Source organism: Rothia sp. ND6WE1A, from assembly GCF_001683935.1.
Taxonomy (GTDB): Bacteria; Actinomycetota; Actinomycetes; order Actinomycetales; family Micrococcaceae; genus Rothia; species Rothia amarae.
This window is the reverse complement of sequence record NZ_LXTU01000037.1, coordinates 1-57,671: the sequence shown is the minus strand read 5'-3', so window position 1 is coordinate 57,671 and position 57,671 is coordinate 1. Positions and strand designations below refer to the sequence as shown.

At 50.5% G+C, this 57,671-nt stretch carries 49 protein-coding genes, 5 tRNA genes, 1 other RNA gene and 1 pseudogene (1 of these 56 running past the window's edge); 37 read left to right on the top strand and 19 right to left on the bottom strand.

Going from position 1 to position 57,671, the window contains the following annotated elements; translation table 11 throughout:
• Nucleotides 1–904: the 5' end (the start) of a pyruvate dehydrogenase (acetyl-transferring), homodimeric type gene (gene aceE, locus A7E48_RS04615; protein WP_068170119.1), read on the bottom strand. 1,832 nt of this gene lie to the left of the window's left edge; only the first 904 of its 2,736 coding nucleotides appear in the window; the start codon lies at nucleotides 902–904; its stop codon lies beyond the left edge, outside the window.
• 350 nt (nucleotides 905–1,254) lie between these two features.
• Here aceE and A7E48_RS04610 point away from each other — a divergent pair, with 350 nt between their 5' ends.
• The 3 genes from A7E48_RS04610 to gndA all read left to right on the top strand — a co-directional run bounded on the left by A7E48_RS04610 (nucleotide 1,255) and on the right by gndA (nucleotide 3,775).
• Nucleotides 1,255–1,671, top strand: a complete 417-nt coding sequence (locus tag A7E48_RS04610) for a DUF3052 domain-containing protein (RefSeq protein ID WP_068170115.1) — start codon at nucleotides 1,255–1,257, stop codon at nucleotides 1,669–1,671.
• A 208-nt stretch (nucleotides 1,672–1,879) separates the two neighbouring features.
• Nucleotides 1,880–1,955, top strand: a tRNA-Val gene (locus A7E48_RS04605).
• Between the two features lie 341 nt (nucleotides 1,956–2,296).
• Nucleotides 2,297–3,775: an NADP-dependent phosphogluconate dehydrogenase gene (gndA, locus tag A7E48_RS04595; RefSeq protein ID WP_068170109.1), complete on the top strand. Its 1,479-nt coding sequence runs from the start codon at nucleotides 2,297–2,299 to the stop codon at nucleotides 3,773–3,775.
• Between the two features lie 67 nt (nucleotides 3,776–3,842).
• Here gndA and epsC read toward each other — a convergent pair whose 3' ends face one another.
• The 3 genes from epsC to msrA form a co-directional block, all read right to left on the bottom strand.
• Entirely contained in the window at nucleotides 3,843–4,427 is a 585-nt protein-coding gene (gene epsC / locus A7E48_RS04590; protein WP_068170107.1) for a serine O-acetyltransferase EpsC, read from the bottom strand.
• 157 nt (nucleotides 4,428–4,584) lie between these two features.
• Nucleotides 4,585–5,520: a cysteine synthase A gene (gene cysK, locus A7E48_RS04585; protein WP_068170103.1), complete on the bottom strand. Its 936-nt coding sequence runs from the start codon at nucleotides 5,518–5,520 to the stop codon at nucleotides 4,585–4,587.
• Nucleotides 5,521–5,625: 105 nt separating this feature from the next.
• Nucleotides 5,626–6,147, bottom strand: a complete 522-nt coding sequence (msrA, locus tag A7E48_RS04580) for a peptide-methionine (S)-S-oxide reductase MsrA (RefSeq protein WP_068170100.1) — start codon at nucleotides 6,145–6,147, stop codon at nucleotides 5,626–5,628.
• Between the two features lie 117 nt (nucleotides 6,148–6,264).
• Between msrA and A7E48_RS04575 the strand changes: the two genes are divergently transcribed.
• The gene (locus A7E48_RS04575) at nucleotides 6,265–7,173 is read left to right on the top strand and encodes a Nif3-like dinuclear metal center hexameric protein (protein WP_068170099.1); all 909 of its coding nucleotides are present in this window, start codon (nucleotides 6,265–6,267) and stop codon (nucleotides 7,171–7,173) included.
• Nucleotides 7,174–7,193: 20 nt separating this feature from the next.
• Here A7E48_RS04575 and A7E48_RS04570 read toward each other — a convergent pair whose 3' ends face one another.
• On the bottom strand, nucleotides 7,194–7,973 hold the full coding sequence (locus tag A7E48_RS04570) for a YaaA family protein (protein ID WP_068170096.1): 780 nt from the start codon (nucleotides 7,971–7,973) through the stop codon (nucleotides 7,194–7,196).
• 31 nt (nucleotides 7,974–8,004) lie between these two features.
• Here A7E48_RS04570 and rnpB point away from each other — a divergent pair.
• An RNA gene (gene rnpB, locus A7E48_RS04565) (RNase P RNA component class A) lies at nucleotides 8,005–8,363 on the top strand.
• A gap of 24 nt (nucleotides 8,364–8,387) precedes the next feature.
• On the opposite strand, the gene def is transcribed toward rnpB, so the two are convergent.
• The 3 genes from def to orn all read right to left on the bottom strand — a co-directional run bounded on the left by def (nucleotide 8,388) and on the right by orn (nucleotide 9,887).
• Nucleotides 8,388–8,960, bottom strand: coding sequence for a peptide deformylase (def, locus tag A7E48_RS04560; protein ID WP_068170091.1), 573 nt, complete (start codon nucleotides 8,958–8,960; stop codon nucleotides 8,388–8,390).
• A gap of 96 nt (nucleotides 8,961–9,056) precedes the next feature.
• Nucleotides 9,057–9,132: transfer RNA gene (locus A7E48_RS04555), tRNA-His, on the bottom strand.
• A gap of 134 nt (nucleotides 9,133–9,266) precedes the next feature.
• Complete coding sequence (gene orn / locus A7E48_RS04550) at nucleotides 9,267–9,887, bottom strand: oligoribonuclease (protein ID WP_083147191.1); 621 nt, start codon at nucleotides 9,885–9,887, stop codon at nucleotides 9,267–9,269.
• A 162-nt stretch (nucleotides 9,888–10,049) separates the two neighbouring features.
• On the opposite strand from orn, the gene mptB reads away from it, so the two are divergent.
• Together mptB and A7E48_RS04540 are read left to right on the top strand one after the other, a co-directional pair.
• Nucleotides 10,050–11,606 (top strand): polyprenol phosphomannose-dependent alpha 1,6 mannosyltransferase MptB, encoded by a 1,557-nt coding sequence (gene mptB, locus A7E48_RS04545; protein WP_068170088.1) that lies wholly within the window; start codon nucleotides 10,050–10,052, stop codon nucleotides 11,604–11,606.
• Between the two features lie 65 nt (nucleotides 11,607–11,671).
• Nucleotides 11,672–11,744 (top strand) — tRNA-Arg (locus A7E48_RS04540).
• Between the two features lie 118 nt (nucleotides 11,745–11,862).
• Here the strand turns inward: A7E48_RS04540 and A7E48_RS04535 are convergent.
• Nucleotides 11,863–13,116: a glutaminase gene (locus A7E48_RS04535; protein WP_068170086.1), complete on the bottom strand. Its 1,254-nt coding sequence runs from the start codon at nucleotides 13,114–13,116 to the stop codon at nucleotides 11,863–11,865.
• Between the two features lie 90 nt (nucleotides 13,117–13,206).
• A complete protein-coding gene (locus A7E48_RS04530) occupies nucleotides 13,207–13,767 on the bottom strand; it encodes a DNA-3-methyladenine glycosylase I (protein WP_068170083.1) in 561 nt (186 codons plus the stop codon).
• Between the two features lie 214 nt (nucleotides 13,768–13,981).
• Between A7E48_RS04530 and A7E48_RS04525 the strand changes: the two genes are divergently transcribed.
• On the top strand, nucleotides 13,982–14,530 hold the full coding sequence (locus A7E48_RS04525) for a single-stranded DNA-binding protein (protein ID WP_068170081.1): 549 nt from the start codon (nucleotides 13,982–13,984) through the stop codon (nucleotides 14,528–14,530).
• Between the two features lie 153 nt (nucleotides 14,531–14,683).
• Nucleotides 14,684–16,363, top strand: a complete 1,680-nt coding sequence (gene ettA / locus A7E48_RS04520) for an energy-dependent translational throttle protein EttA (RefSeq protein ID WP_068170078.1) — start codon at nucleotides 14,684–14,686, stop codon at nucleotides 16,361–16,363.
• An 87-nt stretch (nucleotides 16,364–16,450) separates the two neighbouring features.
• Here ettA and A7E48_RS04515 read toward each other — a convergent pair whose 3' ends face one another.
• Nucleotides 16,451–17,389 carry an acyl-CoA thioesterase II gene (locus tag A7E48_RS04515; protein ID WP_068170075.1) on the bottom strand — a complete coding sequence of 313 codons (939 nt, stop codon included), beginning with the start codon at nucleotides 17,387–17,389 and terminating at the stop codon, nucleotides 16,451–16,453.
• A 71-nt stretch (nucleotides 17,390–17,460) separates the two neighbouring features.
• Here A7E48_RS04515 and A7E48_RS04510 point away from each other — a divergent pair, with 71 nt between their 5' ends.
• Nucleotides 17,461–18,171: a hypothetical protein gene (locus A7E48_RS04510; protein WP_068170072.1), complete on the top strand. Its 711-nt coding sequence runs from the start codon at nucleotides 17,461–17,463 to the stop codon at nucleotides 18,169–18,171.
• A gap of 2 nt (nucleotides 18,172–18,173) precedes the next feature.
• Here the strand turns inward: A7E48_RS04510 and A7E48_RS04505 are convergent, their stop codons facing one another.
• Nucleotides 18,174–18,593, bottom strand: a complete 420-nt coding sequence (locus A7E48_RS04505) for a globin (protein WP_068170068.1) — start codon at nucleotides 18,591–18,593, stop codon at nucleotides 18,174–18,176.
• Between the two features lie 104 nt (nucleotides 18,594–18,697).
• A complete protein-coding gene (gene pepN / locus A7E48_RS04500) occupies nucleotides 18,698–21,235 on the bottom strand; it encodes an aminopeptidase N (protein WP_068170065.1) in 2,538 nt (845 codons plus the stop codon).
• A 207-nt stretch (nucleotides 21,236–21,442) separates the two neighbouring features.
• On the opposite strand from pepN, the gene A7E48_RS04495 reads away from it, so the two are divergent.
• The 13 genes from A7E48_RS04495 (at nucleotide 21,443) to A7E48_RS04435 (ending at nucleotide 32,489) form a co-directional block, all read left to right on the top strand.
• Complete coding sequence (locus A7E48_RS04495) at nucleotides 21,443–21,943, top strand: ribose-5-phosphate isomerase (RefSeq protein ID WP_068170062.1); 501 nt, start codon at nucleotides 21,443–21,445, stop codon at nucleotides 21,941–21,943.
• The gene (locus A7E48_RS04490; RefSeq protein ID WP_068170059.1) at nucleotides 21,943–22,830 is read left to right on the top strand and encodes an Fpg/Nei family DNA glycosylase; all 888 of its coding nucleotides are present in this window, start codon (nucleotides 21,943–21,945) and stop codon (nucleotides 22,828–22,830) included. Before A7E48_RS04495 ends, A7E48_RS04490 begins: the two co-directional genes overlap by 1 nt.
• Before the next feature lie 115 nt (nucleotides 22,831–22,945).
• Nucleotides 22,946–23,016: transfer RNA gene (locus A7E48_RS04485), tRNA-Gly, on the top strand.
• Nucleotides 23,017–23,190: 174 nt separating this feature from the next.
• Nucleotides 23,191–23,265: transfer RNA gene (locus A7E48_RS04480), tRNA-Pro, on the top strand.
• A 123-nt stretch (nucleotides 23,266–23,388) separates the two neighbouring features.
• Complete coding sequence (gene tig / locus A7E48_RS04475; protein ID WP_068170056.1) at nucleotides 23,389–24,702, top strand: trigger factor; 1,314 nt, start codon at nucleotides 23,389–23,391, stop codon at nucleotides 24,700–24,702.
• 186 nt (nucleotides 24,703–24,888) lie between these two features.
• Nucleotides 24,889–25,902 carry a siderophore ABC transporter substrate-binding protein gene (locus A7E48_RS04470; RefSeq protein ID WP_068170052.1) on the top strand — a complete coding sequence of 338 codons (1,014 nt, stop codon included), beginning with the start codon at nucleotides 24,889–24,891 and terminating at the stop codon, nucleotides 25,900–25,902.
• Nucleotides 25,903–25,976: 74 nt separating this feature from the next.
• Nucleotides 25,977–26,972 (top strand): ABC transporter permease, encoded by a 996-nt coding sequence (locus A7E48_RS04465; RefSeq protein ID WP_068170050.1) that lies wholly within the window; start codon nucleotides 25,977–25,979, stop codon nucleotides 26,970–26,972.
• 70 nt (nucleotides 26,973–27,042) lie between these two features.
• Nucleotides 27,043–28,038, top strand: coding sequence for an iron chelate uptake ABC transporter family permease subunit (locus A7E48_RS04460; protein WP_233125982.1), 996 nt, complete (start codon nucleotides 27,043–27,045; stop codon nucleotides 28,036–28,038).
• On the top strand, nucleotides 28,035–28,790 hold the full coding sequence (locus tag A7E48_RS04455; protein ID WP_068170044.1) for an ABC transporter ATP-binding protein: 756 nt from the start codon (nucleotides 28,035–28,037) through the stop codon (nucleotides 28,788–28,790). Before A7E48_RS04460 ends, A7E48_RS04455 begins: the two co-directional genes overlap by 4 nt.
• Before the next feature lie 191 nt (nucleotides 28,791–28,981).
• Complete coding sequence (locus tag A7E48_RS04450) at nucleotides 28,982–29,596, top strand: ClpP family protease (RefSeq protein WP_369796757.1); 615 nt, start codon at nucleotides 28,982–28,984, stop codon at nucleotides 29,594–29,596.
• Between the two features lie 32 nt (nucleotides 29,597–29,628).
• Nucleotides 29,629–30,306 (top strand): ATP-dependent Clp protease proteolytic subunit, encoded by a 678-nt coding sequence (locus A7E48_RS04445; protein WP_068170039.1) that lies wholly within the window; start codon nucleotides 29,629–29,631, stop codon nucleotides 30,304–30,306.
• A gap of 215 nt (nucleotides 30,307–30,521) precedes the next feature.
• Entirely contained in the window at nucleotides 30,522–31,808 is a 1,287-nt protein-coding gene (clpX, locus tag A7E48_RS04440; RefSeq protein ID WP_068170036.1) for an ATP-dependent Clp protease ATP-binding subunit ClpX, read from the top strand.
• Between the two features lie 54 nt (nucleotides 31,809–31,862).
• Nucleotides 31,863–32,489, top strand: coding sequence for a DsbA family protein (locus tag A7E48_RS04435; protein WP_068170033.1), 627 nt, complete (start codon nucleotides 31,863–31,865; stop codon nucleotides 32,487–32,489).
• Nucleotides 32,490–32,543: 54 nt separating this feature from the next.
• Here A7E48_RS04435 and A7E48_RS04430 read toward each other — a convergent pair whose 3' ends face one another.
• Together A7E48_RS04430 and valS are read right to left on the bottom strand one after the other, a co-directional pair.
• Nucleotides 32,544–33,953: an LssY C-terminal domain-containing protein gene (locus A7E48_RS04430; protein ID WP_068170031.1), complete on the bottom strand. Its 1,410-nt coding sequence runs from the start codon at nucleotides 33,951–33,953 to the stop codon at nucleotides 32,544–32,546.
• A 76-nt stretch (nucleotides 33,954–34,029) separates the two neighbouring features.
• On the bottom strand, nucleotides 34,030–36,654 hold the full coding sequence (gene valS / locus A7E48_RS04425; protein ID WP_068170028.1) for a valine--tRNA ligase: 2,625 nt from the start codon (nucleotides 36,652–36,654) through the stop codon (nucleotides 34,030–34,032).
• A gap of 181 nt (nucleotides 36,655–36,835) precedes the next feature.
• Here valS and A7E48_RS04420 point away from each other — a divergent pair, with 181 nt between their 5' ends.
• The 7 genes from A7E48_RS04420 to A7E48_RS04390 all read left to right on the top strand — a co-directional run bounded on the left by A7E48_RS04420 (nucleotide 36,836) and on the right by A7E48_RS04390 (nucleotide 44,375).
• Complete coding sequence (locus tag A7E48_RS04420; RefSeq protein ID WP_068170025.1) at nucleotides 36,836–37,630, top strand: SDR family oxidoreductase; 795 nt, start codon at nucleotides 36,836–36,838, stop codon at nucleotides 37,628–37,630.
• A 5-nt stretch (nucleotides 37,631–37,635) separates the two neighbouring features.
• On the top strand, nucleotides 37,636–38,352 hold the full coding sequence (locus A7E48_RS04415) for a sirohydrochlorin chelatase (RefSeq protein WP_068170022.1): 717 nt from the start codon (nucleotides 37,636–37,638) through the stop codon (nucleotides 38,350–38,352).
• 256 nt (nucleotides 38,353–38,608) lie between these two features.
• Nucleotides 38,609–39,409 (top strand): phosphoadenylyl-sulfate reductase, encoded by an 801-nt coding sequence (locus tag A7E48_RS04410; protein ID WP_083147190.1) that lies wholly within the window; start codon nucleotides 38,609–38,611, stop codon nucleotides 39,407–39,409.
• The gene (cysD, locus tag A7E48_RS04405; protein WP_083147189.1) at nucleotides 39,391–40,317 is read left to right on the top strand and encodes a sulfate adenylyltransferase subunit CysD; all 927 of its coding nucleotides are present in this window, start codon (nucleotides 39,391–39,393) and stop codon (nucleotides 40,315–40,317) included. The genes A7E48_RS04410 and cysD overlap by 19 nt, the downstream gene beginning before the upstream one ends.
• Before the next feature lies 1 nt (nucleotide 40,318).
• A complete protein-coding gene (locus A7E48_RS04400) occupies nucleotides 40,319–41,614 on the top strand; it encodes a sulfate adenylyltransferase subunit 1 (RefSeq protein ID WP_068170016.1) in 1,296 nt (431 codons plus the stop codon).
• A 66-nt stretch (nucleotides 41,615–41,680) separates the two neighbouring features.
• Nucleotides 41,681–42,625: a sulfite exporter TauE/SafE family protein gene (locus tag A7E48_RS04395; protein WP_068170013.1), complete on the top strand. Its 945-nt coding sequence runs from the start codon at nucleotides 41,681–41,683 to the stop codon at nucleotides 42,623–42,625.
• 19 nt (nucleotides 42,626–42,644) lie between these two features.
• The gene (locus A7E48_RS04390) at nucleotides 42,645–44,375 is read left to right on the top strand and encodes a nitrite/sulfite reductase (protein WP_083147188.1); all 1,731 of its coding nucleotides are present in this window, start codon (nucleotides 42,645–42,647) and stop codon (nucleotides 44,373–44,375) included.
• Between the two features lie 96 nt (nucleotides 44,376–44,471).
• Here the strand turns inward: A7E48_RS04390 and cobA are convergent, their stop codons facing one another.
• Entirely contained in the window at nucleotides 44,472–45,494 is a 1,023-nt protein-coding gene (cobA, locus tag A7E48_RS04385; RefSeq protein WP_068170008.1) for a uroporphyrinogen-III C-methyltransferase, read from the bottom strand.
• A gap of 101 nt (nucleotides 45,495–45,595) precedes the next feature.
• Nucleotides 45,596–48,229 carry a nitrite reductase large subunit NirB gene (nirB, locus tag A7E48_RS04380; RefSeq protein ID WP_068170378.1) on the bottom strand — a complete coding sequence of 878 codons (2,634 nt, stop codon included), beginning with the start codon at nucleotides 48,227–48,229 and terminating at the stop codon, nucleotides 45,596–45,598.
• A 145-nt stretch (nucleotides 48,230–48,374) separates the two neighbouring features.
• Between nirB and nirD the strand changes: the two genes are divergently transcribed.
• The 5 genes from nirD (at nucleotide 48,375) to A7E48_RS04355 (ending at nucleotide 55,032) form a co-directional block, all read left to right on the top strand.
• The gene (gene nirD / locus A7E48_RS04375) at nucleotides 48,375–48,704 is read left to right on the top strand and encodes a nitrite reductase small subunit NirD (protein ID WP_068170006.1); all 330 of its coding nucleotides are present in this window, start codon (nucleotides 48,375–48,377) and stop codon (nucleotides 48,702–48,704) included.
• 169 nt (nucleotides 48,705–48,873) lie between these two features.
• A complete protein-coding gene (locus A7E48_RS04370) occupies nucleotides 48,874–49,326 on the top strand; it encodes a bifunctional precorrin-2 dehydrogenase/sirohydrochlorin ferrochelatase (RefSeq protein ID WP_068170003.1) in 453 nt (150 codons plus the stop codon).
• Between the two features lie 544 nt (nucleotides 49,327–49,870).
• The gene (ileS, locus tag A7E48_RS04365) at nucleotides 49,871–53,161 is read left to right on the top strand and encodes an isoleucine--tRNA ligase (protein WP_068170000.1); all 3,291 of its coding nucleotides are present in this window, start codon (nucleotides 49,871–49,873) and stop codon (nucleotides 53,159–53,161) included.
• A 13-nt stretch (nucleotides 53,162–53,174) separates the two neighbouring features.
• Nucleotides 53,175–54,584 carry a folylpolyglutamate synthase/dihydrofolate synthase family protein gene (locus A7E48_RS04360; RefSeq protein WP_083147207.1) on the top strand — a complete coding sequence of 470 codons (1,410 nt, stop codon included), beginning with the start codon at nucleotides 53,175–53,177 and terminating at the stop codon, nucleotides 54,582–54,584.
• A 16-nt stretch (nucleotides 54,585–54,600) separates the two neighbouring features.
• Nucleotides 54,601–55,032, top strand: coding sequence for a DUF4233 domain-containing protein (locus A7E48_RS04355; protein WP_318275174.1), 432 nt, complete (start codon nucleotides 54,601–54,603; stop codon nucleotides 55,030–55,032).
• Between the two features lie 108 nt (nucleotides 55,033–55,140).
• Here A7E48_RS04355 and A7E48_RS11115 read toward each other — a convergent pair whose 3' ends face one another.
• Nucleotides 55,141–55,278, bottom strand: coding sequence for a hypothetical protein (locus A7E48_RS11115; protein WP_158004399.1), 138 nt, complete (start codon nucleotides 55,276–55,278; stop codon nucleotides 55,141–55,143).
• Between the two features lie 187 nt (nucleotides 55,279–55,465).
• Here A7E48_RS11115 and ndk point away from each other — a divergent pair, with 187 nt between their 5' ends.
• A complete protein-coding gene (ndk, locus tag A7E48_RS04350; protein ID WP_068169993.1) occupies nucleotides 55,466–55,879 on the top strand; it encodes a nucleoside-diphosphate kinase in 414 nt (137 codons plus the stop codon).
• Nucleotides 55,880–55,927: 48 nt separating this feature from the next.
• Here the strand turns inward: ndk and A7E48_RS04345 are convergent, their stop codons facing one another.
• Entirely contained in the window at nucleotides 55,928–56,560 is a 633-nt protein-coding gene (locus A7E48_RS04345; protein WP_233125981.1) for a vitamin K epoxide reductase family protein, read from the bottom strand.
• Between the two features lie 424 nt (nucleotides 56,561–56,984).
• Here A7E48_RS04345 and A7E48_RS04340 point away from each other — a divergent pair.
• Nucleotides 56,985–57,671: pseudogene (locus tag A7E48_RS04340) on the top strand (ribonuclease G); the annotation flags it as partial.

Sequence of the window (57,671 nt, the reverse complement as noted above, 5' to 3'; positions counted from 1 at the left end):
TCCAACCAGCGCCGCGGAAGAATGCTTCAAGTTCCTGAATAATCTTGCCGTTGCCGCGAACAGGACCATCGAGGCGCTGCAAGTTGCAGTTGACGACGAAAGTCAGGTTATCGAGCTTGTTGTTGGCTGCAACCTGCAGTGCACCGCGTGACTCTACCTCGTCGAGCTCGCCGTCACCCAAGAATGCCCAGACATGCTGCTGGGAAGTATCTTTGATACCGCGATCTTGGATATAGCGGTTGAATTGAGCCTGCCAAATTGCGTTGATAGGTCCGATACCGAGTGAAACGGTGGGGAACTGCCAGAATTCAGGCATGCAACGGGGGTGGGGGTAGGACGGCATGCCGTCTTCACCCTTGGTCTTTTCCTGGCGGAAACCATCGAGCTGATCTTCGGTCAGGCGACCTTCGAGGTAAGCACGTGCATAGTTACCGGGGGAGGAGTGTCCCTGCCAGAAAATCTGGTCGCCGCCACCAGGGTGCTCGGGGCCGCGGAAGAAGTTGTTCAAGCCTACTTCGTACAGAGTTGCAATACCTGCGTAGGAGGAAATGTGTCCGCCCACGCCAATAGTTGCTTTCTGGGCACGCTGCACCATCACAGCGGCGTTCCAACGGAGGTAAGCACGGTAGCGACGTTCCATTTTTTCGTCGCCAGGATACTCAGGTTCTTGGTCAACGGGAATAGTGTTGACGTAGTCGGTAGTGGTGACCATGGGCACCTGTACGCTACGGCTTCGCGCACGCTGAAGGAGGGAACGAACGATGAACTGTGCGCGTTCGGTTCCGTGAGCGTCTACGAGCTCATCGAAGGACTGAATCCATTCATTCGTCTCTTCAATATCGGCGTCTGTGAACTCATTGGTCAATGCACTGAGGACGTGATCATTTGTTTCGGAGGGTCCCACTAGCCAACCTCTCTTGTAGATAAATCTGGTTCAAGCGGGGTGTCTGAAATAGACACCAAAATGCCATCCATGCGTCATCCCGTAAATTGGATTAAACGCTTTCTCTATATGTTGTCACAATCTGAACCCAAAAAAAATGAAGTAAGCCTCAAGAGTAAGCAAAGTTGGGTTCTTTAAGTCACACTCCGATGCAATGGTTGCTATTTCTGGTATCAGAAACGCAGATTGGCGCTTGTGGGCGTGTGAAACGCCGATATCTTCCAGACTGTGAACGCTTGTCTGTACACTGAAACCTAAGATGCAAAGCAAATTTGCACAGAACGCAGTAAATCTACTCCAGGAGGAATTCAGTGAGCGAGACCAAGACCGTTGCTGAAAAAGCAGCAGTCCAATTTGGTTTCAAGGATGGGGATCTCATCCAAGAATTTGGATATGACGAAGATGTTGATTTTGATCTTCGCGATGCTTTGATGGACCACGTTGATTCCGATCTTTTGGACGAAGAAGACCAAGAGGTCGTAGATGGTGTGTTGCTTTGGTGGCGCGCTGAGGATGGCGATCTGGTCGATGAGCTGGTGGATGTCCTTGCAACCCTGGGTGAAGGTGGAGCTATTTGGTTGATGACGCCTAAAGCTGGTCGCGATGGGCATGTGTCGCCGTTGGATATTGAAGAAGCTGCTCCTGAAGCTGGTTTGCATGTGACGTCATCGGAGGAAGCAAGTCCTGAATGGGCTGCTACTCGATTGGTGATGAAGCAGGTTCGATGAATTGTGCCCCGCAGAAGATTTTCTGCGGGGGTTTTCATTTTTCTAAACTTAATTTTTTCGCGGATTCCCAGGGTTTTTGCGCAAAATTTGGCAGAAATATACCTACTTGTGATGCAGGTCATGGGATTTTGGTTTGCACGGTTCAAAAAGTGTGTGTAAAGTATTTTCTTGTCGCCGCGAGATACGGAAACGGAAATCGCAAGGCAATGGGTCTTTAGCTCAGCTGGTAGAGCGCCACGTTTACACCGTGGATGTCATCGGTTCGATCCCGGTAGGACCCACCACGATAAGAAAGGCTTCACGAAAGTGAAGCCTTTCTTTGTATATCACCACTTTCTTCTGGGACGCGCATGAATAAGTTTAAGCCTCGCAATCTGACAGCTGTTGGGCTGAGCCTGACTTGGTTTCTCATCTCCCTCTTTTTTATCCTTCAGGGTAATTTCCTAGGCATCTGGATTCCTTTTGCGTCCGTGTCGTTGGTAATTGGAATTGCTGCAGTATGGGTTTTGGTGAACGATCAGGCTGAATGAGTCCAGCTATTCGATCAACGTGAAAAGCTGTTCAACGTCAGTGAAAAAAGGTCAGAGGGCATCACACCCGCGGTTCTAACACGTAAAGTTGAAGTATGACTGAAAAAAATACTTCGAAAAAGGCTCAAATTGGTGTAACCGGTCTTGCGGTGATGGGCGCAAACCTCGCGCGCAATCTAGCTCGTCATGGATACACTGTGGCGCTTCACAACCGTTCCGTTGAGAAAACTGACGCCCTGTTGGAGGCTCATGGCTCTGAGGGCGAGTTTATTCGTACTGAGACTCTTCAAGAACTCGTTGATTCACTGGAATCTCCCCGTCGTATTCTGATCATGGTCAAAGCAGGTGCTCCTGTGGACGCTGTCATCGATCAACTTGCCCCTCTCCTTGATAAAGACGACATTATTATTGACGGTGGTAACTCCCATTTCCCCGACACCATCCGCAGGGAACACGACCTGTCACAGATGGGCTTGCACTTTGTGGGAATCGGCGTCTCCGGTGGCGAAGAAGGAGCCCTGAACGGACCTTCGATTATGCCCGGTGGCTCAGAAAAGTCCTACGAATCCCTAGGCCCTCTTCTGGAAGATATTGCCGCTAAAGCTCCCGATGGTGAGCCCTGCTGCGCATGGATTTCGACCGATGGCGCCGGTCACTTTGTGAAGATGGTGCACAACGGCATTGAGTATGCTGATATGCAGGTTATTGGCGAAGCCTATGATTTGCTTCGTTCTGTTGCTGGTATCGAACCGGATGATCAGGCTGAAATCTTTAAGAAGTGGAATACCACTGAACTCAATTCTTACCTGATTGAAATTACCTCTGAAGTTCTGTCTCAGGTAGATGCTAAAACCGGTAAGCCGTTGGTCGACGTCATCGTTGATGAAGCGGGTCAGAAGGGAACTGGCCGGTGGACCGTCCAGGCAGCCCTCGATTTGGGTTCTCCCGTAACGGGCATCGCCGAGTCGGTATTTGCTCGTGCTCTCTCGTCTTCCAACCCCGCAGCGCGTCAGCAGGCACAGAAAGAGCTACCAGCCGGCGTCTTAGAGTCTTCTCAGCTTGCAGAGGAGGAAGAGTTCATTGAGGACGTCCGCAAGGCTCTATTTGCCTCTAAGCTGGTTTCATATGCGCAGGGTCTTGACCAGTTGGTTGCCGCAGGCAAAGAATACGGATGGGAGCTGAAGCTGGACGAAATAGCGGGTCTGTGGCGTGCCGGTTGCATCATCCGTGCTGAACTACTGGGCGAAATCATGGATGCCTATCAGGGGGACACTCAGCCGGTAAATATGTTACTGGCTCCTGGCTTCAAGAAGCTTATGGAAGATCTGCTTCCTTCTTGGCGCCGCGTCATTGTGAAAGCAACCGAAATGGGAATTCCCGTCCCGGTCTTCGCTTCTTCTCTCTCCTACTACGATGGTCTGCGCCGTGATCGTCTGCCCGCTGCATTGATTCAGGGACAGCGAGACTTCTTTGGCGCTCATACCTATGCTCGCGTTGATAGCGAAGGCATGTGGCACACCGAATGGAGCGGTGATCGATCAGAGATTGATGCTGCAAGTTCACATACCCACTAAATTCTGGTGTATGTGAAAAGGGATTCTTCCTCGCAAGAGGAAGAATCCCTTTTTTGTAGCCATGTTTTTAGATCCACATGGCAGGATCCACGTATTCAACAGGGTCAACCAGAGGTTTCTTCTTTTCAGGAGTACGTGGCCGTGATTTTGCAGGGATGCCGGTAATGATGGAGTCGGCAGGATGATCATGCACGACGACGGCGTTGCCACCAATAGCTGATCCAGCACCGATTACTACGGGACCGAGAACTTTTGCTCCGGCGCCTATGGTCACCTGATCTTCAATGGTGGGGTGGCGCTTGGTTTTTTCTAACGAACGCCCGCCTAAAGTGACCTGGTGGTAGAGCATAACGTCATCACCAATCTCTGCCGTCTCACCAATCACAATGCCCATACCGTGGTCTATGAAAAAGCGCCGACCTATGGTGGCGCCCGGATGAATTTCAACACCGGTCAGAAAACGGGAAAACTGTGAGAGTGTACGAGCAGCTAACTTGGTGGAGTCATTCTGCCAGAGCCTATGGGAAATCCGATGGATCCAGATGGCGTGCATTCCCGAATAATTGAGAAGAATTTCCACTGTGCTACGGGCAGCAGGATCGTGGGCGCGAACTGTTGCAAGGTCTTCAGAAAAACGATCAAAAAAGCTCATGTACTAACTTTCCTCAAAATGTGCAGGCATATCAGCGTACAACTTCAGCCTGTCGTAACTTCTTCGCTGAAAGCACCTTGGCTCTTAGTATCTGATACTACAAGGTGGCGAACAACTTGAGCTGTTCGCCACCTTGGGAAAATAGAGATTCTGGTGCTTAGCCGCGAATATCCTCGTACAGAAGAGTAGAGATGTAACGTTCGCCGAAATCGGGAACTATTGCCACAATGAGCTTATCTTTATTTTCTGATTTCTTGGCTTCTTCGAGCGCAGCCCATACCGCGGCACCGGAGGAAATACCGCCCAAAATGCCCTCTTCAGTTCCGAGCGCACGTGCAGTTTTGACTGAATCTTCAGCCGATACAGGAGTTACCGCATCGTAAATCTCGCGATCAAGTGTATCGGGCACAAAGTTAGCACCCAGACCCTGAATCTTGTGAGGACCAGCTGAACCACCGGAAAGCAAGGGGGAGTCAGAAGGTTCTACAGCAACAATCTTGATGTCGCTCTTCTTCTCCTTGAGGTACTTACCAGCACCTGAGACGGTACCACCCGTACCCACGCCCGCTACAAAAATATCGATTTCGCCATCGGTAGCTTCCCAAATTTCTGGGCCGGTGGTGGTGTAGTGAATTTCTGGGTTAGCCTCATTTGAGAACTGCGAAGCCAGGATTGCATTTTCTGAGTTCTCTACAATCTCGCGAGCCTTTTCCACGGCCCCGCGCATTCCATCGGCACCTGGAGTCAGAACAATCTCTGCGCCAAACGCGCGGAGCATCACCCGGCGCTCGTTGGACATGGTTTCAGGCATAGTCAGAATAACTTTGTATCCACGCGCTGCGCCAACCATCGCTAGGGCAATACCGGTATTACCAGAGGTGCCTTCGACGATAGTGCCGCCGGGCTTGAGGTCACCGGACTTTTCTGCGGCATCGATGATGGCGCGACCGATACGATCCTTTACCGAATTAGCAGGATTATAAAACTCTAGTTTGACGGCTACATTGCCGGGCAAATCAGCGTCAAGACGGTTCAGACGCACCATGGGGGTACCGCCAATAATTTCCGTGACGTTGTTGTACATCTTAGACATAGCTTTTCCTTTCGGAAGAAAATATTTTGCTTCCCTCACTACTTTACGGAGATTAAGAAGGAAGCAGTAATATTTGAGAAATGTTTTGTAATGTTTAGGGTTGTATCACAAGAGGTATTCAGCGTATTGCTGGCGTACTTTAGAAACCTTAGGGTTGACGATGGCCATGCAATACCCAGCGTAAGGATTCTTCTGGTAGAAATTCTGGTGGAGTTCTTCAGCTTCCCAGAAGGTCCCCAGCGGCTCAATCACGGTAACTACCGGTCGTTCCCACACCTGCTCGGCACGTTTCTTTGCCGCTTCGAAAAGTTGTTTTTGTTCTTCATTTTCATAGAAAAGTGCTGAACGGTATTGGGAGCCGACGTCGGCGCCTTGGCGATCCCAGCTGGTGGGATCGTGCGAAGTGAAGAAGATATCCAACATGACGTCTGCGGGTATCACCGTTTCATCGAAGGTCACTTTGTCTACTTCTACATGGCCTGTTTGACCAGAACAGACGCTATAGTAGTCCGGGTTATCGGTGGCGCCGCCTGTATATCCCACCACATTTGATTGAACGCCTCGGATATTTCGATAGACCGCATCAATGCACCAAAAACATCCTGCGCCCACTACAAAACTTTGCATTGGATTGATATTTCCCTTCAATCATTCACTGAAATTTGTTGATTTATACATTTCAACGAATACCCTGAGGTGGAAATTCCTCGTGATCTCAATTAATTTTCTGGGACAATACCTTGTATGAATACTCAGAATGTACCTTCATTAGAAAAAGTTTTAGAAGTCTTCCACGAGATGTTTCCCCTTTCGATTGCAGAGAGCTGGGATGCCAGCGGCCAGGTGACAGGGCGCCCATCCGACCCGGTCCGTACCGTGGGCTTTGCGGTTGATGCCACGGTAGCCACAGCCCATGAGGCCGTATCGCGCAATGCCCAATTGCTGATTACTCACCATCCACTTTTGCTTAAGGGAACATCATTCTTGCCGGCGAGTGACTATAAGGGCGAGGTGGTGCATACTCTGATTGAGAACCACTGCGGGTTACTTGGTGCTCATACAAACGTGGATTCTGCTCCTCTGGGAACCAACGATGCGTTCATGAAGAATCTGGGGATTGCTGCAACAGAAATTCTAGATTCCCCTGAGACTGTGGAAATTGAGGGAAAACAGGTTGAAGTTGGAATCGGGCGAGTAGGTTCACTTCCTGCCCCCCTTACTCTGAAGGAACTCGCAGAGAAAATTGCGGATTTTCTGCCGGCAACAGCCGCTGGTCTGCGGGTAGCCGGAACCCCTCAGACCAAAATCCAAAAAATTGCCCTGTGTACCGGCGCGGGAGACTCCCTCTTTGACGCCGTACGAGCCCATCAAGCAGATGTATATATTACAGCTGACCTGCGCCATCATCCTGCCTCTGAAGCTCGTGAAACTGCCTTGATTTCTGGCTTAGGCACACCCTGTTTGATTGATTGTTCGCATTTTGCCAGCGAGTGGTTATGGATGACGGACGCGGCAGAAGCCCTGAAACAGCGATTAGTAAAACAGGGATTCGAAATTGAAACCTACGTATCTGAACTCAATACTGACCCGTGGGATTTCGTTGTTTCCACCAGCGTCGTAGATGGATCGGCAAGCACTGCTCTCTTGAAGTAAGAGAGTATTGGTCTAATATTTCAGGCTACCGGGGGAGCGGGCACCACCAGCGTGAGGATCCCCGCTTGCTTCGGTGTTGCGGGGGTAATCTCGACGGTCCAGTGAGAGTTAAGCTTTTCTGAAAGTTTTTCTATGGAATCGCAGGATAGAAGTTTTTCCATTATGAGATAGCGAGCCAGTAGCCCTCGATAGTGTTTAGCGAAGTGGGATACTACTTTTCTGCTGCCGTCTTTTTGCACTTGCTCGACACGGACTAAATAGGTCTGCGCCTGAGGTGGTTTCCAGGCATTGGAATACGCCGCTGATCGGCAGTCGATGATGAGGTGGCCCTGGGCGTAGTCTGCTAGGAGGGATGAAAGTTCCCCTCGCCAAAATGTTGCGAGATTACCGCATTCTCCTAATCGAATGCCCATCGATAGCCGGTAAGCGGGAATTCTGTCGGTGAGTTTCAGAGCACCCCACAAGGCAGAAATAACTAAGATGGACGAATCTGCTCTTTGTTTTTGAGCTGCGGTGAACGATGAATAGTCTAAAGCTTCATACAAGACGCCCGTATAAACTTCAGCAGCGGCAGCGGCTGGCTCCGCAAGAATCCTCTGATTACGAATAATCTCTGAGCTAAGTGTCTTGCCTACCTTGAGGAGCTGGGGAGCATCGTGGTGACTGCTAACCGTCATGAGCTCTTTCGCTACCAACTCTCTCGCTTCGGTCAACTCAGAAAAGCTGAGATTTGCGAAGTCCACCGGCTCGCCCTTTGACGCTGGAGCTTTACCTTCTGATGGGGGTAACAAAATAAGCATGACTTCAAGTGTAGTAAAGTTTAGAGACGGACGGGACGCTCGGGCAATCGCGCGGTGAGATGTAATGTCCACCTCGAGGAAAGTCCGGGCTCCACAGCACAGGATGGTCGATAACGTCGACTCAGGGTAACCTGCAGGCTAGTGCCACAGAAAAAAGACCGCCTTTTACGAGGTAAGGGTGAAAAGGTGAGGTAAGAGCTCACCAGTATCTCAGGTGACTGAGATAGCTTGGTAAACCCCATTCGGAGCAAGGTCAAACAGAGCATGAAGTAGGCTGTGCGTCGAAATGCTCGGGTAGGCTGCTTGAGCTCTACGGCAACGTAGGGCCTAGATGGATGATTGCCACTTGTTGTACAAGTACAAAACCCGGCTCATAGAGCGTCCCGTCCCTTTTTCTGCCTGATATCTTCTCCCTTAGTGGCCAAAGGGGTCTGGGTCTACTCCTGGCGTCCATTGGTGTCCCTCATGGGTCCAATCTTCTCGCTTTGCCACTTTCTTAGCTTTTGCCCCCCACTTTTTGTTGAGGCGATTTATATAGAGTTTGCCATCAAGGTGATCAGCTTCGTGTTGCATGACACGCGCAAACCAGCCGGTTGCCTCAAACTGTAGAGGCTTACCTTCGACGTCCCATCCCGAAACTTTGACCCACTCAGCTCGTTTGAGAGGAAAGCTATAGCCGGGGAATGAGAGGCAGCCCTCATCTTCGGTTTCAGGCTCTGGGTCCTGCGTAGAGATTTTGCCCAGGGTGAGGAGGGGGTTGATGACTACGCCAACGGGCGGTACGCCGTCCTCATTCTCAAAGGAGTAGGTAAACAGACGCAGCCCCACTCCGATCTGGGGAGCGGCAAGTCCTACACCGTGGGAGGCTTCCTGGGTCTCATACATATCTTCAATGAGAGTCTTTAACTCAGCATCAAACTGTGTGACGGGCTGAGCAGGTCGATGAAGTACGGGGTTTCCGTGGATAACGATTGGCCGGATAGTCATTTCAACTCCTGAAAACTTCTGGTTCAGAGCGTGTATAGAGGGTATAGATAAAGCAAAAAAAGGGTCGTTATGGAAACCATAACGACCCTTTATTCTTGGGGTGATCGACGGGGGTTGAACCCGCGACCTCCTGGACCACAACCAGGCGCTCTGCCGACTGAGCTACGACCACCATGTGCTTCTACATTCAATGAATTTCTTCATCCGTGCTTGGCAACAGAGAATACTCTACTGGAATTCGCTCAAAAACCAAAATTGAACAGAGCACTTTCGCGGTGATGGTTATCACTCTGCGGTGAAAGGTTCTTAGCTTAGCTCCTGCCTGCTGTTCTGCACCTTTTGTGCGATTGCAGAGGCTGCCTTGGAATCAGGCCCTGGTGCCGGCACAAAAACGGCTTCGCGATAGTAACGAAGTTCATCAATCGAATCCCGAATATCTCCAAGGGCGCGATGGTTTCCAGTCTTGGCCGGGGCATTGTAGTGAGCTTTGGGGAACCAACGGCGGGAAAGTTCCTTAATGGTTGAAACATCAATGACGCGGTAGTGAAGGTAATCAATCAGTTTAGGCATATCCCGGCTGAGGAAAGTCTTGTCTGTGCCGATTGAATTTCCCGCAAGTTGTGCCTTGCGCGGCTCGGGTACAAACTCCTGAATATAGTCGAGCACCTGACGCTCGGCGTCTCCCATTGAGATTCCCTGTTCTAGTTCATCGAGTAGACCAGATGTCTTATGCATGTTTGTTACAAAATCATCCATGTTCTCCAGCGCAGCAGGGTCAGGCTTGATAATGACATCTGCACCTTGACCCAATATGTTGAGTTCTGCATCGGTCACAAGTGCTGCGACTTCAATCAGAGCATCGTTCTCCAAAGAGAGCCCTGTCATCTCGCAGTCAATCCATACAATTCGTTCATTAGAAATAGACACCCTTCTAACTTACTCCCCAGGCGAGCTCTACTCAGCATTTTCGCTCTGCAGCAGAATACTTGGTGATATTTCACAGAAGTAGTGTCTACCAGGTGGTCAGTAGGGGTGTTCGGGTTCGGTAATATCAGGAGAGTTCAGTAAATCCCGCGATGCAGGAGCCCAATGTCTGCAAATAAGGTTCAGCGACCCGCTAGTAAGCGAGTAGGCAAGCGATCTAAATATATTTATGGCAACCCATTACGTACCATAGTGCTCGGTACCTTGGGATCGCTATTGATGATGGTGGGCTCATTTGGCGTGGGATGGCTTGCGGATGCTTCCCCTCTGCAACGAATCCCCTTTGTAATCTCCTTGCGGTACAACATTTCGGGGATTATTCTCTGCATTATTTTGCTTGCAGTAGGTGGCATGATTATGTGCCGTGAATGGCTCCGGCTGTCCCAAAAACTCATCGTATGGAGGGGAAATGCCAAACGGTATACCTGGTTGGCTATCGTGTGCTGGACTACCCCTCAACTTATCGCATTCCCGCTCTTTTCCCGAGATATATTTTCTTATTTTGCTCAGGGGCGAGTGATGCTCAGTGGGCAGAACCCCTATGAAGTGGGCGTCTCCTCTATCAACAATTTCTTCCAGTATGGAGCAGATCCTTTATGGGCGCAGTCGCCTCCGCCTTACGGCCCCATCTTTCTCTGGATTGAACAAGGGGTTGCATGGCTGGCGGGAACAAACGTCGATTTAGGTATCTATCTCTTCCGCGGAGTTGCAGTTTTTGGTGTAGCTCTCATTGCCTACTTTGTGCCTAAGATTGCTGCTTTGCACAATATTAACGGCGTCCGAGCGCTCTGGTTGGTCGTCGCTAACCCTCTCTTCATCGCTCAGTTTGTAACCGCAGGGCACAATGACGCTTTGATGACCGGATTTGCCGTAGCGGGAACGTATTTTGCTGCCGCTCATCGTAACTGGAAGGGTGGAATTCTCGGAATCACACTGGTTACCCTAGCGATTGCTGTCAAGCCTATTGCTCTGGTGATCTTGCCCTTCATTGGTTTATTGTGGGCAGGGCGAGGAGCATCATGGCCCCGAAAGTTTATGTTCTGGGCTTTGACATTGGCCGTATCTCTGGCGGAATTGGGCATAATGGGACTCATCAACGGTTTTGGGTTCGGCTGGGTCGGTGCGCTTTCCACGACTAGCGGTCAGCTGATTTGGTATGCACCGGTTGGTTTTATTGCCTGGATGGCGGGCATGATTTTTACCCCGCTCTTGGGCGGAGAAACCGCCGAAACTATTCGCGATGCCATTGGTTCCATGGGGAAGCTCATCGGTATGTTGGGCGCCGTCCTGGTGATGTTTGTGGGGCAAGACTCCAAACTGGTTCGACGAATTGGTATATCGCTGGGTTGCATCGTCATCTTTGCACCCATGATCCAGTCCTGGTACCTGCTCTGGATTATTCCATTCCTTGCCGCATCCGGCATTAGAACTGATTGGCAATTAGACTTCTACTTCATTACCACATTGTTCTTCATGATTTACGCAGTCAGCGACCAGCTCGATGTTTCTCCCTACATTCAGGACTTCGACATGAATATGGGGCGTCTCATAGCCGTCGTCATTTCACTGGCCTATGCGAGTTATCTGGTGTTCATTGACCCTGCAACGCGGAGAGTCCTTCGCCGAGGAAAACGTTCCTCCATCTACCAGGTCATCATCTAACGAGCGTTCTTTGCTCTGCCCCATAGAAATGAGTAATATGGGGAAGGTTCACTCTGTGAACTGTCGCCTCAGTAGCTCAGTGGATAGAGCAGGAGCCTTCTAATCTCTTGGTCGGGGGTTCGACTCCCTCCTGGGGCACACAAATAACCCGTCTGACGAGAAGTAACGCTAGTCAGACGGGTTATTTTTTTATTGCTGTACCAAAGGGCGATTCATGGAACGTATCGAATCTGATATGTCCTATCCACTGAGCAAGCTATTTCTGCCGCGAACGCAGGTAGTGGATGCCGTCGTCCTGCGCAGAATTCTTGAATTTAAGGATATTATCTGGATCCAGCAACGATACCTGTAAACCCTCTTCCTGTAGCCGATGCAAACCATCGAGTAGCATATGCCGGCCCACCCGGTTAGCTTCACTGACCCGCGTCAAATCTATGACGACGTCGGTACAGTTGTATTCCAACTCTTCAAGCTGGGAAAGTATTTCTTCGGCGTTGGAGAACTCCAAGCGTCCCTGAAGCTCAATAATTAGTTCATCGCCCACCTGCCGGACGGCACGAACAGCATGGTAACTGTATGCCTCAGTGTCCATGATGTGCAGACCCATGCGATCAGAAAGCTCTTTGAATACGCGAATTCCTCGAACGCTATTACCCTTAGCATCCAGGCTGGGAGAGAAGACTCCGAGACCCAACTGACCGGGCAGGACACCTAGAATACCACCTGAAACTCCAGATTTCGCAGGAATGCCGACATCCGCAAACCAGGTCCCCGAGGCATCGTACATTCCTGCAGAGACCATCACTGAAAGTACTTGGCGGGCTACCAAAGGTTCAATAACCTGTTCACCGGTATGCGGCTGGATACCCCCATTGGATAGCGTGGCGCCCATGACAGAAAGATCGCGAATATTGACTTTGACGGCGCACTGGGCGATATAGCCTTCCACCACCCCGTGAGCTGGCCCATCAAAGACGCTCAAGCCCTTCAGCATGTGCCCCATGGCAAAATTGCGCTCTGCGGTCTCGAGCTCTGAAGTGAAGACATCCTGATCAATCGTCAACTCTCGGCCAGCCAAGCGGGAGAAAAATTCGCGAAGATACTCAATGCGTTCCTGGCTCGGGGTATCCTTCTCTAACAACAATCCGTGAACGGCAATCGCCCCCACATTAATCATGGGGTTATCGGGTCGATTGCTATCTTCTTCAATTGAGAGCTCGTTGAAAGCTTCGCCCGAGGGCTCCACTCCAACTCGTTCGCTCATATACTCTTTGCCGTGCATATCTAAAGCTGCTGCATATGCAAAAGGTTTGGACATAGATTGGAGGGTGAACTCAATGTTGTCATCCCCCACGGAGTAGGTACGTCCCTCAACAGTCGTCATGGCAATCCCAAAACGATGAGGATTAGCGCGAGCCAATTCGGGGATGTAGGAGGCGCGCTCGCCACCGTCATGATTGCGGTTACGCTCGAGAAGTTCGTTGAGGTAGTCAGTTACGGGGCTCTTCATTCCTCCACAGTAGCGAAGCAGGGGAGAAGGCGCCAAATACTTTCATCTACGTCCCTAGTCGCTTAAGAGGAGAAACGTTGAGGTCGCAAGCTAGTTTTCTTCAATGACTCGAATGAGACCGAGTGCTTGGGCAGCTGAACAAAGCACTGTTGGACCCCAAAATTTTATTCCGAACCCTGCCAATTCTTTAGCTAATTCTATGGATTCTTCACAATATTGTGGCAAGGATTCGTAATCTGAGACGGTGGGATAGTTCTCAAACGCATCTATGAAAATTTGTGCAAGATTAATTTCATACTTAACAATTATCTGCGCATTATTTCTGCACGCCCTGAATTTTTGTAGGTTTCTAATGACGGCGGGATCCGTGCAGATTTTTATCAAATCTTCATCGGTGAGATTCGCAAGAGCGTCTAAGTCAAAGTTGCAAAGCGCAGTAGCGATTGCTGACCGATGCTTGAGGACGGTTTCAAAACCTAACCCCACTTGAAAAGTGAGAAGGCACAGTTGTTCAAAAACTTCTTCTTGAACGAGGGACACCTGCGACCATTCTTTACGGTAGTAGGTTTCGGTTAGTTCGCCGCGAACCCACCGGGGACGAGCCAGCGAGGGTGCATATTTATGAGTTTGTTGCGGGTGGATTTCAATCATGGCACCACGATAAGCCTGGAAAGGCGCCGGGAGCGAGGAAAAATTCTAGCTGTGGATAACCCGCTTGTGGAAAGACACAGACTTTTCCACAAAACCAAAAATTCAGATAAATAAGGGAAGATATCCACAGGTTTACGACTCCTCACCCGGCACGAAAACCCGCGATGAGCTCCAATGAGAGAACAAATTTTATTTTCACACTCAGGAGTAAACCATGACAGATATGATCACCATCCGCGGATTCGTAGCCACTACCCCTACGCTTAACAAACTGCCCTCAGGACTTCCTGTTGCAAACTTTCGAGTTGCGTCAACTCCTCGATGGTACGACGCGCAGCAGCAGGTGTGGCGCGAAGGAACCACGAATTGGTACACCATCAACTCCTACCGGGCGCTCGCCCAGCACGCCAATCGAAGTATTTTCGTCGGGCAGCCAGTGATTGTCACCGGCAGACTTAACGTCAAGCAGTGGAGCAACGACGACGGACGTAAGGGCACCACAGTTGAAATCGATGCATCAGCGATTGGCCATGACTTGAATCTAGGAACATCTTCTTTCAATCGTGCCATTCATCCTGATACACAGGGCGAAACTCAAAAGAGCTCTATCCCGGATACTTCAGAAAATGGGCAGCACAATGGTATCTCTTCAGAATCTGAAACTTTCCACCCATCAGAAAATGCTGGAGACAACGCACCAGATACACATGGTTTGGTAGAAGGAAATACCACAAATAACGAAGCAGTAACTGCCATGGTGTAACAACCCTTCACCCCGGTGGACCCACCTCGCTCGATGAGGCGGGTCCGCACTGCACAGCCAATCTCTCTTCTCACTGCATCTATTTTTGTTCTCAAGAGGAGAGCAAACTACACGGGCGTGGAATATTTGACGGAACACGGTAGCCTTATAAATATGGCTGAATTTATTTATACGATGAGCAAAGCCCGCAAAACTGTGGGCGATAAAGTCATCCTCAATGACGTATCCATGTCATTCTTCCCCGGTGCCAAGATCGGTATGGTTGGCCCTAACGGTGCTGGTAAGTCAACCATCCTTAAAATCATGGCTGGACTTGACACTCCATCAAACGGTGAAGCGCGGCTATCACCCGGTTACAGCGTGGGAATCCTCCTTCAGGAGCCCCCGCTGAACGAAGAAAAAACTGTATTGGGCAATGTCGAAGAAGGCGTAGGCGAAATCAAGGGCAAACTTGATCGATACAACGAAATCTCTGAAGAGATGGCGAACCCCGAAGCTGACTTCGACGCGCTCATGGAAGAAATGGGAAAACTTCAAGAGGCTATCGACGCCGCCAATGCATGGGATCTCGATTCTCAGCTTGAGCAGGCAATGGAAGCACTTCGTTGCCCTCCTGCCGATAGCCCCGTTTCAAACCTCTCCGGTGGCGAGCGCCGTCGTGTGGCACTGTGCAAGCTCTTGCTGGAGAAACCCGACCTTCTTCTGCTCGATGAGCCCACCAACCACCTCGACGCTGAATCCGTTCTGTGGCTTGAGCAGCACCTGAAGTCCTACGAGGGCGCAGTTATTGCTGTAACCCACGACCGTTACTTCTTGGATCACGTCGCTGAATGGATTGCTGAAGTTGACCGCGGCAACCTCTACCCCTATGAAGGTAACTACTCCACCTACTTGGAGAAGAAGCGCGCCCGTCTTGAGGTTCAGGGTAAGAAGGACGCCAAGCTCGCTAAACGCCTTTCCGACGAACTCGATTGGGTTCGTTCGAATTCCAAGGGCCGTCAGACGAAGTCCAAGGCTCGTCTCGCACGCTACGAAGAGATGGCAGCAGAGGCTGAGAAGACTCGCAAGCTGGACTTCGAGGAAATCCAGATTCCTCCAGGACCTCGCTTGGGTAACGTCGTCATTGAAGCTGAGAACTTGCAGAAAGGCTTCGACGGTCGTTCCCTCATCAACGGTCTGTCCTTCTCGCTGCCTCGAAACGGCATCGTAGGTGTTATTGGTCCTAACGGCGTCGGTAAATCGACCCTTTTCAAGACCATCGTGGGCATGGAGGAGCTCGACGGCGGCGAACTCAAAATCGGCGATACCGTCAAGATTTCCTACGTGGATCAGAACCGAGCAAACATCGATTCTGAAAAGACCCTCTGGGAAGTAGTTTCTGACGGACTCGATTACATCCAGGTCGGGCAGGTAGAAATGCCCTCTCGAGCTTACGTCTCCGCCTTCGGCTTCAAAGGTCCAGATCAGCAGAAGAAGGCAGGAGTGCTCTCCGGTGGTGAGCGTAACCGCCTCAACCTAGCTCTCACTCTGAAACAGGGCGGCAACTTGTTGCTCTTGGACGAACCGACCAACGACCTCGACGTCGAAACCCTCGCATCGCTTGAAAACGCACTCCTGGAATTCCCCGGTTGCGCAGTCGTCGTATCACACGACCGCTGGTTCCTCGACCGAGTCGCCACCCATATCCTTGCGTGGGAAGGTACCGAAGAAAACCCCGATAACTGGTACTGGTACGAAGGTAACTTCGAATCCTACGAGGAAAACAAGGTAGAGCGATTGGGCCCTGAGGCAGCCAAGCCCAAGCGCGTGGTTCACCGCAAGCTCACCCGCTAATCGATTCTACAACCACACCAAAAGCCCCATTGTTCCCGCAGAACAATGGGGCTTTTGGGCATTCATTTAAGACCCGGGAAAACTCGACTAATCCTGGTAGGGAGCCGTAATATTCTCCCGGTATTCAGGCAAGCGAAGCATCGTTTCCTGCGCAACAGTAGCCACATGCACTCCTTCTGCCGTAAAAATCTTGCCTGTCGCTAACGAACGTGCATCCTGAGCACTGGGTGAATCCAGCACATACAGCAACCATTCATCAGCACGCGCCGGGCGGTGAAACCACACCGCGTGATCGAGGGAAGCAACCTTCATACCTTGCTCCAGCCAGTACTTGCCGTGCGCTCGTAGGCCAGGTTCAACAGGCACGTAATCTGAGGCGTAGGCGATTGCAGCTTGGTGGATGACGGGGTCATCACCTAGCGGAGCGAAAGCTTTGAACCAGATTGCTGTACTGGGTTTGCGCTCGGGATCTGCCGCGAGCCACAGCGGTGGCTCCACATGTCGGATGTCAAAGGGGCGTTCAAAGGCGATTGCCTGGGCAATGGGCAAAGGAACATGCCCGACGAGTTCAGCCACCGTGGGCAAAGATTCTGGATCGGGGATATTTTCAGGAGCGGGGGAGCTGTGCTCGGCACCTTGAGTATCAGTTTGATAGGAGGCAATGGCAGAAAAGATTTCTTCAGACGCCTGCGAGGCTTGAATGCGTCGGGTAGAAAATGATCTTCCGTCGTTAAGTTTCTTGACGTTAAAGGACAGTGGCTGGTCAACGTCTCCTGGCCGCACAAAGTATGCATGAATCGAGTGCATGGTGCGGTCTGCGGCAACTGACTGGGCCCCAGCAACAATTGCTTGGGCAAGGACCTGACCACCATAAATACGGCTGGATTCCCTGTTAAGCGTCATCGCTTCAAAGCTTTCGAAGCCGTCTTGAGATTCCTTTGGATTGAGTTGCAACATGCGGAGGAGGTCATCAACTGCCGGTACTCCAGCGGTCTTTTCTTCAATACGTTCTGTGCTATCGGACATGTTCTTACCTTCTCACAACGCGGTAATCTATTGAATGTACTTACCTTCTAATCTGCAGTAGAAAGGCAACCGTGGCAGAAAATTCATCTCAGAGCGGATTCCCTGACTCCCTACATCTAGGCGATGCCAGGACAGCAAAAGACCTAGCAACTTTTATTACCCGGATAAGATCCGTAGATTCTCAAGCTGCTGTACGGCTGACCGCTTCCGGCTCAGTTCTTGCCGCATTCGTAAGCACGCTATACCCCCAAACACTTTTAGATACCACCCCCACAGTGTTGGGAATGCGCGCCATGAGGCTTCAAACTCCTGCCCATGTGGACGTCGTCGTCGAAAGTTCTGCACTTCTGGATAGATTGGCTCGTATTGCCGAAGAAAATTATTTCCTCAAAATCCCTCCTGTAATTGTTTCTGCGCCGTGGAGCGGGACCACACCGCCTCTCCAAGGGTGGGAAGAAAAAGGTGTCATTGACGCAGGCGACCTTTTCACTGCCGCCAGTGAGGGCATGAAAGCCGTTGACGGAGCTCTTCCTCAAAATCCCGGACATGCAGTACTCGATACTGTTCGTTCGCGCATCTGGACTTCATCTCTAGAGCTAAAAGCAGAAAGCAACACGGTGTTGCTGCAAGAGGTTGAACTCCCCAGCGCGGTCGCTTTTACCGCCGTCGTGATGGGCTTTCTACCCCCAGTATTTGAAGGTACGTTACGCGTTTTTTGCAGTGGTGAGTGGGTAAGAATAACCGCGCCTGGGGGATATATTCTTTCAAAGCGGGGCAAATAGATTTACTCGGGATTGTGTGGGTGCTCTGCTGAGGACGCGCGGTTTTGCATTGCGTGCGCCGATCGTTCGAGGTAATCCCACAGCTCTGCCTCGTGCAACGGGGATAGATTCAAAGTATCAACCGCCTCACGCATATAACCCAGCCAGATATCCCGCTCTTTAGGACCAATTGCAAAAGGCATGTGTCGCATACGGAGCCTAGGGTGACCTCTTTCAATCTGGTATGTTTTCGGTCCACCCCAATATTGTTCGAGGAACATCCGCAAGCGGCGCTCTGCCGGTTCTAAATCTTCTTCGGGATACATTGCCTTGAATTCAGGGTCAGCGGCAACGCGCAGATAAAATTCCCGGCATAATTTCTCAAAGACGGGGGCGCCGCCTACTTGGGCGTAAAAACTGTGAGGGTTAATATTTTCACTCATGCAACCAGTGTAGGCGCTCTGGAAAAAATGCCCAATGACATTGATAAGTAACCGAACATCGCTTCTTCGCAAAGAAACGATGTCCGGTTATTTTTGAATACATTCTAGATATCAGCTGTCTGAACCTTCAAGGCACGCTCTGCGCCATCTCGGGCTTCTGAAATCTGACGGGCTAATGAACCCGCATCTTCAGGCAAGGATGCCAGGAAGTTTTCGGTTTTCTCCAGTAACTCAGCAGAGTAATTGCGGGGATAAAGCCCCACGATGACCTGCTGGGAAATTTCATGACTGCGGTCCCGCCAGACCTTTTCCACAGAATCGAAATACCGATCTATGTAAGCATCGGTAAGCTCATTCTTATTTCCACTAAAGAAACCTGCAATTGCCGAGCGCTGAATAATGTTAGAAAGCTTATTGCTCTCTACGACGTCGTTCCATACGTTTTCTTTTGCTTGGGCGGTAGGGATTGAAGCCTTGGCAGTTGCAGCAGCCTGCTGGCCGTTCGAAGTATTGTCTTTCTCCAGCTCGGCGTCGATATCCTGCTCAGTACGCCGTCCGCCAGCTGCAAGAGAGGTAACGAGAGTCCAGCGCAAATCGGTATCGATCTCAAGACCCTCTAAAACGGTTTCTCCTGTGAGTAACGATTCCACCACATCTAGCTGTTCTTCGGTTTCCGCTAGGCGAGCGAAGGTGCGCACAAATTGTAGCTGGTTATCGGAGTCAGCTTTGGCCGCCTGTGTGATTTCCCAGAGTCGGTTGGCTGCCTCAATACGGGTTTTCTCAGCGGAGGCACGGGCAACGTAAGAACGTAAAGTCAGTTCCAGGTTAGCGAGTTGAACTCGAACAGCAGTGGAGTTCGTTTCTTCACCGATGTTGTTCAGCACCAAGTCGACGAAAGAGCGGGCCGGCATCTCTGCATCGCGGGTGGTATCCCAGAGCGAACCCCATACCACTCCTCGTGCTACTGGAGAATCGATCGCACCTAGATGCGATATAGCTGTTTCTCGGGATTTCTCATCCAAACGAATCTTGGCGTAGGCGAGATCTTCATCGTTAACCAGAATGAGATCAGGACGGCTCTTACCAGCTGCTTCTGTAACTTCGGTGCTTTCGCCGTCGATATCCAGCTCGAAACGGTCGGTGCGAGTTAAAGTGCCATCTGTGAGATTGTAGAAACCCACTACCAAGCGATGCGGTCGAAGCGTTTCATATCCATCAGCAAAACTCTGGCGGATCCTTAGCGAGGAAATTTTGTCCTCAGCTTCTTCGACCTCAGTGCTGAGAGTGTTGACGCCGGCTGTTTCTAGCCATTTCTTGGACCAGGTTTTGATATCTCGGCCGGATGTTGCCTCAAGCTCCACTAAGAGGTCGTCCAGAACGGTGTTTTTAAAGGCGTGTTTGGTGAAATATTCACTGAGTGCTGCCATGAAATTTTCTTGTCCGACCCAGGCCACCATTTGACGAAGCACAGAAGCACCCTTGGCATATGTAATGCCATCAAAGTTGACCTGGACATCGTTCAAATCGCGGATTGGTGCGACGATGGGGTGGGTTGAAGAGAGCTGATCTTGGCGGTAAGCCCATGTCTTTTCAGATGCCGAGAACGTTGCCCATGCTTGAGAGGCAAAACGAGTGTTTTCTGCGGTGGCAAGCGTAGACATGAATTCTGCGAAAGATTCATTGAGCCACAAATCATTCCACCATTTCATGGTGACTAAATCGCCAAACCACATATGGGCTAGCTCGTGCAGAACGGTTACAGCGCGGCGCTCAATGAGAGCTTCTGTGGTTTTAGAGCGGAAAATATAATCTTCGAGGAAGGTCACAGCACCGGCATTTTCCATGGCGCCGGCATTAAATTCGGGAACGAAAAGTTGGTCGTATTTCTCAAAGGGATAAGGGGTTTTGAACTGTTCTTCATAGAACTCGAACCCCTGACGTGTAATGGTAAAGATTTCTTCAGAATCTAGATATTCCATGAGAGATTTGCGAGCGAAAATACCTAACGCGATGTCGCGTCCCTCTGAATTCGTCAGAGATGAGGTGACTTTTTCATATGGCCCCGCAATGAGAGCTGTGATGTAAGAAGAAATGCGGGGAGTTGGCTTGAACTTCCAGGTCTTTGAACCTTCAAGGGAATCTTGTGAAACTTCTGGTTGATTTGAGATTACTTCCCAATGGGCGGGTGCCTTGACGGTAAATTCAAATTCTGCCTTGAGGTCTGGTTGTTCGAAAACAGGGAATACGCGGCGAGAATCGGGAACCTCAAACTGTGAGTATAGGTAAACTTCGCTATCTACCGGATCAACGAATCGGTGCAAACCTTCGCCGGTATTGGTATAGAGAAAATCGGCATCGATTTTTAGCACGTTTTTCTTGGCAAGAGCAGGTAATTGGATCCGTACGCCATCAGCATGGGAAGTATCCACGGACTCGCCGTTGAGTTCAATTGATCGCACTGAATCGGTAATTGCATCGATGAATGTGCTCTGACCTTCCACCGCATCAAAAGTGATGACAGCTTGAACGGGAAAGACTTTTTCATCCGCAGTGAGATCAACGGTCACTGCGTAAGAATCAACGCGTGTAATGATGGATGCGCGTTCTTCAGCTTCAGCGCGCGTAAGGTTCATGCCGGGCATAAGGCACCTTTCTTCTTGAATCGTTGAAAGAGTGATTCACAACTTTAGAAGCACCCTAGGGCTCACATAGAATGTGAATAGCCCTTTCGAGCTTACTCTTGATAGTAGTGGGCTAACTCATATATTGAGAACTTTTGTCTGATTCATAACCCTTTTGTAGTAGCTAGTCATTCACTGAAGCCAAGAGTGGCAGAAAAGAGAACTAAGGTGCGAGTACACATTGCAACTGATCATGCCGGACTTGAAATGAGCCGGTACTTCATCGATGAACTCACCAAACTAGGCTATGAGATGGTAGATCATGGTCCTGCTGAATACGATGCTCTTGATGATTATCCCAGCTTTTGCATTAATGCAGCGCTGGCGGTTAAACACGATCGGGAGTCCGGTCTCGACTCGTTGGGCATTGTGCTCGGAGGATCAGGTAACGGTGAGCAGATGGCGGCGAACAAAGTTGAGGGAATCCGCGCGGCTCTGGCATGGAACCACGACACCGCAGCACTAGCGCGTGAACATAACAACGCTCAGGTTGTCGCTATTGGCGGACGCCAACATTCTCTTGAAGAGGCCCTGGAGATTATCAAGATTTTCCTTTCCACCCCATGGGCGGATGTCGAGCGTCATCAGCGACGCATCTCTCAGATAGAAGAATTTGAAAAAACGGGAGATATCTCGGGAAAAAATATTGAAAATTTTTCAGGACAGTAATGCCTGAAGGACATTCTATTCACCGACTTGCCCGACAATTCAATGATGTTTTTGCCGGGCAAGTTCTGCAACTTTCCAGCCCGCAAGGTCGGTTCGTAGATGGCGCTCAACTTCTCGACGGTCATCGTTTAGAAGAGGCTTTTGCCCACGGAAAGCACCTTTTTCTCCGATTTGATAATGATCTTTACCTCAACGTACATCTGGGTATTTACGGTGCCTGGAATTTTGGAGGGGATCAACAGTTCCGTGGAGCTTCATCCATCGGAGCGCCTCGAAAGGTAGGGGAATTTGAGCTTACAGAGGGCGCTGAGGTGGGGGAGTACAGCAGTCCACCACCACCCAAGCCGACTGTGCGCATCCGTATCGTTTCTGCCCATGGATGGGCGGATTTAATTGGACCGACCGTGTGCCGCACGCTAACTGCTGATGAGAAGGAGATGGTGCGCGCTCAATTAGGGGCAGATCCGCTCGATGGTGATGCGAATCCCCATCAGTTCTTCTCTGCACTTTCAAAAACTGCCCGACCCATCGGCGTCGTCCTCATGGATCAAAAAATAATTTCTGGAATCGGAAATATCTTTCGCGCTGAGGTCTTGTACCGACAGCAGATTGACCCTTTTCGCCCGGCAAAATCGTTGAGTGTGGAAGAACGGCACGCTGTATGGGAAGATGCTCAAAAACTATTGCAAGTCGGTGTAGAGCTGGGGCGGATTGTTACCACTGAAGAGGATTACCGTCCGGGTATACCCTTGGCAGAAGCGTGGCCAGAACATGCCAACTATGTCTATCAGAGGCAAGGACAAGTATGCTTTCGTTGCGGAGAAATAATCCGGGTTCAGCAAGTTGCGGCGCGGAACCTTTTTTGGTGTCCTGGCTGCCAGAACTAAGCCATATTGGACGCAATCTTCTCAAATAAAACAACAAAATTCAGCACCTGTGGTTTTTCGATTTGACAAGATACCGGAAAATTGTGTTTACTGTATAAGTCCCATCCGGACAGATGGGGATGTAGCTTAATGGTAAAGCCTCAGTCTTCCAAACTGATTACGCGGGTTCGATTCCCGTCATCCCCTCTCAATAAAAGCTTCACCCGCGGGGAGTCGTAGGTCAGGCATTTTTATTGCCCACTCCATGAGGAATAATGAAGCGTGTTTCCGCAAGAAGCCACGCCGAATATTTTCTGATGGATCTAAAAGTGGGAAAATCCAAGAAATACCGCTAAACTTTTTAGTGCTTGCGGCATTTTGCGGGGTGTGGCGTAGCTTGGCTAACGCGCCTGCTTTGGGAGCAGGAGATCGCAGGTTCGAATCCTGTCACCCCGACATGAGTTAACAGAACCCGCCGCATATCACGGCGGGTTTTTGTTATTTCATAAGCCTAAAGATATTGAAATGCACACTCAACCGAGTTTGCGTCACCGACTATGTATCAGGAGACCCACGGACGTGAAAACTGCCGTCGAGAAGCTTAATCCGACCCTCGCAAAGATTGAGGTCGAGATTCCTTTCGCAGAATTCAAGACCTACCTTGATCGCACCTACAAGTCCCTAGCTGAGCAGATCCAGGTTCCTGGCTTCCGTAAGGGTAAGACCCCTCGTGCACTCATTGAACAGCGTGCAGGCTTTGATTTCATCGTTGAGAACGCACTGAATGAAGGACTCAACGAGTTCTACCAGCAGGCTCTTGCTGAAAATGATTTGACTCCTCTTGCACAGCCCGAGCTGGATATTATCTCCAAGCCCGAAGAAGATGCTCGTGAGAACGATGTCAAGCTCACTATTGAAGTTACTGTACGCCCCGAGGTTGAGGTACCTAACTACGAAGGCATCAAGGTTGAGGTAGCAGCAACTGAAGTTTCGGCTGAAGACGAGCAGAAGCAACTGGATGCACTGCGTTCACGTTTTGCTACTTTGAAGACCGTAGATCGTCCTGCAGCTAATGATGACTTTGTCACCATTAACCTCAACGCTTCTATCGATGGCGAAGAAGTTGACGCAGCGAACGACCTTTCTTACCAGGTTGGCGCAGGCACCATGCTTGAGGGTCTTGACGAGGCGCTCACCGGTCTTTCTGCCGGTGAAGATGCTACTTTCGAAACCAAGCTTGCAGGCGGCGAGCACTCCGGTGAAGAAGCAACTGTAAAGGTTGCCCTCACCGCAGTTAAGGAACGCGAACTTCCTGAAGCTGACGACGATTTTGCTCAGCTTGCCTCAGAGTTCGACACCATTGATGAACTCAAGGAAGACCTGAAGAAGCAGGCTGCTGATTCCAAGGTTGCAGAGCAGGGCGCAGAAGCACGCGATAAGGTTCTTGCAAAGCTCGTTGAGATGGCTGACATCGAAGTACCTGAGAAGGTTATCGAAGAGCAGATTAACCAGCACTTCAACAATCCCAGCGCTGAAGAAGGTCACGATACCGAAGAGCACCGCGCAGAAGTTCGTGAAAATGCTGAAACCGCATTCAAGAACGAGATGATTCTTGATGCGATTGCTGAGAAGGAAGAAATTGGTGTTGAGCAGGCTGAGCTCATCGACTACATCATCACCATGTCTTCTCAGTACGGTATGGATCCCAACCAGTTCGCACAGATGCTGGATGGCTCCGGTCAGGCTGGTTTGATGGTGGGCGAAGTACGCCGTTCCAAGGCTCTTGCAGCTGTCATCGAAAAGGCAGAGGTCAAGGATTCCGAGGGAAACATCGTGGATCTTTCAAAGTACCTGGGTGGAAACGAAGAAGCTAAAGAAGAATCAGCTGAGTAGTATCTAGCTCGAATACATCAAGGGAGGCTCCGAATGGAGTCTCCCTTTTTTGTGCCCAATAAATGGTAAAATAAATAAGAAATATAAGTATGTTCTAATTGAAGTTAGGTAAGGCTTAGTTTAGCGTGGAGAGCGACAAGTTTTTGTCCACATAAAACATACACACCAAAACTCAAAGGAATTTTCATGCGCAAGCCCACCCTAGCGATTACTTCTTTGGCCGCGACTGCCCTCCTTGCACTCACGGCATGCGGTGGAAATACAGCTTCTGAAACACAATCTGCAAGCGACTCCTCAGCAACGTCGTCCTCCGCTCAGTCAGAGCGCACTATCTCAGTTGAAGATAACTTTGGCACGCATGAACTTTCCTTACCGGTTGAAAACGTTGCTGTAACTGATAACCGTTCATTTGAAATCCTCCAGAATTGGGGAATCGAACCTGTTGCCGCACCGAAGTCTCTTATCCCTGCGACTCTTTCAGAGATGAAAAATAATGAGAACATCATTGATATCGGCACTCACCGCGAACCTGACCTCGAGGCGCTTGCAGCAGCCGAACCCAAACTCATTATTAATGGGCAACGTTTCTCCCAATACTATGAAGACATCAAAGAACTGAACCCCGAAGCGACCCTCCTCGAATTTGAGCCGCGTGAGGGAGAACCTCTTGACCAAGAACTTAAGCGACAAACGAAGGCTTTGGGAGAAATTTTTAACAAAGAAAAAGATGCCGAAAAACTTATTGCTGATTTCGATCAGGCGCTAGAGCGTGCAAAGAAGGCCTACAACCCTGAGCAGAAAGTCATGGCAATCAACGTTTCTGGCAGCGAAATTGGTTATGTTGCACCGGGCAAAGGGCGTTTCTTTGGTCCCCTCTATGATTTAGTGGGCATGACGCCGGCTATGGAAGTTGAGAACACCTCGGATAACCACAAGGGCGATGACATCAGCGTTGAAGCTATTGCTCAATCCAACCCTGACGTGATGCTTGTTCTCGATCGTGACGCGGCAATTTCTTCCGGAGAATCAGCAAAACCTGCTCAAGAAGTTATTGAGGGAAGCGATGCGCTAGCAAATGTCAAGGCTGTAAAAGACAAGAAAGTTATTCTCGCGCCTTCTGATACCTACACCAACGAAAATATTATTACCTATACAGAGATGCTGAACCAGATGGCTGATACCTTTGAGCAATCAAAATAACGAAAATATTTAGTGTCCATTATTTCCTATTGCTCACAGGTCGCTCTACCGGGAGCGGCCTGTGGAGGTAAAGATTGAATTCAACTGTAGCACTCACACCCAAGCCACGCACCAGCCGAGCGCCACTCTATACAGCAAAATTAGGGCTCGGCTGCTTGCTGGTTCTAATTCTGCTGGCGCTCTCCCTCCTCACCGGTGCCTTCGATATTTTTTCAGGGGAAGAGGGCAGAGAAATGTTTGCAATCAGCCGAGTCCCTCGAACCATTGCGCTAGTGCTTGCAGGAGCCGCGATGTCCATGTCCGGATTGGTCATGCAGCTGATTACTCAAAATCGCTTTGTGGAGCCTTCTACTACTGGTACAACTGAGTGGGCAGGTCTGGGATTGCTGACTGTCCTGTTTTTTTATCCTTCGGCGTCCATCTTGTTCAAGATGTCCGCTGCCGTGGCATTTTCTTTTATCGGTGCGATGATTTTCTTTCTCTTCTTGCGCCGAATTTCGCTCAAATCGTCCCTTATCGTCCCCATCGTAGGAATTATGTTGGGTGCAGTAGTGAGCTCTGTATCCACTTTCTTTGCTTTGCAGACAGATATGCTTCAGTCGCTGTCTGTCTGGTTCGCAGGATCATTTACCTCTATCTATCAGGGGCAATATGAAATCCTCTGGATGGTTCTGGGCGTTGTGATTGCCGTATTTATTTTGGCCGATCGTCTAACACTAGCGGGTCTGGGTGAAGAATTTTCTACCAACGTGGGGGTGAATTACCGACGAATGGTACTGATTGCAACTGCCCTCATAGCGATTGCCACCGGTGTAGTGACCGTGGTTGTGGGGTCCCTTCCTTTTCTGGGATTGATTGTGCCAAATATCGTGAGTATGTTCCGCGGGGATGATTTGCGGAGTAATCTCCCATGGGTATGCCTGGGCGGAATCGCTGTGGTAACCCTGTGTGATATTCTCGCCCGCATTATCATTGCCCCCTTCGAAATGCCTGTTTCTGTGATTTTAGGTGTTTTGGGAGCTACCGTCTTTGTAGGGCTGGTTGTGAAAGGTGGAGCAAATGCGCGATGAGAGGACGGACGCTGGGCAAGTGCTGTTGATGCATGACTCCGTAGCATCAAAGTCACAAAGCAAGACTCGAATGAGCGGATCATTTCGCACGTCATCTGACCGTACGAAGTATTGGATTTTGATGGGGGTTCTCTTAGCAGGTAGTTTGCTGGCTACCTTCGGTTTACTTGCTTACGACAATCCCATGCCTTTTGGCACACGTCGTTTTTGGATTATTGCTCAGCGACGGGCCGATGCCGTTACCGCCATGGGAATTGTGGCATTATGCCAGGCTGTTTCAACTATTGCTTTTCAGACGGTGGCGAACAATAAAATCATTACCCCGGGAATCATGGGGTTTCAATCGCTCTATGCAGCCATTCATACGTCAACCATCTTTTTCTTTGGTGCCACAGGGCTCCTCAACGCACGCACCTTTGAAATGTTTCTCTTTCAGATACTGGTCATGGTGGGATTCAGCTTTTTGCTTTACGGTTGGTTACTGCGAGGAAAGAATGCCAATATGCATTCCATGCTCTTGGTTGGAATTATTCTAGGCGGAGGACTGGGGTCGCTCTCTACTTTTATGCAGCGCATGCTGACCCCCAGCGAGTTCGATATTTTGACAGCGCGTCTTTTCGGCTCGGTCAATAATGCGGAAGCAGAATACTATCCGGTTGCGGTACCGCTGGTCGTGGGCTCTGCGCTAATTCTTTTCTTCCTTTCGAAGAAGCTGAATGTCATTTCTCTGGGCAGGGAAACTGCAGAGAACTTGGGCGTAACTTTTTCTCGCATCGCCCTTACCGTGCTGGTGCTGGTTGCCGTGCTTTCTGCAGTATCGACGGCGCTGGTGGGTCCCATGATTTTTTTGGGTTTCTTGGTGGCTATGTTGACCTATCAGAGCGCGCCTACTTACGACCATAAGTACCTTTTTCCGCTGGCAAGTTTGCTAGCCTACTTGGTGCTTACCCTCTCGTATTTTCTGATGAATCATATTTTTTCTGCCCAGGGTGTAGTCAGTATAATCATTGAATTTGTGGGGGCAGTGGTCTTCTTAACAATTATTTTGCGAAAGGGAGCATTGTGATAACTCTGAAGGATGTCAACAAAAACTACTCCTCGGAGGTGTCCATTGGTCCTGTAGATTTAGAAATTCCGCGCGGTGGGATTACAGCTTTAGTAGGACCAAATGGCGCTGGTAAATCGACGCTGCTCACTATGATGGGGCGGCTACTGGGGATTGATCAGGGTGCCATCGAAATCGCAGGAATGGATATTACGACAACGAAGTCAAAAGACCTTGCCAAGATTGTTTCGATTCTTAAGCAAGAAAATCATTTTATGACCAAGCTGACGGTGCGGCAGCTGGTGGGGTTTGGTAGGTTCCCGCATTCGAAAGGTCGGTTAACCGCTGAAGATGAGGAAATCATTTCCCGGTATATAGATTTTTTGCACCTAGCAGAACTTGAATCTCGCTATCTTGATGAACTCTCTGGCGGGCAACGTCAAAGGGCTTACGTTGCTATGGTGCTTGCCCAGGAAACAGAGTATGTGTTGTTGGATGAACCTCTGAATAACCTTGATATTTCGCACTCTGTTCATATGATGCAACATCTCAAGGACGCCGCAGAACAATTCAACCGTACGATCATTGTGGTGTTGCACGATATCAATTACGCTGCCCGCTACGCCCGGTACATGTGTGCTATGAAGAATGGAAAAGTCATTCATATGGGCCGCACCGAAGAGCTGATGAACAATCAGATTTTGACTGATATTTTTGAAACACCTATCGAAGTCATTTCAACGCCTCAAGGTCTTCTTGCGTGCTATCACTAAAAGTGCGTGCTTCTGCAAGCCAGGGCATCGGAATAGTTAAGCTCTAGGCCGGTTGCGTGTGCCAACAGCGAACTGTTTTCCTATGGCAAGCAGGTTTCGATAATCTTCTATTAACCAAAATTTTCAATGCCTCGTTGTAATAACGAGGCGTTAGAGAAAAGGAAGAAGTATTAATGACTAACATTTTGCCTATGCCGCAGTTCTCCGCAGGCTCAGAACCCACCATGGAAACACCTATGGGCGGTCAGGACGACTACGTCTTCAACCGTTTGCTCAAAGAGCGCATCATTTGGTTGGGTTCGGAAGTACGTGATTCAAATGCTAACCGCATCTGCTCACAGATGCTTCTTCTTTCTGCTGAGGATCCAGAAGCTGATATCTACCTCTACATCAACTCACCCGGTGGTTCAGTCACTGCAGGTATGGCAATTTACGACACCATGCAGTTGATTCCTAACGACGTCGTAACCGTCGTTACCGGTATGGCAGCATCCATGGGGCAGTTCCTGCTGACCGCAGGCACCAAGGGCAAGCGCTTTGCAACTCCCAACGCACGAATTCTCATGCACCAGCCTTCCGGAGGTATCGGTGGTACCGCATCTGATATCCGCACCCAGGCTGAGCTGATTCTTGATATGAAGAAGCGTCTTTCGCAGATTACTGCTGATCGCACCGGTCAGAGCTTAGAAACCATCCTCAAAGATAACGATCGCGATAACTGGTTTACCGCTGAAGAAGGATTGGAATACGGATTCTTCGATCACATCGCAACCAGCGCCGGTTCAAAGCTTTCGGACAATAAGTAATCGCGGATCCACGTTTTTAGGAGATATAACTTATGAATTTCAATCCCTCAATGATGGCTCCTGCAGGTATGCCAGATAGCCGTTATGTTTTGCCCAGCTTTGAAGAGCGCACACCTTACGGCTACAAACGCCAAGATCCTTACGCCAAGTTGTTTGAGGATCGCATTATTTTCTTGGGTACTCAGGTAGATGACGCCTCTGCAGACGACATTATGGCGCAGTTGCTCGTTCTTGAATCCCAGGATCCTGATCGTGATATTACGCTGTACATCAATTCACCCGGTGGTTCATTCACCGCGATGACAGCAATCTACGACACGATGCAGTACATCCGCCCTGAAATTCAGACGGTCTGCTTGGGTCAGGCGGCGTCTGCTGCAGCTACCCTGTTGGCAGCAGGAACTCCCGGTAAACGATTGGCTCTTCCAAACGCCCGCGTCCTCATTCACCAGCCTGCGCTCGGTGGTCAGCAGGGTGGACAGGCATCCGACATCGAAATCCACGCTAATGAAGTGATGCGCATGCGTGATTGGACGGCGCAGACTCTTGCTCTGCATTCGGGTAAAACCGCTGAGGAAGTTGACCGCGACATCGAGCGTGACAAGATTATGACCGCTCAGCAGGCTTTAGAATACGGTCTGGTGGATCAGGTTCTTGAATCACGCAAGGCTGTGAAGCCAAAGTTTAACCAGGCAGAAGATTTTAGCTAATCACTGCTGGTTAGAAATAGGGGGTGCTACTGGTCAAACGAACAGTAGCGCCCCTATTTTATTTCGCCGATATTGAAGGCGCTTAACACGCAGCATCGGAAACGTCATCTTGTCATTTTGAGATAAAGTGCGAGATATGTAAAAGACGAGTTTGGCTTGGCTCAAATTACAGGTAGCCTTGGATTAGATTCGGTCGTATTGAAAGGACAAACAGCATGGCGAGAATGAGCGAAGCTGCTGAACTTCTCAAATGCTCTTTCTGTGGGAAGAATCAGAAACAGGTTCGCAAGCTCATTGCCGGTCCAAATATCTATATTTGTGATGAGTGTATTGAACTCTGCAACGAAATCCTGGATGAAGAACTAGCCGACGTTAAAGATCTTTCGAGCACGCTCGAACTACCTACCCCTCGCGAGGTTTTTGCGCATCTCGAAGAGTACGTCATTGGGCAAGAACAAGCTAAACGTGCGCTCTCTGTAGCTGTTTATAATCACTATAAGCGAATTCGTGCAGCAGAGTCGGCTGTCAGCGATGCTCAAACTCTTTTGGCAACCGAGGGTGAAGACGTTGAGATTGCCAAATCGAATATTCTTCTGGTAGGCCCCACCGGTTCTGGTAAAACTTACCTGGCCCAAACCCTAGCTAAAAAGTTGAATGTGCCTTTCGCCGTCGCTGATGCTACCTCTTTGACCGAAGCAGGTTATGTGGGGGAGGACGTGGAGAATATCCTCTTGAAGCTTATTCAAGCTGCAGATGGAGATATCGAAAAAGCGCAGCGTGGCATCATCTATATTGACGAAATTGATAAGATTTCCCGCAAAGCTGATAACCCCTCTATTACGCGAGATGTATCAGGGGAGGGCGTTCAACAGGCTCTCTTAAAAATTCTTGAAGGAACAGAAGCCTCAGTTCCACCGCAGGGCGGCCGCAAGCATCCGCAGCAGGACTTCATCAAAATTGATACAACGAACGTGCTTTTCATCGTTGCCGGAGCCTTCGCTGGTTTAGAAGAAATCGTGGGTAACCGGGTGGGGCAAAAAGGAATTGGTTTCGGTGCGCCCATTCAGATTGCTGAGGAGAGCGACGACTTCATGCTCAAAGTCATGCCTGAAGATCTTTTGAAATTTGGTTTGATTCCCGAATTTATTGGGCGTTTACCTGTTTTGGCTGCTTTAGGAAAGCTGCGCCAGGAAGAACTTACCCGTATTTTGACCGAGCCGAAAAATGCTTTGGTGAAGCAGTACCGCCGTATGTTTGCTCTCGATAATGTTGATTTAATTTTTGAAGATCAGGCGATTGAGGCAATTGCACGGCTGGCTATTGAGCGTGAAACGGGGGCGCGAGGTTTGCGTTCAATCATGGAGGATTTGCTTCAACCGGTCATGTTCGATGTACCCTCACGGTCAGATATTTCTGCCGTTATCATTGACGCCGATGTAGTGGCGGGGAATAAAACACCCGAACTGGTGTTCTTCCCTGAAGAGACAAAAAAATCTGCCTAAAGCTTGAGCTTCTGCTCATCTAAGGTGCTATGAATTCTATCGATGGAGGAAAGAATGTCTGAAACTTCAAAAATTGATTTTTGGTTTGATCCTATCTGCCCCTGGTGCTGGATGACCTCACGCTGGATTAAAGACGTTGAAAAAGTTCGCGACGTTGAGGTTCAGTGGCATCCATTTTCTCTCGCGGTACTCAACGAAGGTCGTGATTTGCCCGAAAGCTACCAGAAGCATATGGATGAGGCTTGGGGCCCTGTTCGCGTAGCTACTGCTGTTTCTGAACGCTATGGTCAGACTGAGGTAGATGCGCTTTACACTGCCTTGGGCGAAGAGATTCACCACCGCAAGAATAACGACAACAAGTATTCTGACGCTATTGAAAAAGCACTAGCGGCAACTGGACTTCCTGCAGAGCTTGCTGAATTCGCTACTTCTGGTGAATCAGATGAGCGGATGAGAACTTCAACTAAGGAAGGTCTAGAAGCAGCCGGTGGTGACGATATCGGCGTCCCACTCATGTCCATCAACGGCGTCACCTTCTTCGGTCCGGTCATGAGCCCTGCTCCTACCGGTGAAGAAGCAGGTAAGGTGTTTGACGGCGCTCTCGCTTTGGCATCCTACCCTGGCTTCTTTGAGTTGAAGCGCCCTCGCAATGTAGGCCCAATCTTTAACACTGAACAGTAACAACTGTAGAGACAATTCTGGGCGGTCAGTTTAGCTGACCGCCCAGAATTATCTTTATTTGAGATCCGATTTGGAGAGCCATGGCGTTTTGAGCGTCTTGGCTTTTTCTGTATAACGGCGTGCTTGGTCTGAGGTGTAGGCGAGCATCGCAAAGACCAAGATAGTCATTTGACCCAGAATAGTGATGAGCTCAAGATGCTCACCCCATACATATGTTCGAAAGAGCAAAACGAGAAAAGCAAAGGCCAACAGGTCGAGGGTGAAGAGACGAGCTCGGGAGGACCCTTTGAGCAAACGCCAAGCAAGAAACCATAGCATAGCAACGAAGAGAACGACGCCGTAGGGGAGAAAGCTCTCAAAGGTTTCGATAAACTTCTCGCCGCCTAGATAATCAACAATCTGCTGCAGTGTAGGTTCTGAAGAGACCATCTCTTGAATATCTAAGGGATTGCGTAGCCGGTAGAGGAGTTGCACACCTTGGACAAGCCCCCACAGCGCGACCATCACTGAACCTACCAAGAGGTTCATGGGAAGTTTACGGGCGATGTCACTGGCAGAGTGAAGATTGATGCGGTCATCACGCACCGACCTATGTTTAGGTTGGTTGTGGAGCTGCACAATGGGTAAGTTACCGTCGGTGACGATATTGTCGCCCCCGCCATTCCGCGAGTGATAACCGGTTGAAAAATCTTCAATCACCTGAACGTCAGTTCCAGGAGCTACATACTGGATGGTGTCCAGAATGTAGTCGCGCTCGTAGTCCGTCTCGGCGTCGATACGGTGCGTGATTTGAAGAGTGAAGAAAGAAAATCCGACACCGGTGTCGTAGGTGGCGGCGGCAATCCAATCAACTTTTTGCCCACCGGGAAGAACCCACCCTTCCGGTGATTTCCAAAATCGTACGTGATGGCGTTTGAGCGGATTTCCATCTACTTCCAACTGATATGCAAAGGCTTGGATATTTCCAAAGAGTTGCAAAGGAGAAATAGGAGCTTCGGGATAGGACTTTCTGGTGAGGGTCGACTTAACGATGCCCCAGGATGACTTCAGCGTAATATCGTCGGCACGGGACCAACCTGCTTGGGTCATGACCTCATGAATTTGTTCAGCTGTTCCTCGGAAGCCAAGGTTGATGGGATCGCCCAACAGGCCGTCGTTGGTTCGGGTTCGCCCAATAAAGTATTCAGGCACATAAATGCGTGTAAAAATGGCGTGCAGACGGGGGAGTGTGAGATAGGCAGTAAAGGCCCAGAAGAGAAAGAGTAAAGCTAAATTCAGCCAGGAGTTTTGCAACCCTTGCTGAAAAATAAGGAGGGTCAGCACCGAGGCGGCGAGCCCTGCAAAGACAAAGAAGATACTGTCCGTGGCACCTGCAGTGAAACGGGTTTTGGGTATGAGGTGGTATTTGCGTCGCTTTTTGCGGGCAGTTTCACCACGGTAGACCGGCACCTCAGGCGTGTTCATCTATATCCTCACTTAATACACAAATGGGTCGCCCGTAGAGATGACGGGCGACCCACGCTGTGACTAGCGCAAATGTTTATTCTGCATCTTCAGCAACTAGTACAACATCTGAAACAGCAAGTTCGCCTTCTCCAACCTGGAGGTTGAGCTCGCGAACATTACCCGCTGCCTTCAAATCATTAATACCTGCTTTAATGCGCTGAATTGATTCAGCATCAGCGGTGATGGTAGCAACTTCAACTTCGGTGCGTTGCTTGACCTTTGCCTCTGATTTTGACTTGCGCAATCCACCGAGTGCAATGCCGATAGTGGGTAGCACGGCGGCGTCGGCATCGTCGGCAATTGCCTTGTATCCTTCGTGAGTGGGCCATGCAGCGCGGTGAACCGAACCTTCGCGCCACCAGCTCCAGACCTCGTCGGTGGCGAAGGGGAGGATTGGTGCAAAGAGGCGAAGTAACGCATCCAAAGTAGTAGCCAGGGCTGCCAGAACGGATGCCTGTTCATCATCTCCGCGAGCGCCGTAGGCACGATCCTTGATGAGCTCAACGAAATCATCGGTGAATGACCAGAAGAAACTTTCGCACATCTGAAGTGCACGAGCGTATTCGTACTTCTCAAAACTAGCGGTGGCTTCTTCCACCACTACTGCCAGCTTGGCGAGTAGTGAGCGGTCCAGATCATTGATGACGACGGCTGCCTGCTCCGTTGTGGTAAGTACCGATGCTTCAGTTGCTCCCAAATTGAGTACGAATTTGGATGCGTTGAGTAGCTTAATGGCGAGGCGTCGGCCAATTTTCATCTGCCCCTCGTCGTAGGCTGTATCGGCACCCAGGCGGGCTGAAGCTGCCCAGTAGCGAACCGCATCTGATCCGTACTTTTCTAGGACTTCGTTGGGGACGACGACGTTGCCCTTGGACTTTGACATCTTCTTACGGTCAGGATCGAGAATCCAGCCTGAAAGTGCAGTGTGCTTCCAGGGTACGGAATTCTCCAGGGAATTCGATCGGACCACAGTGGAGAAGAGCCAGGTGCGAATGATGTCGTGACCCTGGGGTCGCAAATCCATAGGGTAGGTGACCTTGTGCAGGTCTTCATCTACTGCCCAACCAGTTGCAATTTGAGGGGTCAGTGAAGAGGTAGCCCAGGTATCTAGAACATCCGGATCTGCTTGGAAACCGCCGGGTACTCCGCGCTGTTCTTCGGTGAAGCCCGGCGCGGGCTCTGCAGCGGGGTCTACGGGAAGTGAATCTTCGGCAGGGACAATGGGCTCATCGTAAAGGGGCTCGCCCGCTTCATCGAGTTTGTACCAGATGGGGAAGGGCACGCCGAAGAAGCGCTGACGCGAAATGAGCCAGTCACCGTTGAGGCCTTCTACCCAGTTCTCGTAGCGGCTTCGCATGAAGGACGGGTGCCACTCGATATCGCGACCGCGGCTGATCAAATCTTCGCGGCGGCTGGCGTCGCGTCCACCGTTGCGAATGTACCACTGGCGTGAAGCTACGATTTCCAGGGGCTTATCGCCCTTTTCATAGAACTTGACGGGGTGGGTAATCTTCTTGGGCTCACCCTCCATCTCGCCTTCTTCGACCAGCATCTCAACTACTGCTTTTTGGGCAGAAAAGACTGTGGCGCCAGCGATTTTTTCGAATCGTTCCTGGCCTTCTGCTGTGGTAATCCACTCGGGCATATCGCGTGCGAATCGTCCGTCGCGTCCGATGAGGGCACGGGTGGGGAGCTGGAGCTCGCGCCACCAGGTGACGTCGGTGGTGTCGCCAAAGGTACATACCATGGCGATACCGGCACCCTTATCTGGCTGGGCTAGGGGGTGAGCCTTAACTTCAACTTCAACGCCAAACAGAGGTGAGGTAACGGTGGTGCCGAACAGTGGCTGGTAACGCTCGTCATCAGGGTGAGCAACCAGCGCAACACAGGAGGGAAGAAGCTCGGGGCGTGTGGTCTCGATCCAGACTTTTTCTCCGTCAGGGCGGTGGAAAGAGATGCGGTGGTAGGCGCCTTCACGTTCTTTATCTTCTAACTCAGCCTGAGCGACCGCGGTGCGGAAGGTAACATCCCACATGGTGGGTGCTTCTGCCATGTATGCATCGCCAGATTTGAGGTCATTGAGGAAAGCAAGCTGAGAGACTTTGCGCGAATGAGCATCAATGGTGCGGTAGGAATGAGACCAGTCCACCGAAAGCCCCAACGTGGTGAAAAGCTGTTCGAAAACCTTTTCGTCTTCTGTTGCCAGTGTCTCGCACAGCTCGATGAAATTACCGCGCGAAATACGGGGCCAGTCACGCTGATTCTTCGCAGGCTTCTCGGGTGCCTGGAAGTCCGGATCATAGGGGATGGCAGGGTCACACAGTACACCGTAGTAGTTCTGAACACGGCGTTCGGTGGGCAAGCCATTGTCGTCCCAACCCAGTGGGTAGAACACGTTCTTGCCGGTCATGCGCTGGTAGCGGGCAATGACGTCGGTCTGCGTGTAGGAGAACATGTGACCCACGTGAAGGGAGCCAGATGCTGTGGGAGGAGGAGTGTCGATAGAGTACACGTTCTCACGAGTTGTTTCGCGGTCAAACGCGTACGTTTGTTCGGATTCCCAGCGAGCAGAAAGTTTTTCTTCGAGTCCTTCTAGCGCGGGACGATCGGGAACGGTAATTGTGATGGGCGAGTCTGAGCCCTGATTTATTTCAGCCATACGGCTTATTCTCTCATGTATCAGTGAGAGGTGCTCCTCCTGACTGTTTTGCTTTCCTCACCTTTGCTTCCAGGAGGAGGGAATATCTATGCGAGGTTCATATTGCTTAACATTTTTCGTATTCTTCAGCATGAGCAGCGATTTGAAGAAACCTGTACAGATATCCGGGTACGGTTGGGGGATGAATCACTCCCATAGATTGCATAATCCTTTTGAATCAGATGCACAACGGGGCAAAATTGCTGTGGTATCTGGTGCTTCATCAGGAATCGGACGTGCAACGGCTCAGCAGATGCGAGCTACCGGATGGACCGTTTATGCGGTAGCGCGTCGTGCAGCGCGTTTGCACCAGCTGGAGGAAGAGACAGGTGTTATTCCTGTCGTCCTAGATATCACCGATGAATCTGCGGTAACTCAGACTGCTTTGAGAATTATCGAAGAGAATAGCGGATCGATTGACGCGCTGGTCAACATTTCCGGGGGAGCAGTGGGCGCCGACTCTATTGCGGATGCAGATGGATCCAGATGGCGCTCTATGTTTGAGCTGAATGTACTGGGCACACTCAACATGATTCGGGCATTCCTTCCGGCTCTTCGAGCCTCTGGCGAAGGAACCATTCTCAATCTCACCTCTACCGCTGCAGAACACGGCTATGAAGGTGGCGGCGGATACAACGCCTCAAAATTTGGTGAACGGGGTATGACAGAAGCGCTTCGTCTCGAAGAAGCCGAGCACAATATCCGTGTGATTGAGGTAGCTCCTGGCATGGTTCACACCGAGGAATTTTCGCTCAATAGACTAGGGTCACCCAAGGCAGCTGAGAAAGTTTATGAAGGTGTCGAAAAGCCCCTCACCGCAGAAGACGTGGCACAAACCGTGACGTTTGCCGTCAATGTACCCCACCATATTAATCTCGATCGGATTGTGATGCGCCCGGTAGCTCAAGCTTCTCAATTCAAGGTGATTAGAAAGTAGATTCCATGCCGATTAATATTGTTGCAACTGCCCACGGAACCAATAGCCCGGACGGGCGCTCAACTATCGAATCGATTATCGAGAATTTGCGCTCGCTCCTTTCCCAACGGCTAGGGCCTGTTTATCACGTCTATGAAGCCTATGTTGATGTTCAATTTCCTACTCTCGATGAAGTTTTAGAGGGTTTACACTCTGAAGACCAGACCATTATTCTTCCTCTCTTACTTTCAACGGGGTATCATACCCAAGTTGATATGCGAGATGCAGCAAAAGAATCAGGGATTTCTGATATTGCGATAGCCGCGCCGCTGGGTCCTTCACCCCTCATGGCGCAATTGATGCATCACCGTTTGATTGAAAAAGGATGGCGACCGGGTGACACCGTCGTCATGGCCGGTGCTGGTTCATCTCGTACCGATGGTCAAGAAGCTGTCGCCCGCCAATGTGCCATGTTATCCAACGTGCTGGCACAGGAAGTTACCTTCGGTTTCATAGCTGATATTTCTCCCACCATCGAAGAGACAGTTACTGAAGCCCAGGGAAACGGGCCGATATTTGTTGCAAACTATTTGCTGGGGAGAGGTTTCTTCGATCAAAAACTGAAAAAACTCGGACACCAGCGAGGGGCTCACATTGCAGAACCATTGGTGGTACCAGGCGATCAACAATCGGTTGATGTTATCTGTCAGTGTGCTTTAGATTCTCTGGGTCAGCTGGAGTAGAGCCGACCCCCTTTCAATAAAATAATCGTTCAATAGCCTTCACTCGTGATGAGTGAAGGCTTTTTAGTGGGCAAAGAATTCGTTAAAAATAGCGGGAGAAATCAAGCTGTAGATCTGAAAATGACAAAAGAAGACTAAAAATGACCTCCCGTTAATCAGCGTTTCTCCTTATGAACGATGGGTTGTTATCTAAAAACCTACTCCCTAGGATTTCCCTATAAGTGGCACGCTTTCATACAGTAGAAAGGAAGAAGCGATGTCCAATAACTCCCACCTTTTCAAGAGCTACGGGGTCAAACCCGCAGCTCATTCTTTCACTGACCCACAAATAAGCCCTCCGGGAACCACCGAACCTGCACCACTTGATGCAAAAATTCAAGAACGCAACCAAGAACTGGTGAACGAATACGCTGATGCACTCTATGATGCAAGCGCTCAAGAAATCCTTGAATGGGCTCACGATAACGCACCTGGCAAACTCGCCGTCACCCTTTCCATGGAGAACACGGTACTTGCAGAACTAGCCTCCAAATACCTGCCCGATTCAGACTTTCTTTTCCTTGATACGGGCTACCACTTTCCCGAAACAATCGATGTAGCCGAACAAGTAGATCAGCGTTACCCTCAACCACTCATCAGAGCCAAACCCCTCCTGGGCGTTCCCCAACAAGATGACCGCTACGGAATGAGCCTCTATTCCAAAGATCCCGCAGCATGTTGCCGTATGCGCAAAGTGGAACCCCTCGCTACCTACATGCAACCCTATTCAGGATGGATTACAGGGCTTCGACGAGCAGACTCCCCAGTGAGAGCAAACACCCCTGCTTTAGATATCGATCAGAATGGTCGACTGAAAATTTCACCACTGGTTACCTGGTCACTCGAAGAAACCCAGGAATATATCACTGATCACGATTTGATTATTCACCCCCTAACACTCGCCGGATACCCCTCCATCGGATGCGCTCCCTGTACCGCACCCGTAGCTGAAGGAGAAGACCCCCGCAGCGGGCGCTGGGCACAATTTACAAAAACGGAATGCGGACTACACACATGAGAGAAACAGCCACAACGCTTTCACCCCACCTCAAAGACCTAGAAAACGAATCCCTACAGATTCTTCGCGAAACCGCAGGGCAATTCGACAAAATCGCGCTCCTTTTCTCCGGAGGAAAAGATTCTGTGGTCGTCTTTGAACTCGCCCGCCGAGCATTTGCGCCAGCGCAAGTGCCCTTCGAACTGCTCCATGTTGATACAGGACATAACTTCTCTGAAGTCATCAAGTTCCGCGATGATTTAGTGGAACGCACCGGCGCACGACTGCGCGTAGCAAAAGTGCAGGACTGGATTGATAAGGGAGAACTCAAAGAACGCCCCGATGGCACCAGAAACCCCCTTCAAACCGTTCCGCTGGTGGAGACTATCGAAGAGCAGGGATACGACGCAGTTCTAGGCGGCGCACGTCGAGATGAAGAGCGAGCCCGCGCAAAAGAACGCATCTTCTCCGTACGAGATAACTTTGGCGGGTGGGACCCTCGTCGCCAGCGCCCTGAAATTTGGAACCTTTACAACGGCGGTCACCTACCCGGAGAGAACATCCGCGTATTCCCCATTTCAAACTGGACAGAAACAGATATCTGGGAGTATATCGGCGCTCGCGGAATTGAGTTGCCTCCCATCTACTTTGCACATGAGCGTGAAGTCTTTGAGCGAGATGGCATGTATCTCACCGCAGGGGACTGGGGCGGGCCTAAAAAGGGAGAAACCCTTGAGACTAAGAAGGTCCGTTACCGCACGGTGGGAGATATGTCCTGCACCGGAGCTGTGCTTTCTGAAGCGTCCACTATTGACGATATCCTCACCGAGATCTCAACCTCTACCTTAACCGAACGAGGCGCTACTCGCGCCGATGACCGCCTGAGCGAATCTTCGATGGAGGATCGCAAGAAGGAAGGGTATTTCTAAAATGACCGTTACATCAACCGAACCCAGCTCAGAGATTCTTCAGCAGCGCCAAACCTTACATCTGTGCACCGCAGGTAGCGTTGACGACGGTAAATCGACTTTTGTGGGTCGACTCTTGCATGACACCAAGAGCATCTTGGCTGACCAGCTCTCGGCGGTGGAACGTACATCTCGAGAGCGGGGTCTAGAGCATCTTGATCTTTCGCTACTGGTAGATGGGCTTCGAGCAGAGCGGGAGCAGGGCATCACGATTGACGTTGCCTACCGTTACTTCTCTACCGCACGTCGAACATTTATTTTGGCGGATACTCCCGGCCATGTGCAGTACACCAGAAATACGGTGACTGGTGTGTCCACTTCGGAGGTTGTGGTTCTACTCAGTGATGCTCGCCATGGCATTGTTACTCAAACCAAGCGGCACCTGGCGGTAGCGGCTCTTTTGGGAATCAAACACGTGGTGTTAGCTGTCAACAAAATTGACCTGGTAGATTATTCTGCCTCTATTTTCGAGACTATTCGAGACGAATTCGTTGAACTGGCGCGTAGCAAGGGAATTACAGATGTTCAGGTTATCCCCATCAGTGCGTTATTAGGCGATAACGTCGTCAACCCATCGGAGCATACTCCCTGGTATGACGGTCCCACTGTACTGGGATACCTCGAAGAGGTGGAAGTCCATACCCAGAATGCGAACTCTGAAAACAGCACTGGTTTCCGCTTTCCCATCCAATATGTGATTCGAGAGGGCTCCCAAGATTATCGAGGATACGCCGGACGTATTACCTCCGGTGAAATTGCCGTTGGTGATTCGGTGGACTTGGGTCAAGAACGCTCGGCAACGGTCACCCATATTGATTCTAGCGACGGTGCTCTGAATATCGCTGGAGTCGATGAATCAGTGGTCCTACGCCTTTCTGCCGAGATTGATTTAGCTCGTGGAGACCTCATCGCTGCAAGCGACCGTCCGGAAGATACCACCATTTTTGAGGCAACCATCGTTGGGCTTTCCGAGCAGTCTCTTCGCGCCAAGTCAAAGCTCAAAATCCGTTACGGAACCTCCCTGCTCCAAGCGCGCTTGGTGGGGATTACCTCGGTTCTCGACATCGATACCTCAACGGAGCACGAAGCGCAAACTGTTGAGCTCAACGATATTGCGACCGTCAAAATTCAACTCGCGCAACCACTACCTATAGATCTTTACAACGCCCAGGGTAGAGTCGGTTCATTTTTGCTGGTAGATCCATCCGATGGAAACACATTAGCAGCCGGTATGGTCTCGGACCTCAATCCATCATAAAAATCTGCGAACCTGAAAAATTTCTGGTTCGCATAGCCCGCAGCCGCGGAAAAAGGATTAATAAAGATGCGTTCACTACTCCTTATAGCTTTAGGTGGTGCAATAGCCCAGCTCGTTGATGGAAGCCTGGGAATGGGGTTTGGAGTCACCTCCACAACCTTGCTGATGTCTTTGGCAGCAATGGCACCTGCCAGCGCCTCCGCAGTTGTACACGTAGCGGAATTGGGAACGACTGCCGCATCAGGATTGAGCCATTGGAAATTTGGCAATGTGGATTGGAAAGTAGCGCTACGTCTTGGAATCCCCGGTGCAATGGGAGCATTTTCCGGAGCGACGATACTGAGCAATATCAGTTTGCACGCTGCCAAACCCGTGACCTCCTGCTTGCTTCTTGCAATTGGCGCCTACCTAGTTTTTCGTTTTTCTCGCGGCAGACAAGCAGCTGCGGGGCACGAGGCACCTGCCTCCCACCGATCCCTTCTGGCATTAGGACTCTTTGGGGGTTTTGTGGATGCCACCGGTGGCGGGGGATGGGGACCTGTGACAAGTTCTACACTCATGAGCATCGGGCGGACGGCTCCCCGCCGCATTGTAGGAACCGTCAACACGGCGGAGTTCTTGGTCTCGCTCGCAGCTTCCGCTGGATTTGCTTTGAGCTTATGGTCTGAACTGACCACGCACTTGATTGCAGTTTTGGGGCTTCTCGCCGGTGGTGTAGTAGCAGCTCCTTTTGCGGCGTGGTTGGTGAGCAAGATTAACCCTTCGGCGCTGGGCGGATTCGTAGGAACAACCCTGGTGTTGTTGAACCTTCCTCAACTCCTTAGCTTGATTCCCGCCCTGGATGCGTGGAATCTAGCGATTTACCTTCTGGTGGGACTTATTGGTCTTGTGATGAGTATTCTCGGGGTCAAGCGTTCACGCCACACCCAGACTGAAGCTCTAAAACCGAGCGAAAGAATCCCCGCAGAGCCAGCTCTCAGCGCACCTGCCTTGAATAACTCTACGTTTTAAACTTCTAAAGGAAACCAAGATGGCAAAATCACTGACCCAGCAAGATAAAGCTGCCGCAACCAAAAAACCTACACCACGTTCGGCAAAACCGAATGGTCAATGGAAAATCGATGGCACGGAACCGCTCAATGATAATGAGCGATTTAAACTCGAAGACAACGGTCTCAACGTTCGCGAGCGCATTGAAAATGAATACTCCAAAGAGGGCTTTGACTCGATTCCCGCTGACGACTTGCGCGGACGTATGCGCTGGTGGGGAATGTACACCCAGCGTAAGCAAGGCATTGACGGCGGACGTACCGCTAAGCTCTCTCCTGAAGAGCTGGAAGATCACTATTTCATGTTGCGTGTACGCATTGATGGCGGGCAGCTTACCACCGAGCAAGCGCGTGTGATTGGGGAAATTTCCCAGGAATTTGCTCGCGATACAGCCGATATTACAGATCGCCAAAATATTCAGTTGCACTGGGTACAAATTGAAGATGCTCCAGAAATTTGGCGACGATTAGAAGCCGTGGGGCTTTCAACTACCGAGGCTTGTGGAGATGTACCGCGCGTTATTTTGGGATCTCCCGTAGCTGGAGTAGACGCCGATGAACTCATTGACCCCACGGTCTACATTGAGGAAATCAAGGACAAGTTCATAGGAGATCCTGACCTTTCTAACCTGCCTCGAAAATTCAAGACAGCCATCACTGGAAATCCAAGCCACGACGTCGTCCATGAAATTAACGACATCTCGTTGGTTGCTGTGAACCACCCCGAGTTAGGTGTGGGATTTAGCTTCTGGGTGGGAGGGGGTCTGTCGACCAATCCTAAATTGGCAGAAAATGTCGGGGTGTTCGTCAAACCTGAGCAAGTAACCGATGTGTGGCTGGGTACTATCAAAATTTTCCGCGATTACGGCTACCGTCGATTGAGAAACCGTGCTCGTATGAAATTCCTCATCAACGACTGGGATGTAGAGAAGTTTCGCGAGGTTCTTGAAAACGAATACCTGGGTTACTCCTTGGCAGATGGCATTGAGATGCCTGCTCCGACGAAGAGCGGGGACCATGTGGGTGTGTTTGCTCAAAAAGATGGAAAGAATTTTGTGGGCTTGAACCCCACAGTTGGTCGTATTTCTGGCACCACGTTGGTAAAACTTGCTGAGCTAGCTGAGGCCGCTGGTTCGAAGCGGGTGCGCACCACTCCCTACCAAAAGATTTTGGTGTTGGACGTTCCCGATCAAGAAATCGATGCTCTCCTGGAGGGAGTTGAAGAGCTCGGGCTTACCGCCAACCCTTCAATTTTCCGCCGCAATACCATTGCGTGCACGGGTATTGAATACTGCAAGTTAGCGATTGTTGATACAAAGAAAACGGCGATTGAGGCAATAGACCAGTTGGAAAAACGCCTGGAAGACGTCAAAGAAGAATTGCCTCAACAGTTCAACGTTTTCATTAACGGTTGCCCCAATGCTTGCGCGCGTACTCAGACTGCAGATATTGGGTTGAAGGGTCAAATCATTACCACTGATGAAGGAGAACAAGTTCCTGGGTTCCAGGTCCATTTAGGGGGAACGCTGGCTGATTATCTCAACGCTGGATCCGGCAACGTGGGTAAAACCGTCCGGGGACTAAAGGTTGCATCTGCTGACCTAGTGGATTATTTGGAGAGAGTATTGCGTAAGTACCTGGATACCCGCTCCACTGAGGAAGAGACTTTCGCGGTCTGGGCACAGAGTGCGGACGAAGAGCTTCTGGTCTAAGAACTCCTGCTCTCAGAGTAGCCGTGGTGTTCTGCGCGGCAAATATAAAAGGTGGAGCCTTCACTCTCAATGAGTGAAGGCTCCACCTTTTAGACTTTAGTGGGTTTCAAATGCCTTTCCCATCAGTTCTTCCCTGTTTTCACCCACCGCGGCACAGACATTGCCGATGGTTGTAACAGCTGGAGGTTTAAGCTGGTCATAATTCTCCAAGCAAGTACCTACAGTGGAGAAGTACTCCTGTTGATGGGCGCGGAAGCCATCTTGGACGGTCACCATCGGCATGTCTGGGCGGACGCCGCGTTCCAGCAAGCCTGCGATGGTGTGGGGGAGAGTTTTCACTCCCATGAGGATGGAAACCGTGCCGCCGTCCTTCAGTAACCCGGAGAGCTGATCGAGCTCAGAATCGGTGAGCTTTTGATGGGCTGAGACTACCGTAAACATATGGGAGACCCCGCGAAGGGTCAACGGAACGCCTGCCATGGCGGGAAGAGATATAGAGGAAGTTACGCCCGAGAAGACTTTCACCGGGATGCCTTCTTTTTCGCAGACATAAAGTTCCTCAGCCCCGCGTCCGAAAACATAGGGGTCTCCACCTTTGAGGCGAGCTACTTTCTTACCCTGCAGTGCGTAACGCACCATCAGCTGATCAATTTCTCGCTGGGGGACCCGATGCTTTCCGGGAATTTTACCCACATCAATGATTTCGGCATGAGGAGCCCATCGAGGTAAATCCTGGTAGGGTGCTAAATGATCGAGAAGAACTACATCTGCCTGGCTGAGTACTTCCAGAGCATGGCGAGTCATCAAACCAGGATCCCCAGGGCCGGCTCCAATGAGGAACACTTCGCCCTGCGATTCGGCAGGAACCTCGGTATCAACGATGGAGGGCGCACCAATACCTGAAGAAAGTACAGCAGCTCTCCACTTTTGTGCCTCTCTCTCATCAGAAACACAAAGCACTACTAAACCCACCGGAGTCCCCGGCGCACGCATATCCTCGACGCGGTTGAAGCGTAGTACCTCCGTTGCCTGGGCAAACTTCAAAGCCACCCTTTCAGTGCGTGTAGCCTCACCGCACAGCAGCACAGAACAATTCTCAATATCTAAATCAACAAACACAAATATCCCTTAGAAACGGCTAGGTAGGTTCATCTTCTCAAAAAGACTAAACCTACCTAGCTTTTCAATTCTCAGACGACGAAGTAAAAACTACTTCTGCCCTAGCTGGGCTGACCGACGGGAATCTTTGCACCCGAAACCAGAACCGGGCCATCGCCACGTTCATGTGCAGCTATTTCTTCCGGCGTAGCCGGGCGAATCTGCTCGCGTTCCAGCACATACATGCGTGAACCTTCGTCCTGAGCATCAGGTTCGTTCACAAAGGCACGGAATCGCTTGAGACGCTCGGGATCTTTCAACGTAGCAACCCATTCGTCTTCATAAGATTCAACATGGCGTTCCGCTTCTGCTTCTAGCTCAGCGCAAATACCCAAAGAATCCTCGATAATGACAGCTTTCAGATGCTCAATCGCATCACCAAACTGCTCATCCAAATCCTCAGCCCAGCGCGCTGTACGTTGTAGCCGGTCAGCGGTGCGGATGTAATACATCAGGTAACGGTCTACGTACTTGATAAGGGTCTCTTTATCAAGGTCTGTTGCAAAGAGTCGACCGTGCGCCGGGTTTGCACCACCGTTGCCGGCAAAGTACAGATTCCAACCCTTGGCGGTAGCAATCACACCGACGTCCTTATTCTGAGCCTCAGCGCACTCGCGGTTACAACCCACAACACCCATCTTGAACTTATGGGGGGAGCGCAAACCACGGTAACGGTTCTCCAGCTCAATAGCGAAAGTCGTAGAATCTTGCATACCAAAACGGCACCAGGAAGAGCCAATGCAAGATTTCACATTGCGCAAAGATTTACCGTATGCCTGACCAGACTCAAAGCCTGCGTCAACAAACTTCTGCCAAATCTCTGGCAGCTGCTCCAAACGAGCACCATAGAGACCAATACGCTGTGCACCATTGACCTTGGTGTACAAACCGTATTCCTTGGCGACATCAGCAATCACACCGAGCTTCTCGGGAGTGATTTCGCCACCGGGAATACGAGGAATGACGCCGTAGGTGCCATCTTTCTGCATATTCGCCAGATTACGGTCGTTGGTTTCCTGCAAAGTACCACGGCCACCGTCAAGCACGTAAGAGTTCTTCGTTGAAGCGAGAATAGAGGCAACAGTGGGCTTGCAGATAGCACAACCGTCTTCCCCGTGACCAAAACGCTTCAACACCGAGGGGAAATCATTGTAGTCAGTTGCCTTGACCGCTGCGAATAACTCAGCACGGGAGAAATCAAAGTGCTCACACAGCGCCTTGCTTACGGTCTTGCCCATAGCTTTCATCTGCTTGGCAAGGGTCTTCTGAATCACGGGAACGCACGAACCGCACTGAGTACCCGCAGTAGTTGCTTTCTTAATAGAGGGAACATCTTGATTACCATCCACAATGGACTGGCGAACTTCACCAAAAGTGATGTTGTTGCAGGAGCACAGTACCGCATCATCTGGCATATCAGTATCCGGAGCGCCCTCGCCACCCGCTGCAGATAGGAATGCAGCCGCTTCCGCAGGTAGCTCACGACCCACCAAAGGCTTCAGATTATCGAAAGGCGTAGCATCGCCCACGAACACACCACCGAGCAAAGTCTTCGCATCAGAAGATGTCACAATCTTCTGATAAATCTTCTGCGCCGGATCAATATACATAATCTCCAGCGCACCCTCGCTTGTAGCACGGCGATCACCAAAACCGCCGACCTCAAGACCGGAGAACTTCAACTTGGTGGCAATATCAAACTCTTCAACGTGAGCATCATGGCCCGTCAAATTCTTAGCCACCGCATCTGCCATTAAATTGGCAGGAGCTACAAGACCCCAGGTGCGTCCCAGAACACAGGCTACTTCACCAATAGCCCAGATATTCTCATCTTCTGACTGGCAGTGATCGTTGACAACTACACCGCCGCGCTCGCCGACGGTCAGCCCAGCTTCGCGAGCTAGCTGGTCGTTGGCGCGGATACCGGCAGCCATGCATACCAAATCTGCATCCAGGTTGTGAACATCGGCTTCATCGCCCATGCCGTCTGCTACTGATACAGAAGTAACTTCGCCCTGGGCGTTCTTATTGATGGTTGAGATGAAAGCACCGGTTTCGATGTTGATACCGGCCTCTCGAATCAGAGAATTTACAAGGTGTCCGCCGCCCTGATCTACTTCAATGGAGAGAAGCCAAGAGGCGACATCCAAAATGGTGGGTTCTGCACCCAAGTCACGCAAACCTTCGGCAGCTTCGAGTCCTAGCAAACCGCCGCCGACGACGATAGCGCGAGGAGCTCTGCCGAGCTTCTCTTTGAGACGGGCTACTTCGCTGACCATGGTTTGAACGTCTTCAATGGTGCGGAAGACATGGGCGGAGTCGGAACCGGGAATAGGGATTTTAACCGCACGGGAGCCGGTGGCGAGAACAAGTTCATCGTAAGGGTAGCTCTCGCCGTTATCTGCAGAGACCATGTGGTTCTTGCGGTCTATGGCAGTAGCTGAGACACCTAACTGAAGGTTAACTCTTGAATCTTCCCAGATTTCAGGATTAGCGAGGGTGAGATCTTTTTCTGGATCTTTGAAGAGTTGCTCCAGCGCTACGCGGTCGTAGGGTACGTGGGCTTCAGCGGAGAGGACGGTAACACGATCCTCATTTTGAGATTCTTTGAGGTAAGCGCGAACAAATCGCCAGGCAGCAGGACCACCGCCGATCACTAGAATGTTTCTCAATCCGTGTGCGTGCTTATCAGTCATCTTCATACCGTTCGTCGAATTTGCGGACAGGGTGGGATACCGCGAAATAATTTGAATCAATAATGCTAATATAGCATCTGAAATACATCAGTCGGATTAATTTTTAATGCCCAAACTAATAGATTCCTAAAAATAAGGTAAAGGTATGAGCGACCAAAAATGGCAAAAGGTGTGCAAGCTGAATGATTTGGAAGAGCATTGGGGTGAGGTTGCCCTGATCAAGAACCACCAGTACGCGATTTTTCGATTGAATAATGACCGAGTGTTTGCCTCTGATCATGCAGATCCCAATAGTGGCGCCCTGGTAATTGCTCGTGGAATCACTGGTCAAAAGGGGGATATCCCTACCATTGCTTCCCCTCTGTATAAAGAAGAATATGATTTGCGTACCGGAGAAAGCCTGAATTCTGACTTCACCTTGCCGGTTTACGAGACCCGCATAGAAGATGGAGAAGTATTTCTGCGTATTGCATAATTCTTCAACTACCATCAGAGAGACGTTATGGTACGACCATAGATGTGGGCTGTGTAGTTTTTTCCCTTTTTGGTTTTAACTAAATTAGCGCGTCCCGTATCATATTCTTTTTCTCTGTGTTAAAAGTAAAGGTAAATTTATAATTAACATTTACCGCATTGGAGATTGTATGCTACCCCTTATGCTGAACGTCTACGGCAAGCCGGTGCTCGTCGTAGGCGGGGGATCTGTAGCTCGACGTCGGGTGGAAAAAGTAGTGCAAAGCGGCGGTGCCGTCTGCCTCGTTGCCCCTACGATTACGAGTGGTCTCCACGAATTGGTGGAACATGCCTCGGTTAAATGGCATCAACGTATCTTTCACCCCTCGGACGTGGAAGGTATGTGGTTATGCTTCGCCCACACTGATTCTCAACAGGTGAACCAAAATATTGCGAAGCTTTGTTCTCAGAAACAGATTTTTTGCCTACAGGGTGGAGCGCCAGATCAATCAGACTTCTGGATGATGGCACACCAAACTTCAGAATCAGGCATCACTGTTGCGGTTTCCTCGCAAAAGAATCCTCGGCGCTCACTCAACGTGGTGAAACGCTTGGTGGAGTTGGTCAACAAACAGAAACTCTAAAAACCGCCACGAATATCGAAAATTGTAATTCCCGTGAGACTGTTCGCGCTCCCGAGAGGTCTACCTCGATATTTTGGGTAGAAGCCTGACACCCAACACAACATATAGGGGTACATCCGGTGATTTGCTCCCAGCAGGCACTCACCCCGCAGGGCTCCTCCATAAAATGCGTTAGACAGCGACGGCGAAACTGCCTAGACTTGAATCAGTTGCATTGACCCGGCCATCACCGGCGAGCAATCCGGAAGAACGAACCGTACCTGCAATACCTCATCAATTCGTTGCGACGAGAGGTGGAGCGGAATAGATACAGTTTTAGTAGAACCGGACGGGTAAGCCCGTAACAGCAGTCATGAAGCGACTGATAACGCTTGACTGTGTCATTTCCCCCGAGAAACCCCGTTTCCCGGGGGAGTGGCACGGGTAGCGCTCAGTAAGCAAGGTGGTACCGCGCCACCGCACCGTTCTGCACCGGCAGCAATGTGTGCTGTAGCGTCCTTGCAAGTCCTATTTTTCAATGGATTACTACAAAGGGCGCGTCGCAATGAATAATCCTCTTTATCCCAAGGCAACTGCCGGCACTGAAAACACAGTTGCAGCATCACCTTCCTTCCCCCAGCTCGAAGAAGCTGTTCTCGACTACTGGAAAAAAGACAACACCTTCCAAGCATCCATCGATCAGCGATCGGCTGAAGACAACGAATTCGTTTTCTACGATGGCCCTCCCTTCGCCAACGGACTGCCCCACTACGGGCACCTGCTCACTGGCTACGTCAAAGACCTCGTAGCCCGCTACCAAACGCAACGCGGACACCGCGTCGAACGTCGCTTCGGCTGGGATACCCACGGACTACCCGCAGAGCTCGAAGCTATGAAGCAGCTGGGCATGACCGACAAACAAGAAATTCTTGAGATGGGCATCGATAACTTCAATGATGCAGCCCGCTCCTCCGTACTCAAATACACCAAAGAGTGGCAAGAATACGTTACCCGCCAAGCTCGCTGGGTCGACTTCGAAAACGATTACAAGACGCTCAACGTCGAGTACATGGAATCGGTCATATGGGCCTTCAAACAGCTTCACGAAAAAGGTCTCACCTACCAGGGGTTCCGCGTCCTTCCCTACTGCTGGAAAGACGAAACACCCCTTTCCAACCACGAGTTACGCATGGACGACGATGTCTACAAAGACCGACAGGATCCATCAGTAACCGTCACCTTCACCATCACCTCGGACACCTCGCTGGTAAAGAACACCGGTGTCGTTGCAGAGCTCACCGGCGTTGAAGCCCTTGCATGGACCACCACCCCCTGGACACTGCCTACTAACCAGGCGCTCGCAGTCGGTCCAGATATCGATTACGTTGTGGTAGCCGGCGTAGGAGATTTCCAGGGGCGGAAGTTCCTGATCGCCTCTGAATTGTTGGGTGCTTATGCCAAGGATCTTGGATTTGAAGACGCCGCGGAGGCTACTGCTGCGGTCGTCAAGACTTACAAAGGTTCTGACTTGGCAGGGGTCCGTTACGAACCTCTGTGGGATTATTTCACCGACGCCGAGAAATTTGGTACGGAAAAGGCTTGGCAGATTCTTGTTGCCGATTATGTATCCACCACCGACGGCACCGGTTTGGTGCACCAGGCACCGGCCTATGGTGAGGAAGACCAGAAAGTCTGTGAAGAAAACGGTATTCCCGTTATTCTATCCATCGATGATGGCGCTAAATTCCTCGACCTCTTCAGCGACGAGTCACTAGCTGACGGTGCGCCCCTGCGAGAAATTGCAGGTGTGCAGATCTTCGAGGCTAACCGCACAATCATTAATCTGCTGAAATCTGAGGGACATCTGATTCGGGAGAAATCCTATGTTCACTCCTACCCGCATTGCTGGCGTTGCCGTACCCCGCTCGTCTACCGTGCGATTACGTCGTGGTACGTTAAGGTAACCAACTTCAAAGATCGCATGGGCGAACTCAACGAAGAAATTAATTGGATTCCTGAAAATGTAAAGCACGGTCAGTTCGGCAAATGGGTAGCTAATGCTCGCGACTGGTCTATTTCCCGTAACCGTTTCTGGGGCTCACCCATTCCTGTGTGGGTTTCCGATGATCCTAACTATCCACGTATGGACGTCTACGGTTCGCTAGAAGAACTCAAGGCTGACTTCGGCCGCTACCCCGTCAATAAAGACGGCGAGCCTGATCTGCACCGACCGTACATCGACGAGCTCACCCGGCCAAACCCTGACGATCCCACTGGCAAATCAACCATGCGCCGCGTGGAAGATATCTTGGATGTCTGGTTTGACTCAGGTTCTATGCCTTACGCGCAGGTTCACTATCCTTTTGAAAATAAGGAATGGTTTGAGAACCATAACCCCGCAGACTTCATCGTGGAGTACATCGGTCAGACGCGCGGCTGGTTCTACACCATGCACATTTTGGCTACTGCTCTCTTTGACCGCCCCGCTTTCACGAACGTGATTTCTCATGGCATCGTGCTGGGCTCAGACGGGCAGAAGATGTCTAAGTCCCTGCGCAACTACCCGGATGTGTCAGAGGTTCTAGATCGCGATGGATCAGATGCCATGCGCTGGTTCCTTATGTCTAGCCCGATTCTGCGCGGCGGTAATCTTATCGTGACAGAACAGGGTATCCGTGAGGGCGTGCGCCAAGTGATGCTTCCGCTGTGGAACGTTTACCATTTCTTCGCGCTCTATACTAACGCTGCTAACAACGGTGCAGGTTATGAAGCGCAGCTCCGCTATGAGTCCGAACATGTGATGGATCGATTCATTTTGGGTAAGACCCGCGAATTGGTGGAAAACGCTACCGCTCACATGGACGAATACGATGTTTGGGGCACTACAGAAGATCTCCGCAAATTCACCGACGCACTGACCAACTGGTATGTGCGTCGTTCGCGCGAGCGCTTCTTTGATGAAGACACCGAAGCATTTGATGTTCTCTTCACGGCGTTGTCCACTGCGGTGAAAGTTGTTGCTCCGCTGCTGCCTTTGATGAGCGAGGAAATCTACCGCGGCCTTACCGGTGAGTGTTCAGTACACCTGAGCGATTGGCCAAAGCCTGAGGAATTTGCTGACGAAAGCGATCTGTTGCAGTTGATGGAAGCTACGCGTTCTATCTGCTCTGCCGGTTCTGCTTTGCGTAAGGCAAATAATTTGCGCGTGCGCCAGCCCCTGCAGTCTATGACTGTTGCGGTTGCGGGAGGAAAGCAACTGGCAGGGATCTTTGAGCAGATTATTTCAGATGAGCTCAACTTGAAGTCTGTAGAGTTGCTGGATGCTTCTGAAGTTGAACCTGCCGATTTCGGTATTTCTCAGCAGCTGAAGGTTAATGCGCGTGCTGCTGGTCCTCGTTTAGGTAAGCAAGTTCAGGTTGCTATCAAGGCATCGAAGTCAGGGGATTGGACCATTCAGGACGACGGCACCGTCGTCGTCGGGTTGAAGGCTGTTGAGGGTGGTTTGGCCCTTGAATCTAGCGAATATGAACTCGATACCGTGGTGGCTGAATCGGAAGATTCTGCTGAACGTGCTGTGTCTGTTCTGCCCGGTGGTGGTTTCCTCGTGCTCAATACTGAGCTTACCGACGATTTGCTGGCTGAAGGTATTGCTCGCGATACTATCCGTTCGGTTCAGCAGGCTCGCAAGGAAGCTGATTTGAACGTTTCAGACCGTATTAAGCTCACACTTTCGGCACCTGCAAACGTCATTGAATCTGTGCAGGCACACGAAGAACTCGTGGCTGGCGAAACCTTGGCTGTCTCGGTGAACTACCGTGAAGCTCAGGAGCAGTCGGTTGAGGTAGAGAAGGCATAATTTGTCCGAGAACATGAACGAAGATTCCTTGTTCAACGAACTCGCCGCCGAAAGCAGTAGCCCGGCTGCTGCTTTCGGCGTGGAGTCCGTCTACCAGGATTTGCTTTCGCGCGCTCCTGAGAACAAGATGGCACCGCGTCTCGATGCTATGCAGCGGGCTATGGAAATTCTGGGGTCTCCTCAAGATGCCGCGCCGGTTATTCATATCACTGGGACCAATGGTAAGACGTCGACGGCCCGCATGATTGAGCGCATACTTATGGCTCATGATTTGCGCACTGGTCGCTACACCAGCCCCCATCTCACGAAAGTAACTGAACGCATCAGTATTGCGGGTGAGCCCGTGGCTGATGAGACTTTTGTACGGATTTGGGAAGAGATTCAGCCTTATATCGAGATAGTGGATCAGGAGCTTATCGCAGCAGATAAACCCCGTATCACCTACTTTGAGGCATTAACTGTCCTGGCGTTTGCGATTTTCGCAGATGAGCCGGTTGACGTGATAATTCTTGAAGTCGGTATCGGCGGGTCATGGGATGCGACGAATGTGGCAACCGCCCAGGTCTCTGTCGTTACTCCGATTGGGTTGGATCATACCGACATGCTGGGGGAAACCTTGGCGGAAATTGCCGGGGAGAAACAGGGCATCATCAAAGATAATGGTTTCTTGGTGTCTGCGGTTCAGGATCCCGAAGCTGCTCAAGTTTTGTTGGATTCTGCCCGGGAGCATCAGGCGGAATTCCGGTTTGAGGGCGTTGAATTTGGAGTGTCTTCCCGGTTGCCCGGCGTCGGCGGGCAGATGATTTCTGTGCGCGGTCTAGCTGATACTTATGAGGATTTGCCAGTTCCACTTTTTGGCGCTCACCAGGCTGAAAATGCCGCGGTGGCTATTGCAGCTGTTGAGGCTTTCTTAGGCGGGGGAGAGAAGCCCCTGAACGTTGAGCTTATTCGTGTAGGCTGGGAGGATTTAACTTCGCCGGGGCGTCTAGAGATTATCCGTAGCGCACCTACCGTTTTACTGGATGCCGCCCATAACCCACACGGTATCAAAGCTGCAGCACAGGCGTTTAAAGAATCCTTCGCGGTAGATAAACTCAACCTAGTGGTTGGAATTTTGGGGGAGAAGGACGCCGTGGGCATCTTCGAAACCATCCGTGAAGAGTACTTGGATTCCACCGATTTTGAGTTATCTTTATATCTCACAGCTTCGGATTCTCCACGCGCCATCCCCGTAGAGCAATTGGAAAACATGGCTCTTGATGCGGGGTTCGATGAAGACCAACTGAGTACTTTTGAGCACTTGCACGACGCAGTAGCTCAGGCAATTACCGATGCTGGAACGGGAGAGGAGTTCAGCTCTGCTGTGCTCATTACCGGCTCCATCACGGTAATTGGTGAAGCACGTTCGATGATGGGACTCTAAGAACATGATGGCTCGAATGACTAAAAGACAGCGAGAGTGGCGCCCGGGGCAAACGAAGAAACCGGCACAGGTTAAAAAGATGTTCGCATCTACAGTGCTCACTTTGGAAGCTTTGGTTGCATTTTTTGCCACCCTTGCCACGTTTGGGCACCATTTTAATGATGGTTCGCTCATCAAAATTTCTATTTGGGTAGTGGGGCTACTCCTTGCTGCCGCTTTCATTGCTACCCCTGCTTTTTTGAGCAAATCATGGGGATATACTCTCGGATGGGTATTGCAGGTTTGCTTGATATTGACTGGTTTTGCATTGATACCAATGTTCTTTATTGGGGCTTGTTTTGCTGCTACCTACTGGTATGCGGTGCACACCGGCGAAAAACTCGATTATGAAAACGTCCAGCGTGCGAGAGCACAGCGTGAGTGGGAGCGGAAGAATCTGAGTAACTAGAATCCATTAGATCTTCGAGTTTCAGCTCAGTCGAAGAAGTCTCCGCAGACCATGAGTTGCGGAGACTTCTTCGTAATGTCTCGATGTCTTTGCTTTTAGAACATTCCGCTAGGACTTCTCGCTCATCGATGCGAAAGCCTCTTCATGTGCTTTTTCAATTTCTTGAGGATTCGCCGTTGACAGTAAATATTTATACCTGTTCAGGGCTGTGTTGCTGTTGTTTTCAGGGGTCACGTTCTGGGTCATTGTCGTTTTCCTTTCGCTCCTGTTATCAAGGGTATGAGGTAGGGCTGTGATGGATATTGTTCCTACCTATGGCGAACCTGTGAGCAGAAAAGTAAAGGAATGAGCAATCTACCAGAAGTTCCATGCATGCAACCAGGGCTGATATTGTGAGGTAGAACAATAGTTTCGCGAATTTTAAGGAGTACTCATGACTGAGCGCAGTCTAATTTTGGTCAAGCCCGACGGCGTCGAGCGCGGTCTCACCGGTGAGGTTTTGGCCCGTATTGAGCGGAAGGGATACCAGCTGGTCGAGCTCAAAAAGCTTCAGGCAACCGAAGAAATCCTCCAAGAACACTACGCCGAACACCAGGGCAAGCTCTTCTTTCAGCCCCTCGTGGATTTCATGCTCTCAGGTCCTGTAGTGGCAGCAATATTTGAAGGCGATCGTGTGGTTGAAGGTATTCGCAGCATCATGGGGCCATCCGAGCCGACTGTGGCTCCTGCCGGAACTATCCGCGGTGATTTGGGGCGTTCCTGGGGTGCAGGTGTCCAGAAGAATCTGGTGCACGGATCAGACTCAGCAGAATCTGCAGAACGAGAAATCGCTATCTGGTTCAAATAAGTCATAAAAATGGCCCGGTCAGTTTCAACTAACCGGGCCATTTGCTGTTTAGAAAGAATTTATTATCTGATCAAAGAAATGAATGATGATGATTCCGAAGAGGAGCACAAAAATCAAAATAACCACGAACCAGGACCACCCGGCTACTGCGTGACGAATATGCTCTGGGGCAGGAATAACACCCGTTTGAATATTATAAGCGGTCGTCTTGGTCATCAAAATGGTCTGCATAATCCAGACGATCATGCAGAACAGGCATAGCGCGCCGATCACAAAAGTAGTGTTGAACCAGAGATAGAGAATGAAGCAAAACGCCAGTACATGCCCCACATTCATGCACAGCCAGTACCAGCGAGAAAACCGTGCCCCAGCAAGAATTGCGGTGGCGATTGTAATGGTAATTGCATACCCTACTAGCCCAATGTAGGGGTTAGGAAACCCAAATGCCTCTGCAAAAGGTGTGCGCATGACGGTGCCGCAGTTGAGAATAGCATTCATATCACACACTGATACGTGGGATGCATCTTTGGCAATTTGCAAGTGCTCATACACCAACATAGCTGAAGACGCGAAAGCGAGAATGCCTGTCAACAAAGATAGAATCGCGTATCTTGTGTCTGCTTTCATCGCTTCGTGGGTCGAGTACTCATGGATAGTGGACGCCTCGGAAATATGTGGCACTTTAACCTCTCAAGTGAACGTGGACTCTCCCCATCTTACTGATGTGTACTTCGAGATTGAAGGTCTTAGACTCGTCAGGCACCGCAAAGAATGCTGAATATCTGATTCGATGTGCGCACTTTCTGTGAGAGAATTGGGACGGTGGCCTTTTGACCCGCACTCAAAAGTAGCCATCCAACAGGTTTTTTCGATGCACCGCTGCCCCAGGTGGCAAGGTTTAGATTGAAATAAGTTCGACAAAGTTCGACTCGAAAAAATAGTTGGCCCGATTCACTGAGAAATACGACTTTAGTAATGGTCAGTCTCAGGTAGATCGCATAAGAGCTGGAGAGCAATCGGGTAGTTATAAGCTTTTGGGCGCAATGCGCCCCTGAACGCCGTAGGGGCGATATGCGGACGTTCCCTAGGGCAGGAGATAATACAGATGAGCGAGGACGTTCAGAACGTAAACTCTGCTGACGAATCCACTTCACCTGAAGTGGTTTCAATTCAGAATACCCCCCAGGAGAATCCTGATACCTCAGCAGAACGCCAGAATAATCAAGATAACCAGCAGAATGTTGAGACGCCAGAAAGCGCCGAAGACGCTACGGAATCATCCAATACTTCTGCTGAGCAGCAGCCCAGCGAAGAAAACACCTCTTCCGAGCAAACTCCGGAAACTTCCTCAGAAGCTGAAGAAACTGAAGAAGAAAAAGCAGAGAGCAAATCCCAACGGGAGAAGCTAGCTGCCGAGCTGCAAAACCTCACTAAAGCAGCTGCCGCGAATAGTCTCCTATTTTTCGCCCCCAATCTCGATGAGATTGCAGAACAGGCAAAAGCAGAACGCGAAGCCCGCCGCGAAGCTCTTGAGGCTGAACGTCGCCAGCGCCGTCTAGCTGAAATTACTCACGACGAAGAAGAAGTGATTTCCCGCCGACGTCGCCGCCGCCGCCGCGGAGAAGTTGATATCGAAATTGACGGCGGAACCGACGGCGACCCCGAAAATACCGTCACCAAGGTGCGTGCGCCGCGACTGTCCGACTCCCACAGCACCAACCGCGTCACCGGTGTACGCGGCTCAACCCGTCTCGAAGCGAAAAAAATCCGCCGCCGCGAATCCCGCCATTCG

Excerpts from the sequence above, each read along its gene's own strand:
- A7E48_RS04430 (WP_068170031.1), bottom strand. The coding sequence starts at position 33,953 with ATGAACACGCCTGAGGTGCCGGTCTACCGTGGTGAAACTGCCCGCAAA.
- mptB (WP_068170088.1), top strand. The coding sequence starts at position 10,050 with ATGTCTGCAAATAAGGTTCAGCGACCCGCTAGTAAGCGAGTAGGCAAG.
- gndA (WP_068170109.1), top strand. The coding sequence starts at position 2,297 with ATGACTGAAAAAAATACTTCGAAAAAGGCTCAAATTGGTGTAACCGGT.
- A7E48_RS04525 (WP_068170081.1), top strand. The coding sequence starts at position 13,982 with ATGACAGATATGATCACCATCCGCGGATTCGTAGCCACTACCCCTACG.
- A7E48_RS04515 (WP_068170075.1), bottom strand. The coding sequence starts at position 17,389 with ATGTCCGATAGCACAGAACGTATTGAAGAAAAGACCGCTGGAGTACCG.
- A7E48_RS04450 (WP_369796757.1), top strand. The coding sequence starts at position 28,982 with ATGCCGCAGTTCTCCGCAGGCTCAGAACCCACCATGGAAACACCTATG.
- A7E48_RS04460 (WP_233125982.1), top strand. The coding sequence starts at position 27,043 with ATGAGCGGATCATTTCGCACGTCATCTGACCGTACGAAGTATTGGATT.
- A7E48_RS04370 (WP_068170003.1), top strand. The coding sequence starts at position 48,874 with ATGCTACCCCTTATGCTGAACGTCTACGGCAAGCCGGTGCTCGTCGTA.
- A7E48_RS04470 (WP_068170052.1), top strand. The coding sequence starts at position 24,889 with ATGCGCAAGCCCACCCTAGCGATTACTTCTTTGGCCGCGACTGCCCTC.
- nirB (WP_068170378.1), bottom strand. The coding sequence starts at position 48,229 with ATGACTGATAAGCACGCACACGGATTGAGAAACATTCTAGTGATCGGC.
- A7E48_RS04400 (WP_068170016.1), top strand. The coding sequence starts at position 40,319 with ATGACCGTTACATCAACCGAACCCAGCTCAGAGATTCTTCAGCAGCGC.
- A7E48_RS04390 (WP_083147188.1), top strand. The coding sequence starts at position 42,645 with ATGGCAAAATCACTGACCCAGCAAGATAAAGCTGCCGCAACCAAAAAA.
- A7E48_RS04575 (WP_068170099.1), top strand. The coding sequence starts at position 6,265 with ATGAATACTCAGAATGTACCTTCATTAGAAAAAGTTTTAGAAGTCTTC.
- pepN (WP_068170065.1), bottom strand. The coding sequence starts at position 21,235 with ATGCCCGGCATGAACCTTACGCGCGCTGAAGCTGAAGAACGCGCATCC.
- A7E48_RS04360 (WP_083147207.1), top strand. The coding sequence starts at position 53,175 with ATGAACGAAGATTCCTTGTTCAACGAACTCGCCGCCGAAAGCAGTAGC.
- clpX (WP_068170036.1), top strand. The coding sequence starts at position 30,522 with ATGGCGAGAATGAGCGAAGCTGCTGAACTTCTCAAATGCTCTTTCTGT.
- nirD (WP_068170006.1), top strand. The coding sequence starts at position 48,375 with ATGAGCGACCAAAAATGGCAAAAGGTGTGCAAGCTGAATGATTTGGAA.
- A7E48_RS04395 (WP_068170013.1), top strand. The coding sequence starts at position 41,681 with ATGCGTTCACTACTCCTTATAGCTTTAGGTGGTGCAATAGCCCAGCTC.
- cysK (WP_068170103.1), bottom strand. The coding sequence starts at position 5,520 with ATGTCTAAGATGTACAACAACGTCACGGAAATTATTGGCGGTACCCCC.
- A7E48_RS04530 (WP_068170083.1), bottom strand. The coding sequence starts at position 13,767 with ATGATTGAAATCCACCCGCAACAAACTCATAAATATGCACCCTCGCTG.
- A7E48_RS04355 (WP_318275174.1), top strand. The coding sequence starts at position 54,601 with ATGACTAAAAGACAGCGAGAGTGGCGCCCGGGGCAAACGAAGAAACCG.
- A7E48_RS04490 (WP_068170059.1), top strand. The coding sequence starts at position 21,943 with ATGCCTGAAGGACATTCTATTCACCGACTTGCCCGACAATTCAATGAT.
- def (WP_068170091.1), bottom strand. The coding sequence starts at position 8,960 with ATGACTATCCGGCCAATCGTTATCCACGGAAACCCCGTACTTCATCGA.
- A7E48_RS11115 (WP_158004399.1), bottom strand. The coding sequence starts at position 55,278 with ATGACCCAGAACGTGACCCCTGAAAACAACAGCAACACAGCCCTGAAC.
- valS (WP_068170028.1), bottom strand. The coding sequence starts at position 36,654 with ATGGCTGAAATAAATCAGGGCTCAGACTCGCCCATCACAATTACCGTT.
- A7E48_RS04420 (WP_068170025.1), top strand. The coding sequence starts at position 36,836 with ATGAATCACTCCCATAGATTGCATAATCCTTTTGAATCAGATGCACAA.
- msrA (WP_068170100.1), bottom strand. The coding sequence starts at position 6,147 with ATGCAAAGTTTTGTAGTGGGCGCAGGATGTTTTTGGTGCATTGATGCG.
- ileS (WP_068170000.1), top strand. The coding sequence starts at position 49,871 with ATGAATAATCCTCTTTATCCCAAGGCAACTGCCGGCACTGAAAACACA.
- A7E48_RS04445 (WP_068170039.1), top strand. The coding sequence starts at position 29,629 with ATGAATTTCAATCCCTCAATGATGGCTCCTGCAGGTATGCCAGATAGC.
- A7E48_RS04505 (WP_068170068.1), bottom strand. The coding sequence starts at position 18,593 with ATGAGTGAAAATATTAACCCTCACAGTTTTTACGCCCAAGTAGGCGGC.
- A7E48_RS04410 (WP_083147190.1), top strand. The coding sequence starts at position 38,609 with ATGTCCAATAACTCCCACCTTTTCAAGAGCTACGGGGTCAAACCCGCA.
- ndk (WP_068169993.1), top strand. The coding sequence starts at position 55,466 with ATGACTGAGCGCAGTCTAATTTTGGTCAAGCCCGACGGCGTCGAGCGC.
- cysD (WP_083147189.1), top strand. The coding sequence starts at position 39,391 with ATGCGGACTACACACATGAGAGAAACAGCCACAACGCTTTCACCCCAC.
- ettA (WP_068170078.1), top strand. The coding sequence starts at position 14,684 with ATGGCTGAATTTATTTATACGATGAGCAAAGCCCGCAAAACTGTGGGC.
- epsC (WP_068170107.1), bottom strand. The coding sequence starts at position 4,427 with ATGAGCTTTTTTGATCGTTTTTCTGAAGACCTTGCAACAGTTCGCGCC.
- A7E48_RS04415 (WP_068170022.1), top strand. The coding sequence starts at position 37,636 with ATGCCGATTAATATTGTTGCAACTGCCCACGGAACCAATAGCCCGGAC.
- A7E48_RS04535 (WP_068170086.1), bottom strand. The coding sequence starts at position 13,116 with ATGAAGAGCCCCGTAACTGACTACCTCAACGAACTTCTCGAGCGTAAC.
- A7E48_RS04570 (WP_068170096.1), bottom strand. The coding sequence starts at position 7,973 with ATGCTTATTTTGTTACCCCCATCAGAAGGTAAAGCTCCAGCGTCAAAG.
- A7E48_RS04435 (WP_068170033.1), top strand. The coding sequence starts at position 31,863 with ATGTCTGAAACTTCAAAAATTGATTTTTGGTTTGATCCTATCTGCCCC.